Origin of the sequence: Microbacterium sp. Nx66 (assembly GCF_904066215.1) — a bacterium.
Lineage (GTDB): Bacteria > Actinomycetota > Actinomycetes > Actinomycetales > Microbacteriaceae > Microbacterium > Microbacterium meiriae.
Genome location: NZ_LR880474.1, coordinates 2758397 through 2812505, shown reverse-complemented (window position 1 = coordinate 2812505; position 54109 = coordinate 2758397). Strand labels below are relative to the sequence as shown.

Sequence of the window (54109 nt, the reverse complement as noted above, 5' to 3'; positions counted from 1 at the left end):
TCCTGACCCCGGTACTCGCCGATGAGCACGCGGGGGAGCGGCGTCCCGTCCTCGTCGAACACGCGACCGAGAAAGGAACACCGCAGCGTCACCGGGTGGCGACGGGTCCGCACGGCCACCACCGTCGTACGCCGATCGCGGCGGCTCGTGCCTCCTCGGATCCGCTGTGCCTCCGTGCCGTGCACCCGCCGGAGCGCACCGAGGTCGAACTCCCAGATGCCCTGCCTGGTGGCCGCCGCGAACAGGCGGTCGCCGAACCAGGCGAGTCCTCCCGCATGGATCGGTGCGGGCTGCAGGACGCCGTCGTCGTCGGCGACGGCCAGCACGATGTCGAGGCGGCGGGTGCGTTCGCGATCCACGAGGGTCACGCGCGAGGCGAGGTGGCGCCCCGACGGGTCCTGGCGGAACCAGCTCACCGCGAGAGCGCGTCGTCCGCGGCGCTCGCCGACGTCGATGCCCTGGGGGTACCAGCGCTGGGTCCACGACCGTGCCGTGAGCCAGCGCAGCTCGATGCCTCCGACGCGCTGGCGCCGCCACATCGGGCGCCATATCGTGCTCCAGGGCCACCGCATCCGTCCATCGTCGCCGATCCGGAGGCTCGGCGCGAATTTTCACGGATTGACCTAGGCCGATTCGCGCGATCGAACAGACGGTTGTATCGTGTTACGTGTTGAGTGCTGATCTTCATGGAGTCGCTCTCGACGACGCCTCGCGGTTCGCTGGTGGGGGCCAGTACCGCCGCGGGGTGGCCGTCGCCTCACGGTGACGGTTCACCGGGTGTTCGCATCCGGCAGTGCAACGCACTGGGGGTGTGGCTCGTTCGGGTGCGGGCCACACCTCAGCGTTCACCTCGCGCGTCACCGGACGTTCACCGCACGGTCGCTCTCCGGCCACCGTCGCCTGCCACGATGACGAGCCCATCGCCCACTCCGGGAGCTCCGTGCGCACGCCCCTCGTCACCGTCATCCTGCCTGCGAAGGACGCCGGCCCGTACATCGGCACCACCCTCGAGACGCTCACCCGGCAGTTCGACGATCCCGCCGCTCTGAAGCTCGTGGCCATCGACGACGGCTCCCGCGACGAGACCGGCGCGCTCATGGCGCACTATGCGGAGCGGTTCCCGCACGCCCAGGTGCTGCGGAACGCCGAGCCGCGCGGGCTGGCGTCGGCACGCAACCAGGGGCTCGCCCACGTCGAGGGCGAGGCGTTCTGCTTCGTCGACGGGGACGACTGGATGCAGCCGCAGCGCCTCGCGGTCCTCGCCGCGCGCCTGCGAGAGCTCCGGTGCGACTTCCTCCGGACGGATCATGTCACCGTCACCGGGATGCGGCGTGCGCTCGTCCGGGCTCCGTATCCGTGGAGGGAGCGGGTCCTACCACCCCGGGAGGCGATCCTTCCGGTCGATGAGCCGAGCATGGTGGACTACCCCTTCGCCTGGGCGGGACTCCTGCACCGCCGTGTGCTCGACCGGGGGCTCGCCGCGTTCCCCTCCGGCCTCTTCACGGCCGAGGACCGCCCTTGGATCTGGCGCCTGCATCTGGACGCGGCCTCGTTCGCCGTGGTGGACGCCCCGGCGCTGCTCTACCGCCGAGGCGTCGAGACGTCGCTCACGCAGGTGCACGACCGCCGCCAGCTCGACTTCGCCCCCGCGCTGGCGGAGGTGATCGAGCTCGTCCGGAAAGACCGCGATGCCGACCGCTTCCTCCCGAAGGCCGTCTGGACCGCGCTCGCCCTCAGCGCGCATCACCTGGTGCGCTCGCGGCGCATGGCGCCACCCGTGCGTCGCGAGATGCGGAGGCGGATCCGCGCACTGCTGCACGACCTCCCGGCGGCGGAGGTCGCCACGGTGCTCGCCCGGCTCGACGGTCCGCGACGTCGGGTGCTCGCGCGCAGCCTGCGCGGCGGAGGCCACGCGACATGACCCGCCTCTTCGCCCTGCACAGCGCCTACGGGCTCGCGACCGCGGCCGCCGCGATCGATGCGGGCCTGCTCGACGCGGGCTCCGGCGCGGGCGCTCACGCCCCGGAGCGGGTGCTCGTGCCGTTCACCTCGTCGCGGGTCCCGGAGACGGTCGTCGGCATCGACACGGATCCCGCGCTGCACTCCCTCCGCGGCCGGTTCCATCGTGTCGAGCCGTTGGCCGACGTGCTGGGACCCCTGCATCCGAGCGCCTGGGAACCCGCGGACGCCGACCTCCCCGTGCTGGGGCGACTCCTCGCGCGAGCGTGGCGGCTCGACCCGCGGGAGATCGAGCTGTTCGTGCAGAGCCCCCAGGTCGCACCGGCCCGTACTCTCCTCTCCGTGTTCCCCGAGGCGCGGGTGACCATCGTCGGCGACGGCCTCATGACCTACGCGCCGATGCGGGTACGGCTGCCGCACGCGGTCACGGCGCGGATCGAACGGGTCGTGTACGCCGACGTGGTGCCCGGCGTCCGTCCGCTGGTGGCCTCTCCGCACGCGGCGGCGGTCCCGGTGCCTCCGGAGCCCTTCGCGGCGGCGCTGCAGGAGACGGGAGAGTCGTCGGAAGGGTCGACCGCTGCAGGACCGGCGACCGTGCTCGTGCTGGGACAGTACCTCGCGGCCCTCGGTCTGATGACCGCGACGGAGGAGGTCGCGCTCCAGCAGCGTCTGGTGGACCGGGCGGCGGAAGAGCTCCCGGAGCGGATCGTCTTCAAGCCCCATCCCGCAGCACCGCCGCAGCTCGCCCACGCCGTGCGCGCTCATGCGGAGAGTCGCGGTCTGGCGTTCGTGGAGGACCGCGGTCGTCTGGCTGCCGAACTCCTGGCGGAGCGCCTCGACGCGCGCGCCGTCGTGGCGACCTTCTCGACGGCTCTGCCCACGGTCCGCACCCTGTTCGGGCGGAGGATCGGCGCCGCGGGCGCGACGGAGCTGCTCCGCACCCTGACCCCGGTGGAGAACAGCAACCGCATCCCCCTGACGATCGTCGATGCGCTCACACGGACGCTCTCCCCCTATGCCGATCCGGATCGGTTGCAGCTCCTCGTGGACGCGGTGGGCTACACGATGCAACCGGAGATCGCGGGGCACCTTCGAGCCAGGGCGGAGGAGCTGCTGGACGGCCTCGACCGCGAGGAGCGTCGGCGGTACTTCGCATCGGAGCGGCTGACCGCGCTCGCCCTCCCCGGGGGGTCGGCGCCGCGGGGCGTGCGCCGCCTGCTGGCTCCGCGCGGCGGGGTGGGACGGATAGAGGAATGGCGGCTGACCGCTGTCGGCGCCCGACGCCGCGTGGGCCGTGCCTGGCGGGAGATCCGCGGACGATGAGGAGACATGACATGGACGAGCGCCTGCAGACGACGGTGGCGATCATCCCCGCGCGGGGCGGATCGAAGCAGATCCCGCGGAAGAACCTCGAGCGTGTGGGGGGCGTCCCCCTCGTCGCCAGAGCCGTGCACGCTGCGCGGGCGGCGGCGTGCTTCGACCTCGTGATCGTCTCGACCGACGACGACGAGATCGCCGTGGCGGCCGAGGAGGCGGGCGCGCGGGTGATCCGGCGGCCGGTCGAGCTCTCCGGAGACACCGCGACCTCGGAGGCGGCGATCCTCCATGCGCTCGATGAGCTGGAGCGCGAGGGTGAGCGGTTCGAGGTCGTCGCGTTCCTGCAGGCCACCTCGCCCTTCCTCCCGAGCGCCGCGTTGGCCGATGCCGTCGCCGAGGTGCAGCAGGGAGAGTCCGACAGCGTCTTCTCCGCCGTCGAGACCTACGGTTTCCTCTGGCGCCGGGGGGTCGACGGCACGGCCGAGGCGATCAACCACGAGGCCGGCCACCGCCCTCGCCGCCAGGACCGAGAGCCGCACTATCTGGAGACCGGAGCCTTCTACGTGTTCCGGGTCGACGGATTCCGCGCCCACCGCCACCGCTTCTTCGGGCGGATCGGGATCGCCCCCGTGTCCGAGGAGACCGCGATCGAGATCGACGATGCCGCGCAGCTTCAGGCCGCACGGGCCCTTGCCGTTCTGCATGAGAGCCCGGTGCGGATCCCCGTCCGCGCCGTGGTCACCGACTTCGACGGGGTGCATACCGACGACACGGCGATCATCGACGCGGATGGCGGAGAGCGGGTGCGGGTCAGCCGGGAGGACGGGATGGGCGTCTCGCTCCTGCGGCGGGCGGGGGTGCCGATGCTGATCCTTTCTACCGAGGTGAACCCCGTGGTGCGAGCCCGAGCCGACAAGCTCCGCGTCCCCGTCCTGCACGGGATCGCCGACAAGGAGGCCGCGCTGCGGCAGTGGGCGCAGGAGCAGGATGTGGCGCTCGCCGACGTCGCCTACCTCGGTAACGACGTCAACGACCTTCCCGCCATGCGGATCGTGGGCTGGCCGGTCGCCGTCGCGAACGCCCACCCGCTCGTCCGTGCGGAGGCGCGCGTCGTGCTGGGGAGGCGAGGCGGCGACGGGGCCGTGCGGGAGCTCGTCGAACGGGTGTTGTCGAGCTGACCGCCCCCGGTAACCGTCCGGTCGATCGGTGTTCACCCGCGGCCCGTACTCAGGAAGGACGGGGCGGTTGACCGTTCGACGACCGGAGGAATCATGACTGTCAGCATCGGATCGCACGTGATCGGCGGCGGCCGTCCCGCCTACGTCATCGCGGAGATCGGCCTCAACCACAACGGCGACGTCGACATCGCCAAGCGCCTCATCGACGTCGCGGCCCGAGCCGGCGCGGACGCGGTGAAGTTCCAGAAGCGCACGCCCGAGATCTCCACCCCGGAGCACATGCGCGACGTGCCGCGAGAGACGCCGTGGGGCACCATGAGCTACCTCGACTACCGGCGCCGAGTGGAGTTCGGCCGCGACGAATACGTCGAGATCGGCGACCACGCGACGATGCAGGGCCTGGACTGGTTCGCCTCGCCGTGGGACGTGCCGAGCGTCGCCTTCCTCGAAGACCTCAACGTCGTGGCGCACAAGGTCGCGTCGGCGAGTCTGACCGACACCGAGCTGCTCGTCGCGCTGCGCGAGACCGGGAAGCCGGTCATCCTCTCGACGGGCATGTCCACCATGGAGCAGATCGACCGCGCGCTGGACACGCTCGGCACCGACCGTGTCGTCCTCATGCACGCGACCTCGACCTATCCGCTCGAGCCCGAGGAGGCGAACCTGCGGGTGATCGCGACCCTGCGGGACCGCTATCCGGGGATCCCGGTCGGCTATTCGGGACACGAGCGCGGCCTGCAGATCTCCCTCGCCGCGGTCGCGATGGGAGCCGTCGCCGTGGAGCGCCACATCACCCTGGACCGGACGATGTGGGGTTCTGATCACGCCGCATCCCTGGAGCCCGGGGGCCTGGAACACCTGGTCCGCGACATCCGTGTCATCGAGAGCGCGGTGGGCGACGGCGTCAAGCGCGTCTTCGACAGCGAGCGGGCGCCGATGGCGAAGCTCCGCCGCGTGCCCGCATGACCGCCGGCGCCGGGATGCGCGTCGTCGCCATCGCGGACGCCGACTCGTTCGTGAAGTGGGCGGCATCGTTGCTGGGGGCCGTGCCCGACCTGCGATCGCAGCTCCTGCTGGTACGCACGCCGTTGACGGTGAGCGCCGCGCAGCAGGATGCGGCGCTGGCGGGCACCGGCTTCGGCGCCGCCGACGTCACGCGGCTCGACTTCGAGCGCGTGGCCGGATGGCTCGAAGTCCAGCGCCCGGACGTGGTGCTGCTCGCCGGGCGGGGACCGTTCGTCCGCCTCCTGGGCCGAGTCGTCGATGCATTGCGGCACCGTCCGGTGACCGTCTCGGGGCTCCCCGGCATGGCGATCCCCGCCCAGCGCGGGGCGCTCGACTACCGGCGACACACCGACCTGCTGATCGTGCACTCGCACCGCGAGCGCCGTGCCTTCGCCGAGCTCGGCGAGCGCATCGGGGTGCGGACGCCGCTCGCTCTGGCGACCCTGCCCTTCGCGCGGGGTCGCGAGCGGTGGAGTGGCAGCCGTCTCCGGGAGTCCGCGGCGGCCGGAGTGCTCTCCGGGGGTGCGGGCGGCATCGCTCTGGCGGAACGTCCTGTCGACGGAACACCCGCGGCGGTCCGTCGGCCCGGGGCGACGGACGTCGTCTTCGCCGCGCAGGCCCTCGTGCCCCGACGGCCGGAGGAGCGCGCAGCGATCGCCGCCATTCTCGTGCGCGCCGCGGAGGCCGATCCGTCGCGCCGGGTGGTCGTCAAGGTGCGGTCCCGGCCGGGGGAGGCCGAGACCCACCTCGACCGTGATCCGTACACCCGTCTCTTCACGGCGGGCCGCCCGGCGAACCTCGTGTTCTCGCACGCGCCGATGGCGACCGCGCTCGAGTCCGCCGCCGGTCTGGTCACGGTGAGCTCGACGGCGGCGGTCGAGGCGCTGGCCCACGGGGTCCCCGTGATCGCGCTCGACCGCTTCGGGGTGCACAAGAGTCTCCTCAACACGGTCTTCATCGGCAGCGGTCTGCTGGGCGGCGCGGGCGAGGTCGTCGCCGGCCGGTTCCGCCACCCGCACCCGTCCTGGCTCCGCGACAACTACTTCCACCCGGAGGTGGAGTCGGACTGGTGGGATCGGGTGCAGGAGCTCGTGGCGCTGCGTCGGGCCGGGGCCCTGCCGCATCGACGGGTGCCCGCGGCCCGGGGCGGGGCGCTGCACGAGGCCTGGCATCGCGCGAGCGTGCTCGGCCGCGCGGACCGCTCCCTCACCGGCCGCCTCGCGCTCGCCGCAGGCGTGCCTGCGACGCATGCGCTCTCCGCCCTGCGTTCGGGCCGCCACCGGTCCGCCCAGGACACCTGGGCGGACCCGACCACGGACTACACGCTCGAACCGAACCCGTTCCGGGACTCGATCCGCCGCTGACCTGCGCTCAGACCGTGCGCCAGTCGTGGCTCTCGATCGCCGCGCCCGCCTGCGGTCCCATCTGCAGCATGCCGCCGTCGATCACGACCGAGGCCCCCGAGATGTAGGCGGCCTCCGGCGAGGCGAGGAAGGCGATCAGCGCAGCGACCTCGCGGGCATCGCCAGGGCGTCCGAGCGGGATGCCGGGGCGGTCCTCGGCGTGCGGGTCGGTGTCCGTCTGCCCGGTCATCGGGGTCGCGATCTCACCCGGGGCGACGCTGACGGCGCTGATCCCGTACCGGCCGAGCTCGAGCGCGAGGTTCTTCATGAGCCCGCCGAGGCCGTGCTTGGCCGTGTCATACGCGCTCGCCCCCACCATCGGCTGGTGCTCGTGCACGCTGGTGACGGAGATGAGTCGTCCGCCCCGACCTGCGGCGACCATCGACCGGGCGGCCCGCTGCAGGCAGACGAAGGCTCCGGTGAGGTCGGTGTCGAGCACCCGGTTCCACTCGTCGAGCGTCACGTCGAGGAACGGGGTCTGGAGCCCGGCGCCGGCGTTGTTGACGAACACGTCGACGCCGCCGAGCTCCGCGATCAGCCCGTCGATCACGTCGCCGCAGGCGGGGATGTCGGAGACGTCGAGCTGGGTCACCACCGCCCGGGCGCCGTGACTGCGCACCTCGTCCGCGGTCTCCTGGGCCCCGGCCTCGTCGCTGTGCCAGGTGATGCCGACGTCGATGCCCGCCGCGGCGAGGGCCACGGCGGTCGCGCGGCCGATGCCGGAGTCGGCCCCGGTCACGATCGCGCGGCGGGCCTCGGCCTCCAGCCGCGCCTGCGGATCCCCGGCCTCCGCCATCGGCGTCGGGGTCTTGTCGTTGTGCTGAGATTCGGACATGTCGGCCTCCTGCTCGGACGTCATCGGTGCGAGCGACGGTACGGGGAGGGTCGGGAGTGGTCGAACCGGTTGACGACGAGCGGCGGCGACGCTAGCCGTCCGCGTCATCCGGCGACTCATGGCGTTATCCCAGGGAACGGTCCTGGTGGGAAGGATCACGGCCGGGTAACGTCATCCCCATCGCGGCGATCCGGGCGGTCCCGGGCCCCGGCTCATATCCGGAGGCGTTGCGGGTTCGACTCCCGCCGTCGCGTCCACTCGGCGCTCGCGGCCGTTCATCCTCGATGATGGAGGCATGCCTTCCGCCCCTCGCCCCGGACTCCGCGTCTCCGCGGGTCTGACGATCCCGGAGGCCGAACTGTCGTGGCGTTTTTCGCGATCGTCGGGGCCGGGCGGTCAGGGCGTGAACACCACGGACTCCCGGGTGGAGCTGGTCTGGGATGCGGCGAACTCCGCGGCCCTGTCGCCGACGCAGCGCGACCGGCTCCGGGAGCGGCTCCGCGGGCGCCTGGTCGACGGTGTGCTGACGATCGCCGCGTCCGAGCACCGCGCGCAGCTGCGCAATCGGGAAGCGGCCAGAGAACGGCTCGCTGCGCTCGTCGCGGAGGCCGTGCGTCCGCCGGCGCCGACGCGGCGGGCGACGAAACCGAGTCGAGGGTCGAAGGAGCGTCGGCTGACGGCGAAGCATCGCCGCACCGACGTCAAGAGCCTGCGGCGGCGCCCCCGCGAGGACTGAGGTCCGCGGATCTCTCTTCGCTCCGCGAGCCGGCGAGCTGCTCCTCGATCGGGGCCCAGCCGTGTTCGAGAAGGGCCGAGCCGGCGTCGAGCACGCTCTGCTGATCGTCGCTCTCGGTGACGAGGATCTGCATCTGCAGGACGAACCGCGCGTACACGCGGACCTCGGGGGTGGGGGCCGGGATGTCGAGTTCGTCGGCGATGGCCTCGGCGAGCGCGTCTTCGTGGCGCAGCCACATCTTCGACGCGTAGTCCCGGAGCGCCGGCGTCTCGTTGAGGAAGCGCAGGAAGATACGGGCCACGTCGTCGCCGTGCTCATCGAGGTTGGCGGCGATCTCGGCCGCATAGAAGTCGTGGATGGCCTTGTTGATCGTCACACCGGTCGACCGGCCGCGCACGGCCGAGACGAGGCGGTCGCGCTGCTCGTCGTCCTCGTCGAAGACCAGCGCCTCCTTCTGCGGGAAGTGGGCGAACACGGTGGTGGGGGAGACATCGGCGGCGTCCGCGACCTCGCGGATGCTGACGTTGTCAAACCCGCGCTCCAGGAACATCCGGGTGGCCACGTCGGAGATGTTCTTGCGGGTCGCGGCCTTCTTGCGCTCGCGGCGACCCAGGGGCGGGGGCGTCGTCATGCGGCCATCCTATCGTGAACTCGACCAGAAAGTGTATTGACACCAAAACCGGTATCACTACACTTTCGGTATGACTTCACCTCCTTCTCCCGTTCGCGGCGCCGGCCGCGCGTGGGTCATGCTCGTCGTCCTGACGATGCTCACGGTCATCGGCATGACCGTCGTCCTGCCCGTGCTGCCGTTCGTCGTGCTGCAGTACGTCGCGCACGAACACGACCTCGCCCTCTGGGTCGGGGTGCTGGAAGCGGTCAACGGGCTGTGCGCCTTCCTCGCCGCCCCGCTCCTCGGGCGGCTCTCCGACAGGTTCGGACGACGACCCGTCATCATCGTCGCGGCGTTCGGCGCGGCCTTCTCCATGGCGCTGTTCGGCGTGGGCGGGGCGATCTGGGTGCTCGTGCTCGCCCGTGTCATCCAGGGGCTGACGGCCGGAGACCTCCCCGCCCTGTTCGCCTACCTGGCCGACATCACGCCGCCCGAGAAGCGCGCGCAGCGCTTCGGCCTCCTCGGCGCACTGACCGGCATCGGCACCATGATCGGTCCCGCCATCGGCGGTCTGCTCGCCGCGATCGATCTCCGTCTGCCCGTCTTCCTCACTGCGGCGGTCGGCCTCACGATCGCGATCCTCAGCATCTTCCTGCTGCCGGAGAGCCTGCGACCGGAGAACCGCATCGCGCGGATCGCCCTCCGCGACGTCCAGCCGTTCGGGGTGTTCCGCACCGCCTTCGGCCGCCCCGAGCTCCGCGGGCTGATGATCGCGTTCGCGCTGCTCGCCCTGCCGTTCGGATTCTTCGTGAACAACTTCAGCGTCCTCGCCCTCGACGCCATCCAGTGGGGACCGACGCAGATCGGCCTGCTCACGGCAGGGGTCGGCATCATCGACATTCTCATTCAGGGCGTGCTGCTCGGCATCCTGCTGCCACGGATGGGGGAGCGCGGCGTGATCGTCAGCGCCATCGTCGCGCAGGCGATCGGTCTCGCCGGTCTCGCGATCGTGGCCTCGCTGCTCGCCCAGCCGTGGCTCTTCATCGTCGGCGCGCTGATGCTCGCCGCCGGTCAGGGCGCTGCCCAGGCCGCGATGGACGGCGCGATGTCCAACGCCGTGGGCGACGACGAACAGGGCTGGCTCGGAGGTGCCACCCAGTCCCTCAACGCCGCGATGAGCACCGTCGCCCCGTTGATCGCGGCCGCCCTCTACACCGCCGTCAGCCATGCCGCGCCGTACTGGCTCGGCGTCGGGATCATGGTCGTCGCCGCGCTCGTCGTCGCGCGGGCGCACATCGCGAACACGGCGAAGCGTCCGGCCGCGGAGACTCGGGATGGCGTCGCCGGGGAGGTGGCCGAGGCGCGGGCCTGAGTCCGGCGACGCGCGGGCCCGGGCGCGAGGATCAGTGCTCGCCGCGGACGAGCTCCAGCCCGGCCCCGGCGAACTGCCGCAGCGTGGCGTCGGGGAGGAAGGCCCGGGTGAGCGCTCCGCCGATGCGGGTGAGGTCGCTCTCGTCGCGGAAGAGGAGGTACATGGTCTCGTAGCGGGGGTGGAACTTCTCCTTGAAGCGGTGCAGCGAGCGGAAGCCGTACACGGGCTCGAGCGCATCGGCGAGCCGGTCGCTCAACGCGGCGATCACACCGGCGTCCGGCGGGTAGTCGTGCGCGAGGGGAGCGCCGGAGAGTGACATGAACTCGGCTCCCTCCTCCGAGAACTGCTGCGCGGAGGCGCCGATCAGATACTCCATCACCGGTCCGAAACCGCCCTCGCGACGCCGCATGAGGTCGAGGGTCCAGCCGCGGACCACCCCGCCCTCCCCGTACACGGGCAACCACGAGAGGAAGCCGTCGACGTCGCCGTTCGGAGCGATCGCGAGGGCGAGCCGCACCTCGGGGTCCTCCGCCTCCTCCAGGGTTCCCAGGGTGAACCGCATCTCCGGAAGGTCCTTGTCGCCGACCCACGCCTCGGAGATCCCACGGAGCTGCTGACGGAGGCCCCAGGTCTCCGCCGCCAGGTGGGTGAGCCGGAAGGTCATCTGCTCCCGCCCGGCCCGGTTGAGCGATGTGCGCACCGGCTGCCAGCGTTTGCCGGTGAAGGTGAGGCCGGGAAGGTCGACGATCGTGTCGTCCGCCACCACGAGGCTGCGCCACGTCTCCGGGATTGCCGCCCTCGTCGCCTCGTCCGCGCTGAAGAAGCAGGGGACGAGTCCGGCGTCCTCGGCCGTGCGGATGAAGTCACGGACCGCGGCGGACCGGGACTCCGCAGGGCCGATCGGATCGGCGAGGGCCAGGGCGACGCCGTTGCGGCGCTGGTACGCGACGATCCCGCCGTCCACGCGGGCGTAGCCGTTGCCCTCCCATGTCGTCATCCAGGACAGGGTGCCGCCGCCGTGCGCCCGCAGTTCGCGCCGGAGTTCGTCTCCGGTCGGGGCAGGCTGCCGGCCGAGCGCGGTCGAGCGGCGCGCACGGAAAGCCCGGCGTACCGCGATCAGATAGGTGAGCACCAGCGCCCAGAGGATCCCGGTGGCGAGCGTGAGTTCGGTCTCTGCGTCGATCACCGTCTCGAGCTGCGCCTCGCTCGTGAGGATGATGAGGACCAGCACGAGCGTGGCGGCGAGCACGTTGAGCGGGCCGAGGATGACGGCGACGACCCACGCCCAGCGGCGACCGCGCCGCAGGCCGTTCGCGATGAAGAGGATCACCGCGACGTCGATCGCCGTATCGATGAAACCGCCCGAAGCGGGATCGGTGGGACCGAACGGGCCGTCGGTCGGCACGAGGACCGTGATGATCTCGATGGCCACGAGCGTGAGCACCGCCATCACGGCGATCAGTCGCTGCTCCCGGACGGTCGTGCGCCGCACGCGGAGACTCCGGTCCACGAACAGGATCAGCAGGACCGCGAACAGGTGCTCGAGGTCGGCCAGCTCTCCCCAGAACATCATCGCGACGAACACGAATCCGAGGAGCACCAGCCACGCGCGCACCCGCCAGGGCGGACGGAACAGGCCGACGGCGGCGGCGATGCAGGCCATGGTCCCGCCGGATGCGCCGACGTCGAGGGCCTGCGCCTGAGTCTGCGCCCACGCCCACGGAAGCTGCGATACGAGGAGGAGGAACAGAGCCGTCGCGAAGATCGCGAAGAGCTGCCCGACAGTGAAGTAGGCGAGGGCGACCCGGGTGCCGCGGCGGTGCTCCAGGTAGCCCATGCCCCAGAACCCGGCGATGGTGAAGAGGTACACCCAGGGTTCGTTGACGAAGAACGTCCCCGTGACCGGCGTCCACCACTTGCCCTCGGACAGGCTCGGAAGCCCGTAGGCGACGGCGGGGAAGAGCGCCGAGTCCTCGAACGGCCGCCACAGCCCCTGCCAGATCACGCCCGTGAGCAGGACCAGGCCGATCATCGTCAGCGTCGCCGGCGTGGTCCGCAGGGCCCCGAACAGGAGACGGGCCGACGAGGGGCGCTCCGAGGTCATGCGCTCAGCGTAGAGGTGGGGCCGCCGCACGGCGACCCCACCGACGGGGTCACTCGGCGACGGCCGCCGCGATCGCCTCCTCCAGGTCGTTCCACTCGACGAGTTCGACTTTCTCGCCGTCGACGAAGAAGGTCGGGGTGCTGCTCACGCCCAGCCGCTCACCGTCGCGCTTGTCCTGCTGCACGCGGGCGAGGGTCGCCGGATCGGCGACCGCGGCATCGTACGCGGCCAGGTCGAGCCCGAGCTCCTCGGCGAACGCGCGGAACACCTCGGGCGTCTCCGTCGACTGCTCGCCCCACTGGGCCTGCGTCTCGAACAGACGGTGGAACATCTCCTCGTAGCGGTCCTGCTGTGCAGCGGCCTCGGCGGCCAGCGCGGCCTGCGTCGAGTTCACGTGCCCTGGCAGCGGGAAGTACCGGGTGACGTACCGGATGTCGCCGTCGTAGGTCGCGCGCAGCTCCTCCACGATCGGGTAGAACGCGCCGCAGGCCTCGCACTCGAAGTCGAGGAACTCGACGACCGTGACGGCGTCGGGGCCGCCCTCATCGAGGACGTGGGAGTCGGTGCGGACGGTGGGCAGCTTCTCGCCGGCTTCGGGATCGGGCTTCGCGGGCTGCTGGCTGAGGGCGTAGACGATGCCGGCGACGAGCAGCACGACGGCGACGGCGACGGCGATCAGGGTCGCCTTGACGGGGGTCTTCATGGGGTCTCCAAACACGGGGGATACGACGAGGGGTGCCGCAGACGCGGCCGGGGCCGGCGTCGGATCAGGTGCGGGAGATGGAGAGCTGGACGAGCGAGACCGCGGGGAGGAGCGGGCGAGGGCCGGCGCGGAGGCGTGCGGTCGCCCGGGGCAGGAGACCGCGGAGACGGACGCCGCCGCGGGTGCGCAGGTGCCGGAGGAGCAGGACGAGGGCGACGCAGCAGAGGGCCGCCATTGCGCACGCCGCCGCATCGGAAGCCAGATCGGCCGAGGGGCCATCGACGATCGGGACTCCGGCTGCCGTGGCGTCGGCGGGCTGCGAGACGCCGGGGGCGAGGCACAGGGTCGCATGCGGATCCACCGACCCGTGGGAGGCCGACCACGCACCGACGACGAGGAGGAGCGCGAGGCCGACGGCGATCATGATCCGGCTCGGCAGGATCCGCTCGGCGCGCGCTCGCGGCGTCGGGACGGGGGCGAGGGGCGGCATGTCCCGCGCAGTCTAGCAACGAGGCCTTTGCCGTCTCCGGGCCCGACCGGCCCCGACGTGCCTAGACTGGAGGGGTGGCGAGACTACTGATCATCGGCGGCTTCCTCGCCGCCGTGTTCTGGGTGTACAGCATCGTCGACTGCGCCGTGCAGCCGGCGACGCGGCACCGCGGCGTGCCCAAGGCCGCCTGGGTCGCCATCGTCGTCCTCATCCCCGTCATCGGCGGGATCCTCTGGTTCGTCATCGGCCGTCGCCGGGCGAACGACCAGGGTGTGCCGCGCACCGTCGCCCCGGACGACGACCCCGCGTTCCTCCGCAGCATCAGCAAAGCGGAGCAGGACGCCCGGATCCGTCGCCTCGAGGAGGAGCTCGCGCGGCTCGACGAGGAGACCGACGAGCCGCCCGCCGCGGATCCGCGCCCGTGACCTCGTCGCCGGCGATGGAGGCCGCGGCCTCCCTGTTCGCCGACCTCGTGTCCCACGGCGTGCGTGACGTCGTCCTCTCGCCGGGGTCGCGTTCGCAGGCTCTTGCGCTCGCCGCGGCGGCCTTCGCCGACGAGGGCCCGCTCCGCGTGCACGTGCGGATCGACGAGCGGGTCGCCGGATTCACCGCCCTGGGCATCGCCAGGGAGACCCGCGTCCCCGTCGCGGTCGTGTGCACCAGCGGCACGGCCGTCGCGAACCTCCTCCCGGCCACGATGGAGGCCTTCCACTCCGGAGTGCCGCTGCTGCTGCTCACCGCGGATCGGCCTCCCGAGCTGCGGGGGGTCGGTGCGAATCAGGCCACCGTCCAGGAGGGGCTCTTCCACCCCTGGGTGCGGGCGCAGATCGACGCCGCCGTCCCCGGGGACGGCGACTGGGACGGCCTCGCCGCGCGAGTGGTCGCCCTCGCGCTCGGAGCGGCGGATGCCGAGTCCGGGCTTCCCGGCGTGGCCGGCCCCGTGCACCTGAACCTGCCCTCCCGCGAGCCGCTGTCGGGCGCGATGCCCTCACGCACGCTGACACCGGGGGAGCCGCCGCGGCTTCCGGAGCCGGAGGCGTTCCCGCTGGAGCGCGGTCCCCGGACGGTCGTCCTGGCGGGCGCCGATGCGGGCGCTGAGGCGGAGGAGGTCGCCCACGTCGGCGGCTGGCCGCTCATCGCGGAGATCGTCAGCGGCGCGCGATTCGGGCGCCAGGTGGTCCACGGGTACCGCCGGCTGCTGTCCCGCGACGACCTCGGCGGGCGCATCGAGCGGGTGGTCGTGCTGGGTCACCCGACGCTCAGCCGCGAGGCCGCGCGCCTGCTGTCCCGCGCGGACGTGGAGGTGGTCGCGGTCCGCAAGGGCGGCGAGGAGCTGAACCTCAACCACCGCACGCGCGCCGTCGCGGCCGTCGCGGTCGCGCCGGGGGAGACCGACAGGGAGTGGCTCGGAGCGTGGATGCGGGCCGCCGCCGCCGAGGCCGTGGATCTCAGTGAGAACGCGCCCGACACCGAAGGGCTCTCCTCCACCGACGTCGCCGCCCGCCGCGTCGCCGTGCGCGCGGAACTCGACGCCGTGCGCCGCCCGCTCGACCGCGAGCGCCTCGTGGATGCGGTGTGGCGGGCCACCTGGCCGCACGACCGCCTCGTGTTCGGATCGTCGCGCCTGGTCCGCGTCGCCGACGAGGTGCTCGGCGGCAAGAAGGTCCCCGTGCACGCCAACCGCGGACTCGCCGGGATCGACGGCACGATCGCCACCGCCACGGGCGTCGCGGTCGCGAGCCAGGCCGCCGGGGCGCCGGGTGTGACCCGGGTGCTGCTCGGCGACCTCGCGTTCCTCCACGACGTCGGTGCGCTGCTGTTCCCGAGTGACGAGACGGAGCCGCGCCTCCAGGTCATCGTCGGCAACGACGGAGGCGGCACGATCTTCGACGGCCTGGAGGTGGCGAGCACCGCCCCCTCCGCGCACCTGGATCGTGTGTTCTACACCCCGCACGGTGTCCGCCTGGAGCACCTCGCGCTCGCCTACGGCTGGGAGTATCAGCGGGTCACCACGCGAACCGCTCTCGACCAGGCGCTGACGACGCCGCGCGGCGGTCGCCAGATCATCGAGGTACCGCTGCCGCGGTGACTGGCATCATGTGCGTATGAACGCGCACACCTGGACGCAGAACCTGCGGGTGCGGCCCGGCTTCCGCCTCGCCGACGTCGACCCCGAGAGCAAGCCCGGCTACGACCACGGCAAGTCCCGCGGCACGGCCGACCTCGAAGCGGGTCTCGAGCAGCTGAACGACCTGCAGGAGCGGCTGTTCGCCGAGAGCCGGGTGGGCACGGCGCAGGATGCGGTGCTGCTCGTCCTGCAGGCGATGGACTCCGCGGGCAAGGGCGGCATCGTGCGGCACGTGGTCGGCGGTGTCGATCCGCAGGGCGTGGCGCTGGCGGCGTTCAAGGCGCCGACGGAGGAGGAACGCCGGCACGACTTCCTGTGGCGGGTCGAGAAGCGGCTCCCGGAGCCCGGGTTCATCGGGGTGTTCGACCGCTCGCACTACGAGGACGTGCTCATCGGACGGGTGCGGCAGCTGGCCGATCCCGCGGAGATCGAACGCCGCTACGACGCGATCAACGCGTTCGAGGAGCGCATCGCGGCCTCCGGCGTCCGCATCGTCAAGGTCATGCTGCACATCTCGCCGGAGGAGCAGAAGGCGCGGCTCATGGAGCGTCTGGAACGCCCGGACAAGCACTGGAAGTACAACCCGGGCGATGTCGACGAGCGGATGCTCTGGCCGCAGTACATGGAGGCGTACCAGACCGTCTTCGACCGCACGTCGACGGAGGCCGCTCCCTGGTACGTCGTGCCGGCGAACGCGAAATGGTACGCCCGGCTGGCCGTGCAGGAGCTGCTGCTCGCCGCCCTCGAGGACATCGATCCCCAGTGGCCGGTCGCCGACTTCGATGTCGAGGCCGAGAAGAAGCGCCTCGCCGCGAGCTGACCGCGGCGGACGTCAGGCCAGCGCGTCGACGAGGGGACGGAACTTCACCCGCGTCTCGAGGAGTTCGCTCTCCGGATCCGATCCGGCGACGATCCCGGCCCCGGCGTAGGCGGTGACCGTGATCGCGTCCTCGGCCGTCGTGAACTGTGCGCACCGCAGGGCGATGGCCCACTCGCCGTTGCCGTCCGCGTCGACCCAGCCGACCGGCCCGGCGTAGCGGCCGCGGTCGAACGGCTCGAGCTCCCGGATGGCGGCGATGGCCGTCGGTGTCGGAGTGCCCGCGACGGCCGCGGTCGGGTGCAGGGCGCGCACGAGGTCGAGGGCCGAGCGGCCGTTCTCCAGCTCGGCTTCCACGTCGGTCGCGAGATGGAAGAGGTTGGGCAGCTTGAGGAGGAAGGGCTGCTCGCTCGCCGCCAGCGCCCTCGTGTACGGGCGGAGCGACGCGAGCACGCTCTGCACGGCGTACTGGTGCTCGTCGAGGTCCTTGGTGCTGGAGGCGAGGTGCGCGGACGCGGCGGTGTCCGCGTCGGCATCCGCCCCGCGTCCGATCGTGCCGGCGAGCACGCGGGCGGTCACCGTCCGGTCCTGCACGGTGACGAGGGTCTCCGGGCTCGCGCCGATGAGCCCGTCGACCGCGAAGACCCAGGTGTCCGGGTACCCGGTGGCCAGTGCCCGGACGAGTCGCCGCAGGTCGGAGCCCGCGGGGATGGTGCCCTGGAGGTCGCGGGCGAGGACCACCTTGCTGAGCTCGCCGTCCGCGATGCGGGCGAGCGCTCCCCGCACGGCGTCCTGGTAGCCCTGGGGGCTCTGCGCTCCCGGGCCCACGGTGCCGGCCCAGTGCGGTCCGTACTCCGCGGGCTCGACGGCGCCCGGCGCACGGTCGTCGCTGCGACGGATGCGGGTCTCCCAGAAGCGGTCCCCGTGGCGGCCGAGGATCCGCGACGGGATCACGAGCACGCTGTCGGCGTGCGAGTCCTCGTCGAAGGTGAAGGCCCCGAACGCGACGAGCCCGGTCCCGGGGAGTCGCAGCGGATCGGAGACCGCGGCCTCCGCCGAGAGCCCCTGCCAGAGCGCCGCGAGGGATTCGGCGCGGGTGCGTCCCTCCTCGGCCGGCGGGCGGAGCTCGGCGAGCGGCTCGCCCACCGCCACGATCCCGTCGCCGCGGCGGAACCAGGCGAGCGGGCGGGCGGGGTCCGCGAAGGAGAGGAGGTCTTCGACCGGGTCGATCTCTCGGGTCTCCACGACCAGGGGGGTGTGCTGCACGACTCCAGCCTATTCCGCGGGGCGTCGGCGGAGCCCGCGGACGTAGGGTGGGCGGATGAGCGATGCGCGTCCCGCAGCCGGTGCCGAGATGATCTTCCAGTGGCGCAAGTGGGACGGGTCGCCGCACTGGCGTCACGAGTGCGTGTACCTCGGCGCCGACCGGTGGGGCGACTGGGTGGGGCAGCCCGCCGGCTGGCACAGCGCCCGTCCGGGGGCGGAGTTCCATGCGGCCACGCCCAACGTCACCCTCGTCCCGCCGAGCGCCGACTTCGCGCTCACCGTCAATCGCCGCCACCCCCGGGGCATGCGTGTCTACATCGATCTCGGGTGGGACGTCCGGTGGTCGGACGATCCCCTGCTCGCGATCGGCATCGACATGGATCTCGACGTCGTCCGCGTGGAGGGCGAGCGCGGCACCTGGGTCGATGACCGGGACGAATGGGCGGAGCACAGCGCCCGCTACGGGTACCCGGCCACCGTCATGCGGCATCTGGAGGAGCTGGCGCTCGACCTCGAGACGCGGGTCAGGGAGCGCACGGCGCCGTTCGACGACGCCACGGCCGATCCGTGGCTGGACCGGCTGGAAGCGCTGGAGCTCGCGCCTAGACTGGACGCGTGACCGCGAACGACAAGAACCGCGCCGATCTCGGCAAGGACCCCGCCCGCGTCAGCGGCATGTTCGACCAGGTCGCCGCCGGGTACGACCGCACGAACACGGCGATGACGTTCGGCAACGACGCGCTGTGGCGGGCCGCGACCACCCGCGCCGTCGCCCCGAAGCCGGGGGAGCGCATCCTCGACCTCGGCGCGGGGACCGCGTCTTCCTCCGCCTCCCTCGCCCGCAGCGGCGCGCAGGTCGTCGCGGCGGACTTCTCGCCCGGCATGCTCGCCGAGGGTCAGCGCCGCCACGGAGCGATGCGGAACCTCTCCTTCGTGCAGGCGGACGCCACGGCCCTGCCGTTCGCGGACGAAGAGTTCGACGCGGTGACGATGTCCTACGCGCTGCGGAACGTCAACGACCCGAAGAAGGCACTGCGCGAGCTCTACCGGGTGACCAAGCCGGGCGGCCGCCTCGTCATCAACGAGTTCTCCACGCCGCCCGGGAAGCTCTTCCGCGGGGCCTACCGGTTCTACAACGCGCAGGTGCTCCCGCGCGTGGCCCGCGTCGCCGGCACGAACGGCGACGCCTACGACTATCTGAACGAGTCGATCCGCGACTGGCCCGACCAGAAGCGGCTGTCCGAATGGATCAGGGAGGCGGGCTGGCGCGACGTCGCGTACCGCAACCTCACCTTCGGCATCGTGGCCCTGCACCGGGCTCGCAAGCCCGCGTGACCACGGCGCGAACGGCGGCACCCGACGCAGGTAGGCTGGGACCGTGACTTCGAGCCCCAGCGCCCCGGGTTCGCGACTCGCGAGCCGTCTCGGCTTCAGCGATCGCGTCTTCGTCGGTCCCGCCGCGCGTCGCATCGCCCGCACCATCGAGGACGGACTGGAGCTGGTGGAGACCGGGCTCGCGGACGACGTCCGCGTCGCCGACCCGCTCGCCGACGCCGCCAGCCGCTACCTCTACGAGGCCGGTGGCAAGCGCATCCGTCCCGTGCTCACGCTGCTCGCGGCCCAACTCGGCGACGGGAACACCCGAGAGGTGATCGACGTCGCGAAGGCGCTGGAGATCACGCACCTCGGGTCGCTCTACCACGATGACGTCATGGACGGCGCCGACCGCCGACGGGGGGTTCCCGCCGCGCAGACGGTGTGGGGCAACAACATCGCCATCCTCACCGGCGACATCCTCTTCTCGCGGGCCAGCCAGCTCATGTCCCGCCTGGGTGAGCGGGCCATCCGACTCCAGGCCGATACGTTCGAGCGCCTGGTCCTCGGGCAGATGCACGAGACCCTCGGCCCGCAGCCGGACGACGACCCGATCGCGTTCTACATCCAGGTCCTCGCCGACAAGACCGGTTCGCTGATCGCGGCGGCCACCCAGGGCGGCGTGATCTTCTCGAACGCCCCCGCGGAGTACGAGGAGCCGCTGCGCGCCTACGGCGAGAAGATCGGTGTCGCCTTCCAGCTGCTCGACGACGTGATCGACCTGTCGGCCAAGCCCGAGGAGACCGGCAAGGTCCCGGGGACCGACCTCCGCGCCGGCGTCCCGACCATGCCGTACCTCCTGCTCAAGGCGGAGGACGACGACGCCGCGGCCGATCTCGCCGCCCGCATCGACGACGGCGTGGCCCTCATCGCCGACGGCGCCGACCCCGCCATCCTCGACGGACCGCTGGACGAGCTCCGCGACCACGCCGTCACCCAGAAGACACTCGAGCTCGCCCACGCCTGGACGCAGGAGGCGATCGACGCCCTCACCGCCCTTCCGCGCGGCACCGTGCGCGAAGCGCTCACCCGATTCGCCGAGACCCTCGCCGAGCGCTCCAGCTGACATCGCGCGGGCCGAAGGCCCGGGTGTCTGCCGCGACGGCACACGAAAGGACCTCCATGACCAAGCTGAGACTGGCCATCGTCGGTGCAGGCCCCGCGGGCATCTACGCCGCGGACATCCTGCTGAAAGCCGAGCGCAAGTTCGACGTGTCCATCGACCTGTTCGAGCAGCTCCCCGCCCCGTACGGACTCGTCCGGTACGGCGTCGCCCCCGACCATCCCCGCATCAAGGGCATCATCACCGCCCTGCGCGACGTGCTCGACCGCGGCGACATCCGCCTCTTCGGCAACGTCCGCTTCGGTGAGGACATCACGCTCGACGACCTCAAGAAGCACTACAACGCGGTCATCTTCGCTACCGGAGCGATCCGCGACACGTCGCTGGACATCCCCGGCATCGACGCGGTGGGCTCCTACGGCGCCGCCGACTACGTGAGCTGGTTCGACGGGCACCCCGACGTGCCGCGCGAGTGGCCGCTGGACGCCGCGTCGGTGGCGGTCCTCGGCAACGGCAACGTCGCCCTCGACGTCTCCCGCATGCTCGCGAAGCACGCCGAAGACCTCCTCGTCACCGAGGTCCCCGAGAACGTGTACGAGGGCCTCAAGGCGAGCGCCGTCACGGACGTGCACGTGTTCGGCCGCCGCGGCCCGGCTCAGGTGAAGTTCACGCCGCTGGAGCTCCGCGAACTGGGGGAGCTGCGCGACGTCGACATGGTCGTCTACGACGAGGACTTCGACTACGACGAGGCCTCGAAGGACGCGGTCGCGAGCAACAAGCAGGTCATGGTCATCGACCGCATCCTGCAGTCGTGGCGCACGCGCGACTCCGTCAACAATGCCGGCGGCACAGCATCGCGCCGCCTGCACCTGCATTTCTGGGCCCGCCCGGTCGAGGTCCGCACCGACGAGAACGGCCGTGTCGCGGCCCTCGTGTACGAGCGCACCCAGCCGGACGGCCAGGGCGGTGCGGTCGGCACCGGGGAGCTGCGCGAGGTGCCCGTGCAGGCGCTGTACCGCGCGATCGGCTACTTCGGCTCGCCGCTGCCCGGTGTCCCCTTCGACAAGAAGCACGGCGTCATCCCGAACCACGAGGGCCAGGTGCTCGCGAAGGACTCCAACGATCGCGTGCCCGGCGTGTACGCGACCGGCTGGATCAAGCGCGGCCCGGTCGGCCTCATCGGCCACACGAAGTCCGACGCCATGGAGACCGTCCGGCACCTCATCAACGACCAGGGGTCGTGGTGGCACCCGGAGGACCCGTCCGAGGAGGCCATCCCGGCACTGCTCGCCGAGCGCGGCGTCGCCTGGACCGATCTGGACGGCTGGCACCGCCTCGACGAGCACGAGATCGGCCTCGGCGCGCCCCAGGAGCGGGCACGCGTGAAGGTCGTCCCGCGCGACGAGATGGTGCGCGTCTCCCGCGGCGAGTGAGTCGTGCCGGTGCCGGGGCGTGCTCCCGGCGCCGGGTCCCCGCAGCCCTAGGCTGAGGCCATGCGACCTCGTGCACTCCTGGCCCTCGGCGCCGTGGCCGTGCTCCTGCTGTCCGGCTGTGCGCCCGAACCCGAGGTGAAGCCGACCGGGACGCCGTCGGCCGCGATCACGCCCGCCCCGACGGACGCGGCGGCGCAGGCGCCCACCCCGGCTTTCGACGTGGACTGCGCCGATGTCGAGGCGGCGATGTCGACCGCCGGCGGCGATGTCGGCGGTGAGGTGGCCGAGGTGCTCGGCGTGTGGTCGTCGCCGAGCTGGTACCCCGGTCCGGCGCAGCACATGTTCCAGCGGGCGGGCGGGATCGCCTGCTCGGCGGGAACGGCGGAGCACAACTGGGAGGTCACGATCCTCCCCGGGGCCGAGGAAACGGTCGCGGGCGCGGAGTCGCGCGGCGGCTACTACGGTGAGGAATCCCGCTGCGAGACCGGCGGGTACTGCTTCTTCCAGCTCCTCGACGGCGAGGTGCTCGTGTCGGCGACCGTCGTGGACCCGGAGAAGGGGCCGGACGACACCGCGGCGTTCGAGGAGGCCCTGCGCGCGCTCGGCGCCGCGGCCGTGGCGTCGCTGCGGGAGGTGGATGTGACGGAGAGCCCGGTGGAGGGTGTGGACTGCACGCGGTTCCTCACCGCGACGGAGCTCGCGGAGCAGGTCGACGCCGAGGTGTACGTGGTCGACGCGTTCGGCGGGTGGTCCATCCCGGCCGAGGTCTACCAGGAGCGCAACGGTGCGCGGATCTGTTACTACGCCTCCGGGGACGACGAATACGCCGCGCAGGGGTACATCATGCTCACCACGCTGCCCGGTGGCGCGTGGGCGTTCGACGAGCTCGAGGGCGAGGAGGAGATCGAGGTCGAGGGAGCGGATGCCGCCCGTACCGGCGTCGACGAACTCCGCCGTCCGGTGCTGGATCTCCGCGTGGGCGCGGACTGGCTGCGTCTCACGACGTTCGACGGGTCCGGAATCGACGACCTCGCGCCGATCGCGGCCACCATCGCGGACGACTTCGCCGTGGCCCGTCCCGGCGGACAATGACCGCCGTGGGCTAGCCTGGGCGCGAGGGGGAGGACGCATGGCCGAGTGGGTTCCGGATGTTCTCGGCGATGAGTTCGCCCAGCTCACCCTCGACCTCGGCAGCGACGAGCAGGGTCCTGTGGTCGCCACTCTCGTGCGGGCTCTGCCGACTCCCGTCCCGTGGTGGGAGCGTGCCCGGCGCCGTCGCCCGCTGCTGGAGGGCGTGGACGTGCTGTACGTCCACGGATGGTCGGACTACTTCTTCCAGAAGCGGTTGGCGCGGTTCTGGACGGCTCGCGGCGCTCGCTTCTTCGCCCTCGATCTGCGCAAGTACGGGCGCAGTCTTCGGGAAGGGCAGACCCCGGGTTACATCACCGATCTGTCCACCTACGATGAGGACATCGCCGCGGCCCTGGACGCCATGGGACGCGGCGACGGCGGCGAGGAGAGCGGTCGTCGTCTGATCCTGTTCGGACACTCGACCGGGGGCCTGACACTGAGCCTATGGGCGTCGCGGCATCCCGGTGCGGCCGATGCCCTCGTCCTCAACAGTCCCTGGCTCGAGTTCCAGTTCGCCCCCGTGCGGGCCGCCATCGCTCCGATGGTGGAGTTCCAGGCGCGGATCCGGCCGCTCGACGTCGCGCCGCAGATCGACCTCGGCTACTACACGCGGGCGCAGCAGGAGGTGGCCGACCCGGACGACCCGATGGAGGTCAACACCGCGTGGCGCCCGGTGCAGACGATGGCCGTCTACGCCGGGTGGCTCAACGCGATCCTCTCCGGGCACAAGACCGTCGCGGCAGGTCTGAACATCGCGGCACCGGTCTGCGTGCTGCTGTCGGCGCGGTTCGTTCCCCCGACCCGCTGGTCGGAGGAGCTCACTTCGGCCGACTCCGTTCTCGTCGTCGACGACATCGCCCGCGCAGCCCTGCGGCTGGGTTCCTCGGTGACGGTCGAACGGATCGACGGCGCCCTGCACGACGTCTTCCTGTCCCGGCACGACGCCCGGGAGGACGCCTACCGTCGCCTGCACCGCTGGGTCGTCGGCTGGCGCGCCGCTCACACGTAGTACATCGCGCGGGCGAGACGCTCCGCCTCGTCGCCGTCGCCGCTGCGCACCGCCTCGGCGAAGTCGGCATACACCTCGCGCATGCGTTCGCGATCGCCGGGATGCACGACCCATCCGCGCAGGTTCCGGGTCACGGCCACGGCGACATCGCCGATGAGCATCCGGTGCTGGCGGTTGCCGCTGTGGTCGGCGAGGTAGGCGAAGACCGCCCATCGCGCCCGTGCCGTCGATGCGCCGTCGGCGAGCGAGTCCTGCATCCGTGCGATGAGCTCCAGGACCCGCTCGCGGTGGACGGCGCTGAGTCGCGGCACCGCCATCCGGGCGGTGATCCCGCCCTGATAGCCGGCGAACTCCAGCGACTCGGCCACGACCTGCGGCGTGACCATCGTCACCTCCGTGTACCGGCTCGGGTACATCGTCACCAGTCCCAGGCGCTCCAGGCGCTGGAGGGCTTCGCGCACGGGCGTCCGCGAGACGTGGAGTTCGTCCGCCACGTCGACGTCCCGGATCCGGTCACCCTCGGCGAACTCTCCCTCCGTGATCAGCCGCCCGATGTGGTGGAACACCTCATCCGCCAGCAGCTGCTTGTTCTCTCCGATGCTCTTCGACTCGATCTGCCCCATGGCCCAGCCCCCGGTCGTTCTTGGTCTGCCACCGGCGTCCACTCCCGGGCGGTGAGGGGAGCGACGGTCGCAGGATTGCCGTCATGCCTCCACGGGGGGCCGATCCGCGTGGGGGCGCGCAGCGGGCGGGGAGGCTTGTCATGAACCCGGGACCGGTCGACGTGCGACGCCGGCAGACCCCAGGCCGACGCGAGCTTCGGGGGCCCGCGCCGCTCCCTCCCCTGAGTCGGCGTGGCATCCTCGAAGCGCATCCACCGCGGCGATCGGGTGTCGGACGGGGATGGCGTCGGAGTCGTGACGAGTCACGACCGCTTCCAGTCTCGACGAAGAACACCGATATCCCGATATGCGTTGACCGGAGAAAAGAAGGGGCTCGGGATGACTCCCGAGCCCCGATCGCCGACGCGTGTGACGTCAGCGGTAGTTGATGAACAGTGCCGGGTTGGTTGGTGATCATTGGCGGCTAACGCGCGCGCTGGGATTCCGCGGGATCGGGTGTTGGCAGTGACTGGCAGATGTGGGTCAGATCGGTATGCTTTGCGGACTCAGTGCGGACTGAATCGCATGGTTCATGAAGGCCGGCGACGTCTGAACGAACCTCGTGGTTGGCTCCATGCATCCAGGCTCGGTGCAGACGGCGCCACGATCCCTAAGGGGTGACCACTCCCGAAGTGTTCTGAGAGTGATGCCGAGAGCATGATGTCCTGCGCCGTGATGCCGATGAACGCGGCAACCTTTTCTAGCTCTGCTGTCGTGAAGGGGTATGCGCCGGTCATACGCCCATAGATGGTCGGTCTACTCAGGCCTAAAACGTCGACAAGCTCGCTGGCCTTCTTGTCCGCCCGAGCTAGCTCGGCCCTGACAGCTCCTGCCACCGCGGATTGGAAAGTCTGGTCGCCCATCTGGTCGAGAGTAGCGGGACGGCCAACAAACATCGTGGAGAGCGACCGGAGATAGGATCTGTGTCCCATGGAGTTTGTCTACGAGCGGCTACCGGCGCCAGCTGACGAGGAGTCTGACTGGTTGTACTGGGACCCGCCACGGAAGCGCTGGCATCGAGTCATCCTGCTCGCGGTACCGGAATCGCCAACTCGGGTGCGCATCCAACACCTCGACGCGGATATGCGCGGGAAAGCAGAGTGGGTGCCGGCGAGACGATGCAAGGTGCCATGGAGGTTGCGCGATGCGTTTGATGCGACGCAGGCGGCGTGGACACGGTTGGCCTCACATGATCCCGAAGCCCCGTATCGCCGCGCTGCGGAGTTTGTCACCCTTGAGCTTCTTGAGGAGTCGACCGCGACCCCAGCTCTGCGCTCAGCGGCCCTTGAGGTCGCCGACCTTGACCAACTCAGCGCAGCAACAGGCATCGCCAAGCGCGAGCTTGCCGGCCACCCCGACACCATCGTCGAGGACGATATCACTCACGTGCCCTGGCCCACCGTCGCTCGCGTTGTTCAGGAGCTTTGCCGGCGATACCCGGACGTAATCACAAGCTACGTCCACGAGCGCGATCGGGAGGAGCACGAACTCGGCGTTCGTCGTCAGGCAGAGGGGGGAGCTTGGTACGACGACGAAACGTTCGCAGATGATCGGTTCGCCAAGAGAGTCAAGCGGTGGGCGAGGGAAGATGAAGCCGCGCGGCGGATTCTGATGCAGTGGGCGGACGTTGACGTGCCGGGGATCGCAAGCCGCTATGCGGAGCTGCGCGACCGCCACATCGAACTAACGCTGGCCCTGCTCCCGGCCCTCGACCAGCTTTCCCGGATTCGCTCCAATAAATCCGATCTCATCGCGGCAGAGATTCGAGCGATCATCGATCAGCCCCTACCTTGACGCAGTGCCCTAAACGGGCATCGCAACGACTGACCTTCACGTCCCGTGGCTTCTTGTCTACTCGCTTAGCGTCGACTACAGAACATCGCAGGTGCGTCAGAACTCGGGGTTCCGAAGCCGGGGCTCATCACCCGGCGCGGGGCTAACTGAGTAGCCCAGCCGTGCCAGTTCCGCCGCCGCAGTAAGAGGATCGTCTCCGATGGCTGCGGCGAGTTGCATCTGTCGATAGACCGTGCGGCCTCTGCGTAGCGCTTCGTTCGCCCCCGGTAACACATCGATCTCAATCTCGACTCGTAGCATGTCCAAGACATCTTCGATTCCGGGTCGAAATCGCGGCCCTCCGAGTGGGAAGTGCAGGCTGGACAGACGGGGGAAACGGCCATGCCGAATCTCCTGGAGACGCCTCTTCACACGGCGATCTTCCTTGCCGCCTACCATCAAGGCGAGAACCTCGTCGCGATGGCCATGAACGTGCAGATGGGCAGAAGGCAGGCCACCGCTCGGCTTACGTCTGTAGTGGTACCGGAGCAAGGGCTCCGTCAGCGATTCAGGAAGCACCTGATATTGGCATTCGTCGACTGACAGGAACTCCCTTTCGGTGTTCCATGTGCATCGATAGGAGACCTTGAGGCGCATCATCGTCTGGCCATCGATCTTGAGCGGGAGACCCACACCGAGACCCTGTCTGACCGAGATGTGACGCTCCTGCCTATCCGCAAGAACCTGAAGAGGGGGACCTTCGATCCCGGGGAGCACTCCGGTCAGAACAGCGGAGAGGTTGGTCGCGAAGGTTCGCACCTGCGGCGCGAGATCCTTCGCTTCGTGGCTCATGCGGCGTCGCGGAGGTACATCAGATCTTCGATCTGATCCAGGACGCCTTGCTCACGAGGAGACAGCGCGTAGTGCGTGCCTCGGGTACGTATTTCGTCGAGTGAGAGTTGGACGCTCTTGAGTAGCCGATCGATACGACCGTCGATCTCAGTCTGCTCGAGAACCTCGAACGTGATCGCCATTTTGGCCTCCATAGGGTACGTCATTCTTAGCACCAATCGTGTCGAAGGGGTGGGACATTGACCGGCGTGAAGGGAGGCATCAGTGGACGGCGTGCCGACACGAGAACGTCCCCTGTCTGCGGGGAGGCAGACAGGGGACGGAGCCAGTATGCCGGTCTGACTACGCTCGCGGCAATGATCGCTGTTGTCCTGATGCTGATGTCGCTCCCTCGGCTTACACTCGACAGGTCTCGGCCGGAGGAAGGACATCCGGACCGTGCCATCTCGAGGTCTCTCTGCGGGCGTGAAGTTGAGCGTCGAACTGGATGCGATCTGTTCCCGCAACAGGTACACGACTGACCCGGCGCCCGTTCTGAATGAACTCAGGGCGACCGCGGGGGAACGTACGGACGTGCTCGCTGAGGCCGTGGGGACGTGGGTCGGGTACTTCGAGGGCGAATACACGGCAACCCTCTGCGCGGCCCTGAGAACACTCCCCGGGCTTGAACCGTGGATCGCTGTGGGTCAACATCGTCGGTCACTCCCAGACCCATCCACACCGGCCGTTCTAGGGCACGGTGAGGGCGCTGCGTTGCCGCTCTACATCACCACGGATAAGGCCGTTTATGACGGCAACGGGACGGTGAGCTCCTGGACGGCGAACTAGAGGAATCGTTGCAACAGCATCGTCGAGGTGAGAGTCTTAGCCTCGTATGTTCTAGGGGGAAGTCAGGGGCGATTCGATGAGCACTTCGGGAGATCAGGCAGTTCTCGTGTCAAGAGGGCGAGGCTCCGTGAGTCGGCTGGTTGTTGCTGGCGTCGCCGTGAGCCTGCTGGTCTTCGCGGGTCTGGCGACAGCGTTGGGATTGCCGGACATGACGATTCGCTACGTCAGTTTCGCGACAATGATCGCGGCTCTCTCATCTGGTGTTGTTGCTGTCCGGCGCGGTCCCGCCGGAGTGAGGGCCGTCAGCGCGATTGTCGCCGTGGTGGCGCTCATGCTGGGGTCCACTTTCTTTGGTCTGACGTATTCGTAGTTCTGGCGCAGGTTCCTATGACCGCGAGAGGAGTCCTCGATGGGCAAGTTCATCTATGACGGTGGACCCAAGACCGAGATTGAAGACCGAGCTCTGACACACATCCAACTCGTTATGACCGCGAAGCTCCGACGCGGCGAGCCCTTCCCCTTCTCTTGGAAGGAAGACGCCAGTGTGGGCGGCGGCCGAACAACGGTGTGGGTGCACGCAGGTTCGTCCCTCGTGTTCAAGTACGCCGGCAGTCGCCAGCCGGCTATCAATCGTGCATGGGTTGATGCTCTCGCCTACACGGCCAATGCACCCACCGGCCTGTACCTTGTGCGCGAGCCCGCCAACACGGGAGCGGTTGAGCACTTGCCGGGTGTCGTCTAAGGCCTTCATTCACTCCGGTGCTCTTTCAGGTTACGGTTTTGAGCGTGGAACTCGACGACCCGAATCTGCCCGACTCCGCGAATCGATGGTTGCTTGCGACGTCTGATCAGGTGCAGGCCCTTGCTATCCAGTGGCACGCGGACCCGGAGAACGCGAACATGTCCGACATTGTTGACACGCTTCTAGCCCTGGCGGAGGCACAAGCCCGAATCATCGCAGCGTTGGATCTGCGTATCCAGGCCCTCGAGCACCGTCATCGCTAGCCGTTGGAGCGAGCTTCCTTCTTGCGTTCCTTGTGCGCGTCGTATGCCACGGCGGCGAGGACTATCGCGGCCATGCCTAGCACCGTCAGCACGACGAAAAGGACGATCCCGCTGATGGACGGACCGACTGCGTCTCCGGCTGGACCGACCGCATCAACCATGGTGTCGATGATCGAGATGATCGCTGCGACGAGGGAGAGGACAGCTAGGGTCCATTGCGCAGCTTCGAGCATTGACCCTGCGGGGAGGATCTCTTTGCTGAGTAGGAGGTGGGTCACCATCGCACCGATCGCGAGGAATGAAGCGAGGGCGCCCATATAGGTCATGAAGAAGCTGATGTCCATGCGCGCAACCGTAGTAGTTACGATCGGCGCCTCGGGGACCCCTGAAAGGCGGGTTGCCCCATTTCGCTGTGCCAGGAGGCCCTAGAATTCAACTCTCGGTCACTGGGGTCGGGCATAACTGAAGAATCGGGGAAGTCATGAGTCGACAGTCGGAACTCGCGCTCGAGGCTGAGCACGCGCAGGACGAAGAGCTCGGATACGAGGAGCACGAGCAGCTCGCAGACGAGCCCTGCTAGCGAACTGGTAGCTGAGGAAGGGGCCCCACCTAAGCGGGAACTCAGGTGGGGGCCTCTCTTGGCGATGGCCCGTCAGGTGATAAGCCCGTAGTTCCTTAGCGCTGCGGACACCGCATTGATCACGGCGGCATCTGTACCAGTCGCGGTCCCCGGCGAGGCCGCCTTGGCAGCGGCTGGAGCGCCCAGGAAACCGATGCCGCTCTTAGCGAATAGGGGGCTAGCGGCGGGCTCCACCACGAGTCCAGGCCTTCGACGCCTGGTCGTAGCGGCCGATCCTCGAGTCCGCTTCCACGCCCATCCGTCCCACAAGCTGGTCGTTCACATCACGGATCACGAGCTCGGACGGCATCCGCGGTGCAGCAGCAGCAGTCGCAGCACCCGTCAACCCGACAAGGTTCGAGAACGACAACTCCGGACGGAACGACTCCGCACCAAACGCGAACTGCTCCATCAACGACTGGCCACCATCGAACACAGCAGCCCACCCCTGACCCGAGAACGGGCCGCGAAGAGCCGGCGAATGCGGGAAGAACCCTTGCGCCCAACTCAACACGCCACCGATCGCGTCGCCGACGCTGCCGATCATCGAACGGATACCGTCAATGAACCCCTGCAACAAGGCGCGACCCGAACTGACAAGCCACGAACCAGCACCCGCGAACAGATTCTGGATGTGACGAGGCAAGCCGGTGAAGATCGAAACGACGCGGCTGACTCCACTGCTGAACACTGAAGTCAGCGTCGACCAGATGCGCGTCGCCGTCCCGCTGATGTTCGTCGCCGCCGAACTGAAGAACGACGTAACCCGAGACCATGCAGCATTCCAGGTAGACGCCACCTGCGACACCAACCCCATCAAGAAGTTCAACGCCGGCGCCAACCAGTCATTGATTCCACGCGCCATATCGATGATCGGCCCCTGCGTACCCTCGACCTGCTTTCCCCAATCCTCAAGAGTCTTGTTGCCATTCAAGAACAGCAGCAGGTTCACCACGAACGCAGTCAACTCCGCAAGACCCTGAATCAAAGGCACAAGAACCGGGATGAGCATCTGAAGCGCCTGCGTAAGAATCGGCAGAATGTCCACCGCCAGTTCGATCAACGGAGGCAGGAGCGGAAGCAACGCCACCAGCAGCTCTACCAGCGGCGGGGCCAGTTGCGAGATCGCGTCCACCAGGACGTCGGCGAGCAGCGGCACCACCTCAGCGAGTTGGTCACCGAGGCGCGCGAGCAAATCCGCCACCACTGGCCCGACCGTTGTCCCCAACTCTTGCAGCACAGCGCCGAGAGGCTTGAACGTCTCACCGAGCCCGAGAAGCGAAGACTGCAAGGCGTCGGATTCGATAACCAGGCCAGCGACCAAACCGATCACTGCGCCCACGGGTCCAGAGACCACCGGAAGGAACCGGCCGATGATCGGCAGAGCCGCCACCATCGGAGCCATCGCGCCGGCCAGCGCCGTGAAGACCGGTGTGAGCCCCTCCATCCCAGAGAAGGTGCCCTTGAGCTCCGAGAACCCCGACACCATGCGATCAAGAGTGTTCAACACCGAATCGGAGAACTGGAAGTCGATCCCATCGAGCGTCCACTGCAACTTCTCAACGACCGGCTGCACCCGAGCGGTGATCCCATCCGCGATCGTCGTCAGCTCACCGAAGAAGTCCCTAGCGAGCCCCAGAGCAGGGCCAGCGAACGCCTCCCCGAGCCGGCTGAGTGCGGCGCCAAGGTTGGCGAGCGACCCGCGCGTCGTGTTCCCCGACTCAAGAGCCGCGCCACCGATGTTGTCCTCGATAACCTTACGGAACGTGGCAGCGTCGATCTCACCCCGAGACACCATCTTCTGGAGCTCATCCGCAGTGACCCCGTACTCCTTCTGGAGCCACTTCATGATCGGGATACCCCGCTCCGTCAACCGATTCAGGTTCTCCATCCCCGCGTAACCCTTAGAGGTCACCTGGTTGATGATGTCGCCCATCTCACCCATCGACGTACCAGCAATCGTCGCCGCATCCGCCGTCAACCGCAGATACCGCTCCAACTCCTGACCCGGCTTAATACCCGCCGCAACCGCAGAAGCCGCAGTCGTCGCCGCAGCATCCAAACCAAACGCCGTGCCCTTCACCGAAGCAAGAGCGTCCTGCATGATCGCCTCAACGGCCTTCGTGTCATGCCCGAGACCCTTGAGCTTCGCCGTCGCATCCTCAATATTCAGAGCACGCGAAATACCCCCACCCAGCGCGATCGCCCCGACCGTGCCGGCAAGCAACCCCACACCGCCGACGATCTTCCCCACACCGCTCCGCAAAGACGCGAAGAAGCCCGTGGAACGCTTCTCCGCGCTCGAAAACGACTGCTGTGCCTCCTTGTCCACCGCCTTCGAAAAGCCCGTCCCAGAAGGGAGCAGGCTCACATAGGCAACCCCGATTTCCTGTGCCACTACGGCACCTCCAAACAGCCCGAAGGCCACGCAGGAGGTAGGCGACTTCCCTCCGTGTTGAATTACGAAGGGCGCCCCGACCGTGAGGTCGAGACGCCCTGTTCGGCTCAATCGCCGCTACTGCTTCGTTTCCTGCAAGAAGGTACGCAGGACCCCGTGGACAGCCAGCCGGTGCCGCTTATCCCGCGCAACGATCGAATCGACCGTCGCCGCCATCACCCCCGGCAACAGCGCAAGCACACGAGCAAACCGGTCCAAGGGGATCTCCCTCTGCAGAACCGACTCCCGCTCAGACGGCTCCGCCAGGATCACCATCGCCGACACCCGCCGCGCCAGATCCAGATCATCCACGCGAGTCACCCCCCAGCCGCCGCGCCATCCGATCAACGGGATGCTCCGGCGACGACGGCTTCACGACGCCCTTCACGAACACGACCAACAGGCCGATGATCACAATCGACACTGCAATCGCGCCGATCCAACTAACGATTTCCCAAGGGTTCATCGCTTCAACTCCTTCTCATCAAGACTTGCGGGGGCGGGGTCCCTCCCGCCCCCTTCGCGGCCCTCCCAGAGGTACAGGGCCTTTTCACACACGGATCCTTTTTCATGCGGGCGGGAGCCGGATGACCAGCCGCCGCCGTCCAAAAACACGTCGATACTCGACGGTCACCAGCCCCCGATCAGCGAGCCGCAACGCTGCGCGCCTTGTGTTTGCCCCACCATCACCCGGGAGAAGACCCATACCTACGCGGAGACTGGCGAGCTGCTCGAGCAGATCCCGCTGAACACACCCCAGGCCCCGGCTCATACGGACTCCCATCTAAGTGATGTACCTACGTGGAAAAAAACGGCGGGGAGAGATCGGCCCTATACCTTCGGGGTGGCCTTGGGCGGGGGCGGGAGGGGGTGTGGCCCATAGGTTCTGCCACACTGATTCCGTGCTTCACCTTGACCCGATCTATCGCCCTCAGGTCCGTGAGTTCGAGTCGCCGTTTGACTCTGAGGCTCGGGGTTTCGATCCAAATTGGTGGTCTGACCCATTCCTGCGGTCGACGGCCCGGATCGACTACCGCCCGTACTCGTTTTTCGACACGGACAGGACGGAAGCTGCGCGCGTCCTCGTACGCGGGCAAGCCGGCTTCATCGACCCGGAGGGGGCTGGCGTTGCACTGCCATCGGACGCCATGGCTATCGACTTCATCGAGGTGCGCGCTGACCTCCGGCACCCACCCCGGGGCATCGGCAGTGCGGTAGTGCGGCAGGTGGAGCGGCTGTTCCCGGACCGGACCTTGTTCGCCTTCTCGGAGAATGCGGACAGGTTCTGGGGGAGTACGGGGTGGACTTTCGTACCCAGAGCTGATGGGCATACTCACGGCCGGGCTTTGTTTTTTCTTGAGCGCGGGTAGAGCGTTGCCTACCCGCGCTCGTCGGTCAGGGGTAGACAGTTCCGTTCGCGAACTGCCCCTCGGCGGCGTCCTTTAGACGTGCTTCGGGAAGCTGGTAGGCCATGCTCCGCTGGAACTCGTTCTGCACGTTGTCTGTCCACCGGTGTAGGTCGTACAGGTCGTTGATTGTGGTGGCCATGTCGGGGTTCGCACTTGTATACGAGGTGACGGCGTCGTCCCATCCCTTGCCGATGGCGGTGTCGAGGATGGCCTTCGCGAGTGCCTGATCTCCGACGTCCAGTGCACGGGACATCGCATCTCGGGCGTCATACGGAGTCTTGAGTGTTGCGGCCCGGTCGTGGGCGTCGCGGAAGGCGATGACGTCCCCGTCTGTGGCGGTTCCGGTGATCTGTCGGCGGAGGCTCTGACGCGTGTTCTCGAGCGCAGCGGTTTCGCGGTCGCTGAGCTCGGTGAGCTTGGCGCGGTACTCGGGCTCACGGCGGTCCAACTCGGCTCGCTTACCGGCCATCGAGAGCTTGTCGTTGGCGTTGAGTGCGGCAACCTCTGTGGCGAAGTCGCTGCGGATCTTGGACGCGGTGTCGCGAAGGTTGTTGAGTTCGTTGTTCAGATTGGTCAGTGCCATGGCGGGTCTCCTCAGTTCTTCTGATTGGTTGCAGCATCCGCGATGTCTGTTGCGATGCGGATTGCGTCTGATGTTGGGATCACGAGTTTTGGTAGCCGGCCGACGATGATTGCGATCCCTGGTTCGGTTGCACCGGTCGGGTTTTGGAGGACGGCCCGGGTGACTGCTGCTTCTTGGCCGTCGTTGATGTTCTGTTGGTATCTGTGGGGTGCCGAGTAGAAGCGGGTCATGTTTCGTCCTGGGGGACGTAGGGTCCCTCGGATGCTCGGGCCATCCCCTCGGGTGAGTACAGGGCGGGTTCGAGGCGTTCTAGACCGGCTGGGTCTCTGAGCCCCGTTGTGGGGGTGTCCTCGTCCGTGTTCATTGGTTTCTCCTTTCGAAGCGCGGTGGTCCAGTCGCGCGTCGGTTGCCTGTGTCCTGAGGCTTCGAGTTGTGAGTAATACCGGCTCAGTTCGCGGGCGAATGCGAGTGGGTCGTCCCAGGCGTTGCTTAGTGCTCGGAAGTTGAGTGGCTTCGGGGCTGCTGCGCCCATCGGGTTCTCCCTTCTTTGAGTGGCGGTCCGGATACGTCGGGCCTCATGTGTCGTCCAGCCCGACGTCGAAGTAGGGGTCGAATCCTGATCTGACAAATGCCCGCCCTCGTGGTGAGAGGTGTTCGACTTCGGGGTCGCTTTCGTCGAGTCCGCCATCGTAATTTCCCGCTCGCCCGAACCTGCGGTAGTAGTCGCGGATGAGGTCGCGAGCTTGCTGCACCGAGAGAAGGGCCCAGGCCCGTTCGACATCGGGGGACGGGAGGTTTCCGCTGATGATGATCCACAGGTCTCGGAGGAGGGCGCGTTGCTTTGCGGTTGATCGGTTCTCTCGGAGGTTCTGGAAGCTGATGCGTGAGCTACTGCTCGCAGTCGCTCCTAATGTCTTGTAAGAGGTTCTTGTCATAAGTTCTTGTTCCTAGTTCCCTTTTGCCGGGGTCGAGGTTCCCTTTTGCCGGGGTCGAGGTTCCCTTTTGCCGGGGTCGAGGTTCCCTTTTGCCGGGGTCGAGGTTCCCTTTTGTTCGCTCGCACCGTCAGCTGGGCAACAGCACCTTGTACCTGTTGGTGCCCTGACGTTTGGCGTGCCGCCGTTGATGTAGCCGGCTGATGAGGCCAGCTGTCTCGAGCGTGTCGAGTGCGGGAGCGAGCGTTCGGCGGGTCACGCGGGCTTCGGCGAGGATCGTCACCCATGAGACGACCGCTTCGCCCGAGTGCCTGTTTCGGCGTGACAGCAGTACGAGGTACACGATGCGCTCAGTTGTCGTTAGCTGGGTTTCCCACAGCCACCGTCGTGGAAGCCGAAAGAAGCCGCCGTCGCGGGGTAGCTCGTGAACCTGATAGTGAGTAGGTATCCCCTCGTACAGTTGCCGCTGGACGATAACTCCCGCCGCTACGAGCCGCGGAATCACCTCTCGAGTCGTGCGCACTGAAACCCCCGCGCCCGCCGAGATTTCCGCCTGTCCCGCGATCACCAACCCGTTGTTCTGGTACGGCAGGCAAAGCAACGCGACGTACACAAGCAGCTCCGTCTTCGACCATCCGAGACGGAACAGGGAGTTGGGTATCGGCGCCCACGCCTCATTCGTCGTCATTGGCCGACGATGGCTTCTGCTTCGCTCTGTCACGGGCGGCAGCGTTTCGCGCCTGCGCTTCGTGGAATGCCTTCATGCGCTTCTGGAAGGCTGTCTCCCTCTTCTCAGTCATGTGATGTGATCCCCTTCCACGGGGTTGCGGTTCAGTTGAAACGGACGGTGCCCCTCATCGCTGGGGACGAGGGGCACCGGAATGAGGGCACGAGGCGGTCCGTCAGGCAGCAGCGTTCCGCATCCAGCCCTGAACAAGGAGCGCTTCGGCTGCCTCCCGGACGGAGGGAGAGCCGCCGACATGCTGGGCGATCGCGTCCGCGAGTTCGTCGCGTAGCCTGAGCCACTCAGTCAGGGACCGCGGCTCTTCACGACGCGGTTCGTTCGCTGGCGGCTCGAAGCTCAAACGACCGGTTCTCACCATCTCTGCTTCGACCACGTCGTCAGCGAGGGCGAACAGATCTGGACGGGAACTGCGCGCTTGCAGCTCGGTGTCCGGTTCTGCGACGTATTGCGGGTGCGCTTCGGCGTAGCATTCGCGAACGTGGAGTGCGATCTTGCCGGTCTTGCTGACGGGGATACCGTTCGCGCGCGCCCAGGCACGCACTGCTCCCGGATTCAGTTTGGTTTCGAGCGCACTCATTTCTTCGGCTCCCTGGCATCCTTTGCCTTCATGGCCATTACCTCGTCGGCGAACACCGGGTCATTGATGAGCTCATCCCGGAACTCCCGGTAGTGCTTCGGGAGATCGGAGAGCATGGTCGCGACGTCGCCATACTCGGTGTCGATCTCCTCGGGCTTGTTGATCCACCACTCCTGCCAGTCGGGCATCCAGTTCGTGATCGGCATTCCGTTCATGTCAACCGTGAGCAGCATCCCGTGACCGAGATCGCGGGTGTGGTGGCTGACGTCGTCGGCATGGATGTTGGCGGGCGTATCGCACCAGCCGAACCGGCAGGCCATCAGACGTCCAGCCTCTGCAACTCGGCGTCGACCTGAGCGGGCCGCCGCAACAACTTCGGCTCTGCGCGCAACAACAACGCGGCGGCCACGAGGTCTTCTGCCACATCCATCGCCCACCGCGCGACGTCCGGGTCTTGGTCGGCTCGAAGTTCCGCACGGATGTAGATGTTCGGCACTCCGTTGTCGTAGAGCTCGACGCGGCCGTCCGGGTGGAGGCGTCCCCCGCCGTAGAGCTCGACATCCCGGATGGTCCGAGAGAAGGAGAAGACAGTCCCCTCCACCTCGTCTTCGATGTCCAAGAACTCGAGCTCCTCGGTCCACGAGGGCGCCGCGGCAGACACCTCGGGGTGAGCCCGCAGGTAGGTTGCCGAGTACTCGTCCCAGCCGGGATCGCGGCGGGTTGGGGGCGGAGTTGCCGCTGTACTCTTCGCCCCCGCTACCAACAACGTGCGGTTGGCGCGCGAATCTGCGATACTTGTTTCACAAGTCATCTTGAATCTCCTTCATTTGACTACTGCCGTCGCCCTGTTCCAGCAGGTCGGCGGCCTTCCTTTTGATGTCTGTGAAGCCGAGGCGGTATGAATCGCGTTCGACTTCAATGAGGTTGGCAATATGTTCGTCGACTGTCTGCCGGGCCTTCTCGGGGCCGAGGACGCGTAGCGCGTCTCGAGCGAGGCGAGCCATCTTTCCTCGCGATGTTCCGATGCAGACCAGAACTCCGTCGTCGTTGATGAACGACATGTTGTGCCTACCGAGTTCGCTCATCGCATAGTCGATGAGTTCATCGACTTCGCGCGGGTCCAACCTCGCCCGCGGAAGGGAAGCCGAGTGGAAACGAATCATCATCCTGCGGTGGCGAACCCCGCTTCGATGAACTCGTTGAGGTCCGATCGGCGGATGAGTCGACGGCCCGCGATCTTGCCGGACTTGATTTGATTCGTGTGGATCAGCCAGCGGATCGACGCGGGCGTGCGTCGCGTTAGCTCGGCGACCTCTTCGATCGTGAGCAGTTCAGGCTCGGCTGCTGCCAGCGCTGCGGTCATCGCATCTCCATTCTGTCTTAGGTTGAGTATCGAACCTTACTGAGGTTAAGCGTACGGCATTGCCCAGCGCTGGTCAACCTTGACGCGGTTGGAATCTCAACCGTCCTGTCCTACTCTGGTGAGGTGACGGATGAAGTGACAGATGAGGTCCAGAGAGCACGAGCCAATGTGGAACTCGCCTGGCTCGACATGGAGAAGGCGATGGGCACCCGCATTCGAGGTGTTCGCGAGCGGCGTGGGCTATCCCAGGCCCAACTCTCTGAACTGGTGAAGAGCAGGGGGTTCAACCTGCACCAAACCGCTATCGCGAAGATTGAAGCCGGCAAGCGCCCGTTGCGGGTGGGGGAGTTCTTCGCGCTATCCGACTGCCTGGGCTTCACGCCAATGGGGCTCTTCTATCTGCCGGAAGACGCAATCGCCCCGCGGCCGCTCAAGGAGCTTGACGCGCTACTGGCGGCGGCCCATGAATCCGCACGTGAGAGTGAAGGCAGCATGCTGCAAAACATCAACGACTTGATCACTATCCATGTAGGCAACGAAAGCCGGAAGCAACTATTGGCTATGCAGATGCGTATAGCTCTGCAACGCGAAGAGCCCGCAGCTGAGGGGATGTCCGATGGCGAGCGTCAAGCAGAGGCCTAACGGCGTCTGGCGCGCTCGCTACCGGGATCAGAATGGCAAGGAGCACTCAGCGCATCGGAAGACCAAGCGCGAGGCTCAGAGATGGCTAGACGAGCAGACAGCCGCGGTCGTGACGGGGCAATGGGCGGATCCGGCCGCCGGCCGCGTCTCCTGGGATGAATGGGTGTCGTCGTGGATGGCGATGCAGGTGTGGGCGCCGGGAACCCATAGCGCGGCGCTGACGGCGGTGGAGTCAGTACCGTGGCGTCGCCGCTCAATCCGCGATATCAAGCAGGCCGATGTGCAGAGCTGGGTGACTGTCGAGCGGGATCGGGGGTTGGCCGCTTCGACGATCCGCACGCGACTGAACTACTTGCAGATGGCGTTCCGGGCAGCGGTCGACAATCAGGTAATCGCCCGCAACCCTGCATTGCGAGTTAAGACGCCACGGAAGCAAAAGGCCGAGATGGCTATCAAGATCCTGACTTCAGATCAGGTGGCGGCAGCACTCGAGGCGGCGGGGGAGTTCCGCCTGTTCGTTGCAGTGTGCGCTTTCGCGGGCTTGCGGTTGGGTGAGGCCGCGGGGCTACAGGCGGGTGATATCGACGTCGACCGGGGAACGATCGCGGTTCGTCGGCAGGTGCAGGGCACATCTGTTCCATCCACCAAGGTTGCACCGCCGAAGGCGGGTTCGGAGCGCGAAGTGTTCGTGCCGCGGGAGCTAGTCGAGATGCTGGCACGTGAAACACGCGTCTCATCTGATGCCTTCCTGTTCCGAACCCCGCGCGGGCACCTGTACAACCGGAACAACGCTGGACATGAGTGGCGCAAGGTCCGTGAAGCTCTTGGCCTCGACGAAGGGATCACGCTGCACGCACTCCGTCACACCTTCGCGTCGAACCTGATCGCGTCAGGCTGTGACGTGGTGACTGTGCAACGCGCGCTAGGGCACTCTCAGCCGTCGATCACCCTCGATGTCTACAGCCACCTGTGGCCGTCGGCGGAAGACAAGACGCGTTCCGCGACGGCCACATTCATGGGTGAAGTGCTGGGGATTGCGGACTCCCTGCGGACTCGCGACTAAGAACCCCAGGTCAGGCGGAACCTCTACCGGTAGTTGATGAACTGCAGATCGATGTCGAGGTCGCTGCCTTTGAGGAGCGCGATCACGGACTGAAGGTCGTCGCGGCTCTTGGACTGCACGCGCAGCTCGTCGCCCTGGATCTGGCTCTTCACGCCCTTGGGGCCCTCATCGCGGATGATCTTGCCGATTTTCTTCGCGTTCTCGGACGAGATGCCGTCCTTCAGGCTCGACAGGATGCGGAACTCCTTGCCGCTGGCGAAGGGCTCGCCCGAGTCGAGGCTCTTCAGCGAGATGCCGCGCTTGATGAGCTTGGACTGGAAAACGTCGAGGACGGCGTTCGCGCGCTCCTCCGTGTTCGCGGTGATGAGGATCTGCTCGCCGCTCCAGGCGATCGAAGCGCCGGTCCCCTTGAAGTCGTAGCGCTGCTCCACCTCTTTGCGCGCCTGGTTCAGGGCGTTCTCGGCCTCCTGGCGATCCACTTTCGAGACGATGTCAAAGGAACTGTCAGCCATTGGGCCAGTCTATGACGGGTCGGCCCGCTGGTCAGGCCCATAGCCATCGCAAGGCATCGGGGAGCAGAACGCCGCCATGATTTGGGCTGTGGCCGCCATCGCCGACGACCAGGCGGAAGTCGTACCCCGCGCGGGCCAACGCCGCGCCGGTCTCAAGGCCCTCCGCGAACCAGTTGTCTGTCGTCGAGTTCCAGTTGAGGTCGCGATGAGCAGCGTGGAGAAAGACTCGTGTCGCGCGAGCCTCGAATTGGGTGAGCAAGTGCGGGTACGGGTTCCCGCCCGGCATCTGTGCGAAGCTCGGGTTGAACGCGATCACCCGGCCGATGGCGTCCGACCGAGTCCACGCCGCGGTCATCGCGGCATTGCCTCCGCTGCTTCCGCCGCATATTCCGCGTGCCATGGGGTCAGTCGAGATCACTGCGCGTGTCGCTACGAGTGGGAGTATCTCGTCGATCAGCATCGTCGCGTAGCGATCGTCGAACGCGTCGTACTCGACGTTGCGGTTCTTGATCGGCCCTCCTTCGGAGGCGACGACACCTGGGTCTACGAACACTCCGATCAGTTGGGGTATCGCTTTGGCCGCTGCGAGATTGTCCAAGACGATCGCGGCGCGAACGCTCAGCTCCGGGTCGAGATACCACCAGCCGTCGTTGAAGAACATGACGGCGCTCGCACGCGATGGGTCATGGCCGGCTGCGCGGTGGATCCAGATCTTCCGGGTGGTCCCCGGGAAGACGACGCTTTCATGGGTGATCTCTTCGACACGGCCAGCGGCCACGCCGGCGCGCAGCTCGGAGTCCGGCCCGTACTCGTAGGTCACATCGGTCTGGGAGGCGGGCAAGGCGGCGAAAGGGAGTTCGTAACCCATGCCCCGAACGTAGACCGTATCCGCGGGTGTGCGGAAAGTCCCGTGGGCGAGGCACGACTTCCTCCTTCTGCCCGGCGTTACCGCCGTCATCCGCGACGGCGAGCAGTTCCTGCTGGCCTGGCACGCGCACTCCGGCGCGTGGAGTCTGTTCGGGGCCGGCGCGCGCTGGCCCTCTGGCTCCCGCCCGGGCCGGGGCCCGCTAGCTTCCGGTCGTCGTGTAGACGTTGTCGGACACCCGAGTCATCCCGTCTGGAGCAGGCGCGTCGTCGGGGACCACGGTGAACGTGCCCGTGACGCCTCCGATCGAGAAAGGGGCCCCGTTCCCACCGCACCCGATCACCCACGTGTCAGCGTCGACGTAGGCGAGGAGACACGCTGCGGCATCGTCACGAGCGCGAGCGAGCCACAGGGACGTCCCGTCGCCTTCTCCGACGAACCGGGCTGTCGCCTGGTCCACGTCGTCCCACGCGTAGCCGGGCAGATCGGCAGGAACCTCGTCCCGTGCCTCGGCTTCGCGATCGAGCACGGAGTATGCGCCTCCCGCAGCCGTGCACCCGCTGAGTGCGACCGTGGACAGGATGACGGCGAGGGCGGCGGCAGACGGTCGAACGTGGAATCCCATCCGGCGATGCTCTCGCAGATGAGCCCCATGCGGAACCCTGCAGACTCTGCCGCGGAGCCTCGAGAGGTCTGACCTCCGGCCGATATGGAAGCGTTTTCATAACGCGTGCCTCGCGTCGGGCCGATCACAGGTTGATATCAGCGCGTTCGCGGATTGTGATCGCCTCTCGAAACGATGCATACTGTAAGCGCTTGCAGTCTTGCAGGCGCTCAGCACTGAGAGAGGCACACACCAATGAAGGTGAACAAGAGGGGCATGGTCGCCGCGGGCGCCATCGCCATCGTTTCGGCTCTGACGCTCGCCGGCTGCTCGACCGGCTCCGGCGGCGACGACTCTTCCTCCGGTGGAGACAGCGGCGGCACGCTGACCGTCTGGGTCGACGCCGAGCGGGTCGACGCGCTGCAGGGCGCGGCGGACGCGTACCAGGAGAAGACCGGTGTCACGGTCAAGCTGGTGGGGAAGTCCGTCGACGACATGAAGGACGACTTCATCCAGCAGGTCCCGACCGGCAAGGGCCCCGACGTGGTCATGGGCGCTCACGACTGGCTCGGCGAGCTCTCGACCAACGGTGTCGTCGCGCCGATCGAGCTCGGCGACAGCTCGGAGGACTACCTCCCCGTCGCCCTCCAGGCGGCGACCTACGAGGGCACCGTCTACATGCTTCCGTACGCCGTCGAGAACATCGCCGTGCTGCGCAACGCCGACCTCGTCCCCGAGCCCGCGACGAGCTTCGACGACATGGTCTCGAAGGGCACGTTCGTCGTGGAGCAGGGCGCCGAGGGCAACCCGTACCACCTGTACCCGTTCCAGACCGCCTTCGATGCACCGGTCTTCGGCACCGACGACAGCGGCAGCTACGACCCCACCGACCTGCAGCTCGGCAGCGAGGGCGGCTTCGCCTTCGCCGACTGGCTGGGTGCGCAGGGCGCCGCAGGCACGCTGAACACCGACATCGACGGCGAGATCGCCAAGCAGCAGTTCCTCGACGGCACCGCCGCCTTCTGGCTGACCGGTCCGTGGAACGTGGGCGCGGCCACCGATGCGGGCATCAACGTCGAGATCGACCCGATCCCGAGCCCGACGGGCGAGACGGCCTCGCCGTTCGCCGGCGTCAAGGGCTTCTTCGTGAGCGCCGAGTCGAAGAACAAGGTCGCCGCGAACGACTTCCTCGTCAACTACCTCGGCACGGAGGACGTGCAGCTGGAGCTGTTCACGGCCGGCAACGTCCTCCCGGCCCTGACAGCGGCCGCGGACACCGCGGCGTCCGACCCGATCATCGCCGGCTTCCAGGCCGTCGGTGCCGACGCGGTCCCCATGCCGGCGATCCCCGCCATGGGTGCGGTCTGGCAGTTCTGGGGTGTGGCCGAGGCCGCCATCATCAACGGCGAGGACCCGCAGGCGACGTGGCAGAAGCTCGTCGACGACGTGACCGCCGCGATCGAGTAACGGCCGACCAGATGACGACCCTGCCGGGGCGGGCCGCCCAGCCCGCCCCGGCAGGACCATGACGAGGACGACATGACAGACACCGAAGAGCGCACCGCGCCCCCCACGCCTCGGCAGCGCCAGGCGGCGAAGATCGCCGAGGCGGCCTCCCGACCGATCGGGTGGATGCTGCTCAAGATCCTGTTGCTGGCCATCGTGGACGCGATCGCCGTCTACGCCGTGTTCGTGCTGCTCGTGCAGCGGGAGTGGCTCGTGCTCGGCCTCGTCGTCGCGGTGACGGTCGTCGTCAACTACATCTACTTCTCCCGCAAGCGCATCGCGGCGAAGTACCTCACCCCCGGCATCATCTTCCTGGTCCTGTTCCAGGTCTTCACGCTCCTCTACACGGGCTACATCGGCTTCACGAACTACGGCACCGGCCACAACGGGAGCAAGGAGCAGGCGATCTCGTCGCTGCTCGCCTCCGCGCAGGAGCGCGTCGAGGACTCTCCGACGTATCCCGTCACCGTGGTGGAGCAGTTCGGAACCTACGGCCTCCTCGTCACGGATCCCGAGGACGGCGACGCCCTCCTCGGCACCGCGGAGCAGCCCCTCGCCGAGGTCGACGCGCAGTTCGAAGGTGGCAAGGCCGTCGCCGTCGACGGGTGGACCACGCTTCCGCTCGCCACCGTCTTCACGCTGTCGGAGGAGCTGGAGCAGCTCTCCGTCCCGTTCAGCGACGATCCCAATGAGGGCAGCCTCCGCGCCCCTGACGGGCAGAACGGCTACCTCTACGTCTCGACGCTGGCGTACGACGCCGATGCCGACACGATCACGGACACCGCGACCGGCACCGTCTACAGCGACACCGGCGACGGCGCGTTCACCGCCGAGGACGGCGAGCAGCTGCTGCCCGGCTGGCAGACGACGGTCGGCGTCGACAACTTCGTCCGCGCGGTGACCGACGAGTCCATCCGCGGCCCGCTCATCTCCGTCACCGTCTGGACCTTCGTCTTCGCGCTGGTGTCCGTCGCGACGACCTTCTTCCTCGGCCTGCTGCTCGCGCTGGTCTTCAACAACACCCGGATGCGCTTTCGCAACGGCTACCGCATCATCCTCATCCTCCCGTATGCCTTCCCCGCGTTCCTCTCCGCGCTCGTCTGGGCCGGGATGATGAACGAGAGCTTCGGGTTCATCAACCAGGTGCTGTTCGGCGGCGCGGCCATCCCGTGGCTCACCGACCCGGTGCTGGCGAAGGTGTCCGTGCTGCTGGTGAACCTCTGGCTCGGCTTCCCCTACATGTTCCTCGTCTGCATGGGGGCGCTGCAGGGCATCCCGGAGGACGTCAACGAGGCCGCCGTGATGGACGGCGCGAACCCGTGGCAGGTCTTCCGCCGGATCAAGCTGCCGCTGCTGCTGGTGACCGTCGCGCCGCTGCTGATCTCGTCGTTCGCGTTCAACTTCAACAACTTCAACCTGATCTACATGCTCACCAAGGGAGGCCCACGCTTCAGCGATGTGTCGATCCCCGTGGGCCACACCGACATCCTGATCTCGATGGTCTACAAGGTGGCCTTCACCGGACAGACCCGCGATTACGGGCTTGCCTCCGCCTTCACGATCCTGATCTTCGTCGTGGTCGCGACGATCTCGATCATCAGCTTCCGCAAGACCAAGGCCCTCGAGGAGCTGAACTGACATGAGCACCGTCCGCAGCACCGCCACCGCCCGCCGCACCGCCCCGCCGCGTCGCTCGTTCGGCGCCTGGTTCGCCGACACCGGATGGCGCCACCTCGTCGCCATCGTGGTGAGCGCCTTCGCTCTCTTCCCGCTCCTGTACGTCGTGTCGGCGTCGCTCAACCCGCAGGGCACGCTCACCGGGTCGAACCAGCTCTTCTCGGCCATCGGGATCGACAGCTACGTGCGTATCCTCAGCGACCCGCAGAACCCGTATGGAACGTGGTTCCTGAACACCCTGCTCATCGCGGTCGTGACCGGAGCGGTGACGGTCTTCATCGGAGCCTGTGCGGCATATGCGTTCTCCCGCATGCGCTTCGCCGGGCGCCGCGTGGGACTGGTCACCATCGTCGTGGTGCAGATGTTCCCGCAGCTGCTCGCGGTCGTCGCGATCTTCCTGCTGATGTCGACGCTGGGGGACTGGTTCCCGGCGATCGGCCTGAACACGCATACGGGGCTGATCCTGGTGTACCTCGGCGGCGCGCTGGGCGTGAACACCTACCTCATGTACGGGTTCTTCAACACGATCCCGAAGGAGATCGACGAGGCCGCCCGCATCGACGGCGCGGGGCACGCGCGGATCTTCTTCACGATCATCCTGCGCCTGGTCGCCCCGATCCTCGCGGTCGTCGGTCTGCTCTCCTTCATCGGCACGGTGAACGAGTACGTGATCGCCAGCGTCATGCTGGTCGACGTGGATCAGCAGACCCTCGTCGTCGGTCTGACCAAGCTGGTGGCGAACCCCCGCTACGCCGACTGGTCGGCCTTCTCCGCCGGTGCGGTCATGGCGGCGATACCGGTGATGGTGCTCTTCCTCTTCCTGCAGAAGTACATCGTGGGCGGTCTGACCGCGGGGGCGACCAAGGGCTGATCTCGCACCGTTCGGTGCTAGCGTGCGTCACATGCTACCTTGTGAGGCATGACAGCTGACGTCGGGGCGCAGATGCGCAAAGGAGTGGTCGAGTACTGCGTGCTCGGCTTGCTCTCGCGTGAGCCCATGTACGGCTGGCAGCTGTCGGAGGCACTCACCGGAGCCGGGCTGATCGCCAGCATCGGCACGCTCTACCCGTTGCTCGGGCGCTTGCGGGACAACGGCTGGGTGACGACGTTCGACCGGCCGTCCGGAAGCGGTCCGGCGCGCAAGTACTACCGGCTCACGGATGCCGGTATCGATCAGCTCGCGCGCTTCCGGGCGCAGTGGGCGCCGTTCGCCCGTGCCGTCACGGGCATGGTGGGGGAAGGATGACCATGACCGAGAAGACCGCAGCCGAGTTGCGTGACGACTACCTGGCCCGGCTCGACGAGGCGATGCGCGGACTTCCGCACGGTGTCGCATCCGACATCCGTGGCGGGATCGCGGAGGAGCTCGACGGGCTCGACGCGGCAGCGACCGCGGAGCGGATCGACCGCCTGGGAGATCCGAGGGGGATCGCCCGCGAGGCGGAGGACGAGGTGCCGACCGCGCCGCCCCTCGTGCTCCCCGCGCCCGCCCCCGCGCCCTCGGCTCCGCGCACGCCGACGACCGCGACGCGGGGTTTCGCGATCGCGGCGGCGCTCACCCTGAGCTTCGGCGGAATCGTGGTGCCGGTCGTCGGCTGGTTCGTGGGCGCGGTGCTCGTGAGCCTCAGCCCGCTGTGGCGCACGTGGGAGAAGGCCGTCGCGATCCTGGTGCCCTTCGTCGCCACCGGGCTGTCCTTCCTGATCGCCTCGACGATGACCGGATTCTCCACCGGATCGGCGTCCGGCAGCTCGAGCGACGGCGACGTGATGTCGGAGGTGGTGAACCCGCTCGTCCCCGCTTTCGGCGAATGGCACCTCCTCCTCCTGCTGGGCGGACTGCTGGTACCGATCTCGGGACTCTGGCTGCTGTGGCGGATGCGCGGCCGCGGCACCCGCTGAGCGACACCACCTCGACGCGGCGTTGCTCCGCACCCGCGCGGGGGCTGGGGCCTACGGTGGGACCATGGCGCGAGTGGGGGGACGAAACCTCGGGATGAGCTGGTTCGCCGGCATCGTGTGCGCAGGGATCGTCGCCGGACTCGTCTGGCTCTCACTGCCGATGGTGCCGATCCTCGCGCAGTTCGCCGGGGACGCCCTCCGCAACACCTTCCCGTGAATCGCGCAGACCCGCGGAAGCACGCGTATGGCGACACGTCGGCACGCCTAAGGAAGCGTCGGGAGCCGCGGCGGTAATCTCGCACTGCACATCCCCGATGAGAGGCGCACCCCATGAGTGATCCCGAGGCTCGTCAGCCCGAGAAGTCGAACGACGTCGACGACGTCGTCGGCAGCGCGAACGCCGGTCTCGACGCCGCGGCGGCGGCCCGCGGAGATGTCCCCGGCCACGCCGACGACGCACGTGCGGATGACTCCCGCGCCGCAGACACCACCGCGGCCTCCTCCGAGCCTGCGGCCGACCAGGCCGCGACGCGTCAGGAGCCCGCCGTCGACCCCGATCTCGCCGCGTTCGAGGCCGCCGAGCGGGACCACCCCGGTACTTTCAGCTCCGCCGCCCCGGCGCCCTCGCGCACCGACGGCGACCGCTTCGACGCCGATGGCCGTGAGGCGGGCCTCCGCGACGCCGACCGCCGGGATGCCACCCCGGAGACCTCGCTGTACGCGACGCCGGAGACCTCGCTGTACTCCACGCCGAGCACTCCCGCGCACGAGGAGTCGGCCATGGCCGGCGCAGCCTACGCGTCGCACGCCGACGACACCGACACCAGGATCGTGCCGTCCGAGCCGCTCACGAACGGCGCGGCCGCCGCACCGCAGCAGCCGCAGCCGATCTTCGTGCAGGCACCGGAGCCGCCGCGCGAGCGCGGCAACCGGGGCACCGCCGGCGCGATCGGCCTGCTCGCCACCGTCGCCTTCGCGCTGCTCTACCTCGCCACCACGCTCGGCCTCGGCGCCCTCGCCGGCGACGTGAACGGGGAGAACATCGGCGAGGCGCTCGTCGCCCCGCTGCTCACCTGGGGGTTCTGGACCCCGGTGGTCGTGTTCTTCCTCGGCTTCTGGCTCCTCGGAGCCATCATCAACCGCGGCCGCTGGGGCCTGTGGGTGGTGTTCGGCATCGTCGTCGGGCTCATCGCCTACGCCGGGCACATCCTGGGTCAGCTCTTCGAGGCGCCCTTCTGGAAGCTCACCGCATCGCAGGGTCTCGAAGTCGCGGGGGAGCAGCTGTTGGCCCCGCTCGCCATCGCGGCCTTCGTCTTCGCCCGCGAGCTCACCATCTGGTTCGGCGCCTGGGTGGCCCGCAGCGGTGCCCGCAAGACCGAGCTGAACGAGGAGGCGCAGCGCGAGTACGAGCGCACCCTCGAGGCCGGTCCCACCCTGTCGAGGTAATCACGAACACCACCACACCGAACCCCCGCGGGCCCGAGTCCGCGGGGGTTTCGGCTGTCCTCGCGGCGGTGATGGCCACCATCGCCTTCTTCGCCCTCGCCGTCTTCGGTCTCGGTGCGCTGAGCGTCGCCACCGACCGGGACATCATCGGCGTTCCGGGTCTTGGCCAGGTGCCCGGGGTGTCGGGCATGGTCGCGGCCGTGGTGGTCTTCGCGCTCGTCCTCTGGGCGACGGTGCGACGAGGGCATGCCTCCTTCGGCTCTGCTCCGGTGATCGCCCTGCTCACGGCGCTGGTGCACCTGATCACCGTCTGGATCGCCGTGCTCGTCGCGACGAGCGATGTGGTCGTTGCCACGGCCGTCGCCGGCGACCTCGTCCGCGGTGGCGCGAGCATCGTGCTCCTCGCCGCGGCGGCGGTGGCGGCGTGGGGCGGCATCGCCCTCCGCCGGACGAGGTCGGCGCAGCCGCGATGGCCGTGGGAGCGCGACGAGGAGGGGTGACACCCCGCAAATCCGCACGGTGAGCGGCGACGCGCCGTACGCTGGTGGGGTGGAGCGCTCATTGGAGACGCAGGTCGACCAGGCCGTCGAGGCCTGGTTGCGCTGGGTGCCGCGCTGGGAGCCGGCGACGCACCGCGGCCGCACCGCGCCGTGCCGGCGCTGCCTCGGCTCGCCCATCCTCGCCGCCGCAGGCATCGCGGGCACCACGCCGCATGGCGTCCAGCACGGCCTGTCGACGCGCATCAAGACGATCGTGGACCACGCGGTCGCGGAGTACACCGCGCGCAACCTGCCGACCCTGCAGCGTGAACTCGATCAGCAGGCCGCGCGCAACCGGGCTCGCAGCTACCGGCCGACGGAGGACCTCGATCCCGAGTTCGAGGGCATGCCGCTGGATCCGGAGCCGGTGCCGGGCGCCCCCTTCCTCTTCACGATCGCCGGTCTCGCCGACGATTCGGCCGCCGAGTTGCCGCCCCTGCCCCCGCTGTCGGACGAGGCGAAGACCGCTCTGCGACAGGAAGTCGCCTTGGCGGACGAATACGCGAACCTCGTCGGGCGCGAGATCTGCGGGATCCTGCTCCGACACCGGATCACGATCCAGGCGGCGGTGTCGCGGCACGTCGAGCCGCAGATCGAAGCGCTCCTGGCCGAGCTCACGGAGTCGCTGGACTCGCCGTTCGACCCCGACATCCCCTGACTTCGGGCGGCGCCGCGGAGCGCGACCGTCATTTGACCGTCAGGTTACGCGGCATTACACTTGATCAGGTGTGTGCACGTCCTGACGTGCGCGCTGGGCGTCGGCACCTCGCCGGTCCGCCCCCACGGCATACCCACCACACCAAAAGCTCGTCGGTTCCGGCGTGCCGGTGGGTCATGATGTGAAACCCATCACGCTGTCACCGTGCAGCACTATGAGGAGAGAACGTGCCAACCATTCAGCAGTTGGTTCGCAAGGGTCGCTCGCCCAAGGTCACGAAGACCAAGGCGCCCGCGCTCAAGGCGAACCCGCAGCAGGCCGGGGTCTGCACCCGCGTCTACACCACCACCCCGAAGAAGCCGAACTCGGCGATGCGCAAGGTCGCTCGTGTGAAGCTCCGCAACGGGACCGAGGTCACCGCGTACATCCCGGGTGAGGGCCACAACCTGCAGGAGCACTCCCTGGTGCTCGTCCGCGGCGGTCGTGTGAAGGACCTCCCCGGTGTGCGTTACAAGATCGTCCGTGGTGCCCTGGACACCCAGGCCGTCAAGAACCGTAAGCAGGCTCGTTCCCGCTACGGCGCGAAGAAGGGTTGAGTTAGATGCCTCGTAAGGGTCCCGCCCCCAAGCGCCCCGTCGTCAACGACCCGGTCTACGGCGCACCGATCGTCACCTCGCTGGTGAACAAGATCCTCGTCGACGGCAAGAAGTCGCTGGCCGAGTCGATCGTCTACGGCGCCCTCCGCGGCGTCGAGGCGAAGAACGGCCAGGACGCCGTCGCCACCCTGAAGAAGGCGCTCGACAACGTGCGCCCCACGCTCGAGGTCCGCAGCCGCCGTGTCGGTGGCTCGACCTACCAGGTTCCGGTCGAGGTCAAGCCGCACCGTGCGAACACCCTCGCGCTGCGCTGGCTCGTGAGCTACGCCAAGGGTCGTCGTGAGAAGACGATGACCGAGCGTCTTCAGAACGAGATCCTGGACGCGTCGAACGGCCTGGGTGCCGCGGTCAAGCGCCGTGAGGACACCCACAAGATGGCCGAGTCGAACCGCGCGTTCGCTCACTACCGCTGGTAACCCCTTCGACGGGCTCAGGGACCCTTCCGCGTTCCTGGGCCCGTCGCACCCCCTCTTCGCAGTACACCTGCTGCTCCAATAGATAAGGACACTCCTGTGGCACAAGACGTGCTCACGGACCTGAGCAAGGTCCGCAACATCGGCATCATGGCGCACATCGATGCCGGCAAGACCACGACGACCGAGCGCATCCTGTTCTACACGGGCGTCAACCACAAGCTCGGCGAGACGCACGACGGCGCGTCGACCACCGACTGGATGGAGCAGGAGAAGGAGCGCGGCATCACGATCACGTCTGCCGCCGTGACCTGCTTCTGGAACAAGAACCAGATCAACATCATCGACACCCCCGGTCACGTGGACTTCACGGTCGAGGTGGAGCGCTCGCTCCGCGTCCTCGACGGCGCGGTCGCCGTGTTCGACGGCAAGGAGGGCGTCGAGCCCCAGTCCGAGACCGTGTGGCGTCAGGCCGACAAGTACAACGTCCCCCGCATCTGCTTCGTCAACAAGATGGACAAGCTCGGCGCGGACTTCTACTTCACGGTCGACACGATCATCAACCGCCTCGGCGCGAAGCCGCTGGTGCTGCAGCTCCCGATCGGTGCCGAGAACGACTTCGTCGGCGTCATCGACCTCGTCGAGATGCGTGCTCTGGTCTGGCCCGGCGACGCCAAGGGTGACGTGACCATGGGCGCCTCCTACGAGGTGCAGGAGATCCCGGCCGACCTCAAGGACAAGGCCGAGGACTACCGCCAGCAGCTGCTGGAGACGGTCGCCGAGACCGACGAGGAGCTTCTCGAGAAGTTCTTCGGCGGCGAGGAGCTCACCGTCGCGGAGATCAAGGGCGCCATCCGCAAGATGGTCGTCGCCAGCGAGATCTACCCGGTCCTCTGCGGCTCCGCCTTCAAGAACCGCGGTGTGCAGCCGATGCTGGACGCCGTCGTCGACTACCTCCCGTCCCCGCTGGACGTGCCCGCCATCGAGGCGCACGACCCGAAGGACGAGGAGAAGATCATCGAGCGTCACCCCGACGCGAAGGACCCGTTCGCGGCCCTGGCCTTCAAGGTCGCCGTGCACCCGTTCTTCGGTCGTCTGACGTACGTGCGCGTCTACTCGGGCGAGCTCGAGTCGGGTGCCCAGGTCATCAACTCGACCAAGGGCAAGAAGGAGCGCATCGGGAAGATCTTCCAGATGCACGCCAACAAGGAGAACCCGGTCGACAAGCTGACCGCCGGCAACATCTACGCCGTCATCGGCCTGAAGGACACCACCACCGGTGACACCCTCGCCGACATCGCGCAGCCGGTCGTCCTCGAGTCGATGACGTTCCCGGAGCCGGTGATCGAGGTCGCCATCGAGCCGAAGACCAAGGCCGACCAGGAGAAGCTGGGTCTCGCGATCCAGAAGCTCGCTGAGGAGGACCCGACCTTCCGCACGGAGCTCAACCCCGAGACCGGTCAGACGACCATCAAGGGTATGGGCGAGCTGCACCTCGACATCCTCGTGGACCGCATGAAGCGCGAGTTCCGCGTCGAGGCGAACGTCGGCAAGCCGCAGGTCGCGTACCGCGAGACGATCCGCAAGGCCGTCGAGAAGCACGACTACACGCACAAGAAGCAGACCGGTGGATCGGGCCAGTTCGCCAAGATCCAGTTCAACATCGAGCCGCTCGAGCTCGACGGCGAGAAGACGTACGAGTTCGTGAACGCGGTCACCGGTGGCCGTATCCCGCGCGAGTACATCGGCTCGATCGACGCCGGTTTCCAGGACGCCATGAACGTCGGTGTCCTCGCGGGCTACCCGATGGTGGGCGTCAAGGCGACCATCGTCGACGGTGCGGCGCACGACGTCGACTCCTCGGAGATGGCGTTCAAGATCGCGGGCTCCATGGGCTTCAAGGAGGCCGCTCGCCGTGCCAACCCCGTGCTGCTCGAGCCGCTGATGGCCGTCGAGGTCCGTACTCCGGAGGAGTACATGGGCGACGTCATCGGCGACCTGAACTCGCGTCGTGGCCAGATCCAGTCGATGGAGGACGCCGCCGGCGTCAAGGTCGTGCGCGCCGCGGTGCCGCTGTCCGAGATGTTCGGCTACATCGGCGACCTGCGCTCGAAGACCTCGGGCCGTGCCGTCTACTCCATGGAGTTCGACAGCTACGCCGAGGTCCCGCGCGCGGTGGCCGACGAGATCGTCCAGAAGGCCAAGGGCGAGTAATTCTTCTGGGAGCCCTGGGTCGCTGAGCCTGTCGACGCACCCGGGGTTCCCAGGTCACCTACAACTTCACATTCCCTCTCTACTAAACTGAGAACCTAACCCGTAGAGAACCGGTCGCAAACCAGTGCCCGGCACCTCTACAACGACGTCCTGAGGAGGACCCAGTGGCTAAGGCCAAGTTCGAGCGGACCAAGCCGCACGTCAACATCGGAACGATCGGTCACGTCGACCACGGCAAGACCACGCTCTCCGCAGCGATCTCGAAGGTGCTTGCCGACAAGTACCCGTCCGACACGAACGTGCAGCGCGACTTCGCTTCCATCGACTCGGCGCCGGAAGAGCGCCAGCGCGGTATCACGATCAACATCTCGCACATCGAGTACGAGACCCCGAAGCGCCACTACGCACACGTTGACGCCCCCGGCCACGCCGACTACGTCAAGAACATGATCACGGGTGCGGCGCAGATGGACGGCGCGATCCTCGTCGTCGCGGCCACCGACGGCCCGATGGCGCAGACGCGCGAGCACGTTCTGCTCGCCAAGCAGGTCGGCGTCCCCTACCTGCTCGTCGCGCTGAACAAGTCCGACGCGGTCGACGACGAGGAGATCCTGGAGCTCGTCGAGCTCGAGGTCCGCGAGCTGCTCTCGAGCCAGGGCTTCGACGGCGACAACGCTCCCGTCGTCCGTGTCTCCGCTCTCAAGGCCCTCGAGGGCGACGAGAAGTGGGTCGACGCGATCCTCGAGCTCATGCAGGCTGTCGACGACAGCGTTCCGGACCCGGAGCGTGACCGCGACAAGCCGTTCCTCATGCCCGTCGAGGACGTCTTCACGATCACCGGTCGTGGCACCGTCGTCACGGGTCGCGCCGAGCGTGGCACCCTGGCCATCAACTCCGAGGTCGAGATCGTGGGTCTGCGCCCGACGCAGAAGACGACCGTCACCGGTATCGAGATGTTCCACAAGCAGCTCGACGAGGCATGGGCCGGCGAGAACTGTGGTCTGCTCCTCCGCGGCACCAAGCGCGAGGACGTGGAGCGCGGTCAGGTCATCGTGAAGCCGGGTTCGGTCACGCCGCACACCAACTTCGAGGGCACGGCCTACATCCTGTCCAAGGACGAGGGTGGCCGCCACAACCCCTTCTACACGAACTACCGTCCGCAGTTCTACTTCCGCACCACGGACGTCACCGGCGTCATCTCGCTGCCCGAGGGCACCGAGATGGTCATGCCCGGCGACACCACCGACATGACGGTCGAGCTGATCCAGCCGATCGCCATGGAGGAGGGCCTCGGCTTCGCCATCCGTGAGGGTGGTCGTACGGTCGGCGCCGGTACGGTGACGAAGATCATCAAGTAAGCATCCGCTTCCTCGCAGAGGGGTCGAGCCTTCGGGCTCGGCCCCTCTGTCGTTTTCCGCATCGAGGGTTCCGTCGCTCGGCTCTGCCCTGCACAATGAGGTGGTCCGGCGGGATCGCCGGACGCACACACCTTCGAAGGGGATTCACATGGGTATCGAGGACGCCGTCAACAAGGGCAAGGACCTGTACGAGCAGAACAAGGACAAGCTCGCCGAAGCGGTCAAGAGCGAGCAGGCCGAGGACATCAGCGACAAGGTCCTCGACGGCGTCGCCGACTTCGCGAAGAAGATCGCACCCGGCGCCGCCGACAAGATCGACGAGATCCGCGAGAGCGC

The 54109-nt window shown here is 68.0% G+C and carries 62 protein-coding genes and 1 tRNA gene (2 of these 63 cut by a window edge); 37 read left to right on the top strand and 26 right to left on the bottom strand.

Translation table 11 applies throughout. From position 1 onward, the window contains the following. A protein-coding gene (locus tag MICNX66_RS13575) for a hypothetical protein (protein ID WP_232089091.1) crosses the window boundary here: on the bottom strand, positions 1-572 show its 5' portion. The gene continues 355 nt to the left of window position 1, outside the view; only the first 572 of its 927 coding nucleotides appear in the window; the start codon lies at positions 570-572; its stop codon lies off the left edge, out of view. A 368-nt stretch (positions 573-940) separates the two neighbouring features. On the opposite strand from MICNX66_RS13575, the gene MICNX66_RS13570 reads away from it, so the two are divergent. The 5 genes from MICNX66_RS13570 to MICNX66_RS13555 all read left to right on the top strand — a co-directional run bounded on the left by MICNX66_RS13570 (position 941) and on the right by MICNX66_RS13555 (position 6823). Beyond that, entirely contained in the window at positions 941-1921 is a 981-nt protein-coding gene (locus MICNX66_RS13570; RefSeq protein ID WP_187662300.1) for a glycosyltransferase family 2 protein, read from the top strand. Beyond that, positions 1918-3282, top strand: coding sequence for a polysialyltransferase family glycosyltransferase (locus MICNX66_RS13565; protein ID WP_187662299.1), 1365 nt, complete (start codon positions 1918-1920; stop codon positions 3280-3282). The genes MICNX66_RS13570 and MICNX66_RS13565 overlap by 4 nt, the downstream gene beginning before the upstream one ends. 11 nt (positions 3283-3293) lie before the next feature. Then, entirely contained in the window at positions 3294-4454 is a 1161-nt protein-coding gene (locus MICNX66_RS16810; RefSeq protein ID WP_232089090.1) for an acylneuraminate cytidylyltransferase, read from the top strand. A gap of 93 nt (positions 4455-4547) precedes the next feature. Then, positions 4548-5420, top strand: coding sequence for an N-acetylneuraminate synthase family protein (locus MICNX66_RS16805; protein WP_197971849.1), 873 nt, complete (start codon positions 4548-4550; stop codon positions 5418-5420). Next, a complete protein-coding gene (locus MICNX66_RS13555) occupies positions 5417-6823 on the top strand; it encodes a DUF6716 putative glycosyltransferase (RefSeq protein WP_187662298.1) in 1407 nt (468 codons plus the stop codon). Before MICNX66_RS16805 ends, MICNX66_RS13555 begins: the two co-directional genes overlap by 4 nt. 7 nt (positions 6824-6830) lie before the next feature. Here MICNX66_RS13555 and MICNX66_RS13550 read toward each other — a convergent pair whose 3' ends face one another. Next, positions 6831-7658, bottom strand: coding sequence for an SDR family oxidoreductase (locus tag MICNX66_RS13550; RefSeq protein WP_187664219.1), 828 nt, complete (start codon positions 7656-7658; stop codon positions 6831-6833). Positions 7659-7878: 220 nt separating this feature from the next. Between MICNX66_RS13550 and MICNX66_RS13545 the strand changes: the two genes are divergently transcribed. Together MICNX66_RS13545 and arfB are read left to right on the top strand one after the other, a co-directional pair. Further along, positions 7879-7954, top strand: a tRNA-Met gene (locus MICNX66_RS13545). A gap of 38 nt (positions 7955-7992) precedes the next feature. Beyond that, on the top strand, positions 7993-8433 hold the full coding sequence (arfB, locus tag MICNX66_RS13540) for an alternative ribosome rescue aminoacyl-tRNA hydrolase ArfB (RefSeq protein ID WP_187662297.1): 441 nt from the start codon (positions 7993-7995) through the stop codon (positions 8431-8433). Here the strand turns inward: arfB and MICNX66_RS13535 are convergent. After that, complete coding sequence (locus MICNX66_RS13535) at positions 8399-9064, bottom strand: TetR/AcrR family transcriptional regulator (protein ID WP_187662296.1); 666 nt, start codon at positions 9062-9064, stop codon at positions 8399-8401. The genes arfB and MICNX66_RS13535 overlap by 35 nt on opposite strands. Before the next feature lie 70 nt (positions 9065-9134). Between MICNX66_RS13535 and MICNX66_RS13530 the strand changes: the two genes are divergently transcribed. After that, entirely contained in the window at positions 9135-10418 is a 1284-nt protein-coding gene (locus tag MICNX66_RS13530) for an MFS transporter (RefSeq protein WP_232089089.1), read from the top strand. Between the two features lie 31 nt (positions 10419-10449). On the opposite strand, the gene MICNX66_RS13525 is transcribed toward MICNX66_RS13530, so the two are convergent. From MICNX66_RS13525 to MICNX66_RS13515, 3 genes are all read right to left on the bottom strand, one after another. Then, positions 10450-12522 (bottom strand): bifunctional lysylphosphatidylglycerol flippase/synthetase MprF, encoded by a 2073-nt coding sequence (locus MICNX66_RS13525; RefSeq protein ID WP_187662295.1) that lies wholly within the window; start codon positions 12520-12522, stop codon positions 10450-10452. Between the two features lie 49 nt (positions 12523-12571). Further along, positions 12572-13225, bottom strand: a complete 654-nt coding sequence (locus MICNX66_RS13520; protein WP_187662294.1) for a DsbA family protein — start codon at positions 13223-13225, stop codon at positions 12572-12574. A gap of 64 nt (positions 13226-13289) precedes the next feature. After that, entirely contained in the window at positions 13290-13715 is a 426-nt protein-coding gene (locus tag MICNX66_RS13515; RefSeq protein ID WP_187662293.1) for a hypothetical protein, read from the bottom strand. A 74-nt stretch (positions 13716-13789) separates the two neighbouring features. On the opposite strand from MICNX66_RS13515, the gene MICNX66_RS13510 reads away from it, so the two are divergent. The 3 genes from MICNX66_RS13510 to MICNX66_RS13500 are packed head-to-tail and all read left to right on the top strand — an operon-like array spanning position 13790 to position 16663. Beyond that, a complete protein-coding gene (locus tag MICNX66_RS13510; RefSeq protein WP_101848410.1) occupies positions 13790-14140 on the top strand; it encodes a PLD nuclease N-terminal domain-containing protein in 351 nt (116 codons plus the stop codon). Positions 14141-14154: 14 nt separating this feature from the next. Further along, positions 14155-15804, top strand: a complete 1650-nt coding sequence (menD, locus tag MICNX66_RS13505; RefSeq protein ID WP_187664217.1) for a 2-succinyl-5-enolpyruvyl-6-hydroxy-3-cyclohexene-1-carboxylic-acid synthase — start codon at positions 14155-14157, stop codon at positions 15802-15804. A 16-nt stretch (positions 15805-15820) separates the two neighbouring features. Further along, positions 15821-16663: a polyphosphate kinase 2 family protein gene (locus MICNX66_RS13500; protein ID WP_187662292.1), complete on the top strand. Its 843-nt coding sequence runs from the start codon at positions 15821-15823 to the stop codon at positions 16661-16663. A 12-nt stretch (positions 16664-16675) separates the two neighbouring features. On the opposite strand, the gene MICNX66_RS13495 is transcribed toward MICNX66_RS13500, so the two are convergent. Further along, positions 16676-17926: an isochorismate synthase gene (locus MICNX66_RS13495; protein WP_187662291.1), complete on the bottom strand. Its 1251-nt coding sequence runs from the start codon at positions 17924-17926 to the stop codon at positions 16676-16678. A gap of 55 nt (positions 17927-17981) precedes the next feature. Here MICNX66_RS13495 and MICNX66_RS13490 point away from each other — a divergent pair, with 55 nt between their 5' ends. Genes MICNX66_RS13490 through MICNX66_RS13465 form a run of 6 tightly spaced genes read left to right on the top strand, consistent with a single transcriptional unit; the run spans position 17982 to position 23936 of the window. Continuing rightward, positions 17982-18545 (top strand): hypothetical protein, encoded by a 564-nt coding sequence (locus MICNX66_RS13490; protein ID WP_187662290.1) that lies wholly within the window; start codon positions 17982-17984, stop codon positions 18543-18545. Then, positions 18542-19261 (top strand): class I SAM-dependent methyltransferase, encoded by a 720-nt coding sequence (locus MICNX66_RS13485; RefSeq protein WP_187662289.1) that lies wholly within the window; start codon positions 18542-18544, stop codon positions 19259-19261. Before MICNX66_RS13490 ends, MICNX66_RS13485 begins: the two co-directional genes overlap by 4 nt. A gap of 43 nt (positions 19262-19304) precedes the next feature. Next, complete coding sequence (locus MICNX66_RS13480) at positions 19305-20366, top strand: polyprenyl synthetase family protein (RefSeq protein ID WP_187662288.1); 1062 nt, start codon at positions 19305-19307, stop codon at positions 20364-20366. A 56-nt stretch (positions 20367-20422) separates the two neighbouring features. Beyond that, positions 20423-21796: an FAD-dependent oxidoreductase gene (locus MICNX66_RS13475; protein ID WP_187662287.1), complete on the top strand. Its 1374-nt coding sequence runs from the start codon at positions 20423-20425 to the stop codon at positions 21794-21796. A 60-nt stretch (positions 21797-21856) separates the two neighbouring features. After that, positions 21857-22888: a hypothetical protein gene (locus MICNX66_RS13470; protein WP_187662286.1), complete on the top strand. Its 1032-nt coding sequence runs from the start codon at positions 21857-21859 to the stop codon at positions 22886-22888. Between the two features lie 37 nt (positions 22889-22925). Then, positions 22926-23936, top strand: coding sequence for an alpha/beta hydrolase (locus MICNX66_RS13465; protein WP_187662285.1), 1011 nt, complete (start codon positions 22926-22928; stop codon positions 23934-23936). Here the strand turns inward: MICNX66_RS13465 and MICNX66_RS13460 are convergent. After that, entirely contained in the window at positions 23927-24559 is a 633-nt protein-coding gene (locus tag MICNX66_RS13460; protein ID WP_187662284.1) for a GntR family transcriptional regulator, read from the bottom strand. The two genes, MICNX66_RS13465 and MICNX66_RS13460, sit on opposite strands and share 10 nt — an antisense overlap. Positions 24560-25128: 569 nt before the next feature. Then, entirely contained in the window at positions 25129-25461 is a 333-nt protein-coding gene (locus tag MICNX66_RS17075; RefSeq protein WP_187662283.1) for a helix-turn-helix domain-containing protein, read from the bottom strand. A 67-nt stretch (positions 25462-25528) separates the two neighbouring features. Here MICNX66_RS17075 and MICNX66_RS13450 point away from each other — a divergent pair, with 67 nt between their 5' ends. Continuing rightward, positions 25529-26392 carry a hypothetical protein gene (locus MICNX66_RS13450; protein WP_187662282.1) on the top strand — a complete coding sequence of 288 codons (864 nt, stop codon included), beginning with the start codon at positions 25529-25531 and terminating at the stop codon, positions 26390-26392. 96 nt (positions 26393-26488) lie between these two features. Here MICNX66_RS13450 and MICNX66_RS13445 read toward each other — a convergent pair whose 3' ends face one another. Together MICNX66_RS13445 and MICNX66_RS13440 are read right to left on the bottom strand one after the other, a co-directional pair. Further along, positions 26489-27223 carry a hypothetical protein gene (locus MICNX66_RS13445; protein WP_187662281.1) on the bottom strand — a complete coding sequence of 245 codons (735 nt, stop codon included), beginning with the start codon at positions 27221-27223 and terminating at the stop codon, positions 26489-26491. Further along, positions 27220-27405, bottom strand: a complete 186-nt coding sequence (locus MICNX66_RS13440) for a hypothetical protein (RefSeq protein WP_187662280.1) — start codon at positions 27403-27405, stop codon at positions 27220-27222. The genes MICNX66_RS13445 and MICNX66_RS13440 overlap by 4 nt, the downstream gene beginning before the upstream one ends. 773 nt (positions 27406-28178) lie before the next feature. On the opposite strand from MICNX66_RS13440, the gene MICNX66_RS13435 reads away from it, so the two are divergent. Genes MICNX66_RS13435 through MICNX66_RS13425 form a run of 3 tightly spaced genes read left to right on the top strand, consistent with a single transcriptional unit; the run spans position 28179 to position 29056 of the window. Next, positions 28179-28421: a hypothetical protein gene (locus MICNX66_RS13435; protein ID WP_187662279.1), complete on the top strand. Its 243-nt coding sequence runs from the start codon at positions 28179-28181 to the stop codon at positions 28419-28421. A gap of 39 nt (positions 28422-28460) precedes the next feature. Further along, positions 28461-28793, top strand: a complete 333-nt coding sequence (locus tag MICNX66_RS13430; protein WP_187662278.1) for a DUF7882 family protein — start codon at positions 28461-28463, stop codon at positions 28791-28793. 44 nt (positions 28794-28837) lie between these two features. Beyond that, a complete protein-coding gene (locus tag MICNX66_RS13425) occupies positions 28838-29056 on the top strand; it encodes a hypothetical protein (protein ID WP_187662277.1) in 219 nt (72 codons plus the stop codon). On the opposite strand, the gene MICNX66_RS13420 is transcribed toward MICNX66_RS13425, so the two are convergent. From MICNX66_RS13420 to MICNX66_RS13365, 12 genes are all read right to left on the bottom strand, one after another. Continuing rightward, positions 29053-29400, bottom strand: a complete 348-nt coding sequence (locus MICNX66_RS13420; RefSeq protein WP_187662276.1) for a hypothetical protein — start codon at positions 29398-29400, stop codon at positions 29053-29055. The genes MICNX66_RS13425 and MICNX66_RS13420 overlap by 4 nt on opposite strands. 453 nt (positions 29401-29853) lie before the next feature. Then, complete coding sequence (locus MICNX66_RS13415; RefSeq protein ID WP_187662275.1) at positions 29854-32073, bottom strand: phage tail protein; 2220 nt, start codon at positions 32071-32073, stop codon at positions 29854-29856. 117 nt (positions 32074-32190) lie between these two features. Beyond that, positions 32191-32424: a hypothetical protein gene (locus tag MICNX66_RS13410; protein ID WP_144881133.1), complete on the bottom strand. Its 234-nt coding sequence runs from the start codon at positions 32422-32424 to the stop codon at positions 32191-32193. After that, entirely contained in the window at positions 32417-32578 is a 162-nt protein-coding gene (locus MICNX66_RS13405; RefSeq protein ID WP_187662274.1) for a hypothetical protein, read from the bottom strand. Before MICNX66_RS13405 ends, MICNX66_RS13410 begins: the two co-directional genes overlap by 8 nt. 929 nt (positions 32579-33507) lie before the next feature. Beyond that, positions 33508-34104: a hypothetical protein gene (locus MICNX66_RS13400; RefSeq protein WP_187662273.1), complete on the bottom strand. Its 597-nt coding sequence runs from the start codon at positions 34102-34104 to the stop codon at positions 33508-33510. A gap of 11 nt (positions 34105-34115) precedes the next feature. Next, positions 34116-34334, bottom strand: a complete 219-nt coding sequence (locus MICNX66_RS13395; protein ID WP_187662272.1) for a hypothetical protein — start codon at positions 34332-34334, stop codon at positions 34116-34118. 832 nt (positions 34335-35166) lie between these two features. Further along, entirely contained in the window at positions 35167-35724 is a 558-nt protein-coding gene (locus tag MICNX66_RS13390) for a hypothetical protein (protein WP_187662271.1), read from the bottom strand. Positions 35725-35938: 214 nt separating this feature from the next. Then, a complete protein-coding gene (locus MICNX66_RS13385) occupies positions 35939-36358 on the bottom strand; it encodes an Lsr2 family DNA-binding protein (RefSeq protein ID WP_187662270.1) in 420 nt (139 codons plus the stop codon). Beyond that, the gene (locus tag MICNX66_RS13380; protein WP_187662269.1) at positions 36355-36678 is read right to left on the bottom strand and encodes a hypothetical protein; all 324 of its coding nucleotides are present in this window, start codon (positions 36676-36678) and stop codon (positions 36355-36357) included. Before MICNX66_RS13380 ends, MICNX66_RS13385 begins: the two co-directional genes overlap by 4 nt. Beyond that, positions 36678-36977: a hypothetical protein gene (locus MICNX66_RS13375; RefSeq protein ID WP_187662268.1), complete on the bottom strand. Its 300-nt coding sequence runs from the start codon at positions 36975-36977 to the stop codon at positions 36678-36680. The genes MICNX66_RS13380 and MICNX66_RS13375 overlap by 1 nt, the downstream gene beginning before the upstream one ends. A gap of 181 nt (positions 36978-37158) precedes the next feature. Further along, the gene (locus tag MICNX66_RS13370; RefSeq protein WP_187662267.1) at positions 37159-37524 is read right to left on the bottom strand and encodes a hypothetical protein; all 366 of its coding nucleotides are present in this window, start codon (positions 37522-37524) and stop codon (positions 37159-37161) included. Beyond that, positions 37521-37721 carry a helix-turn-helix domain-containing protein gene (locus MICNX66_RS13365; protein ID WP_187662266.1) on the bottom strand — a complete coding sequence of 67 codons (201 nt, stop codon included), beginning with the start codon at positions 37719-37721 and terminating at the stop codon, positions 37521-37523. Before MICNX66_RS13365 ends, MICNX66_RS13370 begins: the two co-directional genes overlap by 4 nt. 123 nt (positions 37722-37844) lie before the next feature. Here MICNX66_RS13365 and MICNX66_RS13360 point away from each other — a divergent pair, with 123 nt between their 5' ends. Together MICNX66_RS13360 and MICNX66_RS13355 are read left to right on the top strand one after the other, a co-directional pair. Beyond that, on the top strand, positions 37845-38363 hold the full coding sequence (locus tag MICNX66_RS13360; RefSeq protein ID WP_187662265.1) for a helix-turn-helix transcriptional regulator: 519 nt from the start codon (positions 37845-37847) through the stop codon (positions 38361-38363). After that, positions 38338-39426, top strand: coding sequence for a tyrosine-type recombinase/integrase (locus MICNX66_RS13355; protein ID WP_187662264.1), 1089 nt, complete (start codon positions 38338-38340; stop codon positions 39424-39426). The genes MICNX66_RS13360 and MICNX66_RS13355 overlap by 26 nt, the downstream gene beginning before the upstream one ends. Positions 39427-39449: 23 nt before the next feature. Here the strand turns inward: MICNX66_RS13355 and MICNX66_RS13350 are convergent, their stop codons facing one another. The 3 genes from MICNX66_RS13350 to MICNX66_RS13340 all read right to left on the bottom strand — a co-directional run bounded on the left by MICNX66_RS13350 (position 39450) and on the right by MICNX66_RS13340 (position 41428). Then, positions 39450-39938: a YajQ family cyclic di-GMP-binding protein gene (locus MICNX66_RS13350; RefSeq protein WP_187662263.1), complete on the bottom strand. Its 489-nt coding sequence runs from the start codon at positions 39936-39938 to the stop codon at positions 39450-39452. Positions 39939-39969: 31 nt separating this feature from the next. Then, positions 39970-40806 (bottom strand): alpha/beta hydrolase, encoded by an 837-nt coding sequence (locus tag MICNX66_RS13345; RefSeq protein WP_187662262.1) that lies wholly within the window; start codon positions 40804-40806, stop codon positions 39970-39972. Between the two features lie 199 nt (positions 40807-41005). Continuing rightward, entirely contained in the window at positions 41006-41428 is a 423-nt protein-coding gene (locus MICNX66_RS13340) for a hypothetical protein (protein WP_187662261.1), read from the bottom strand. A gap of 234 nt (positions 41429-41662) precedes the next feature. On the opposite strand from MICNX66_RS13340, the gene MICNX66_RS13335 reads away from it, so the two are divergent. The 14 genes from MICNX66_RS13335 to MICNX66_RS13270 form a co-directional block, all read left to right on the top strand. Next, positions 41663-42874, top strand: coding sequence for a sugar ABC transporter substrate-binding protein (locus tag MICNX66_RS13335; protein ID WP_187662260.1), 1212 nt, complete (start codon positions 41663-41665; stop codon positions 42872-42874). Between the two features lie 72 nt (positions 42875-42946). Then, the gene (gene malF, locus MICNX66_RS13330) at positions 42947-44551 is read left to right on the top strand and encodes a maltose ABC transporter permease MalF (RefSeq protein WP_187662259.1); all 1605 of its coding nucleotides are present in this window, start codon (positions 42947-42949) and stop codon (positions 44549-44551) included. Position 44552: 1 nt separating this feature from the next. Beyond that, the gene (locus MICNX66_RS13325) at positions 44553-45461 is read left to right on the top strand and encodes a sugar ABC transporter permease (protein ID WP_187662258.1); all 909 of its coding nucleotides are present in this window, start codon (positions 44553-44555) and stop codon (positions 45459-45461) included. Positions 45462-45509: 48 nt separating this feature from the next. Next, entirely contained in the window at positions 45510-45836 is a 327-nt protein-coding gene (locus MICNX66_RS13320; protein WP_187662257.1) for a PadR family transcriptional regulator, read from the top strand. A 2-nt stretch (positions 45837-45838) separates the two neighbouring features. Continuing rightward, positions 45839-46489, top strand: coding sequence for an HAAS signaling domain-containing protein (locus tag MICNX66_RS13315; protein ID WP_187662256.1), 651 nt, complete (start codon positions 45839-45841; stop codon positions 46487-46489). A gap of 64 nt (positions 46490-46553) precedes the next feature. After that, positions 46554-46706: a hypothetical protein gene (locus MICNX66_RS13310; protein ID WP_177173821.1), complete on the top strand. Its 153-nt coding sequence runs from the start codon at positions 46554-46556 to the stop codon at positions 46704-46706. 113 nt (positions 46707-46819) lie between these two features. Continuing rightward, positions 46820-47935 (top strand): ABC transporter, encoded by a 1116-nt coding sequence (locus MICNX66_RS13305; RefSeq protein WP_187662255.1) that lies wholly within the window; start codon positions 46820-46822, stop codon positions 47933-47935. Between the two features lie 71 nt (positions 47936-48006). After that, on the top strand, positions 48007-48435 hold the full coding sequence (locus MICNX66_RS13300) for a hypothetical protein (RefSeq protein WP_232089088.1): 429 nt from the start codon (positions 48007-48009) through the stop codon (positions 48433-48435). A gap of 49 nt (positions 48436-48484) precedes the next feature. Then, entirely contained in the window at positions 48485-49132 is a 648-nt protein-coding gene (locus MICNX66_RS13295; RefSeq protein WP_062765222.1) for a hypothetical protein, read from the top strand. Positions 49133-49359: 227 nt separating this feature from the next. Then, positions 49360-49728 (top strand): 30S ribosomal protein S12, encoded by a 369-nt coding sequence (rpsL, locus tag MICNX66_RS13290; RefSeq protein WP_018187369.1) that lies wholly within the window; start codon positions 49360-49362, stop codon positions 49726-49728. Between the two features lie 5 nt (positions 49729-49733). After that, positions 49734-50204, top strand: a complete 471-nt coding sequence (gene rpsG / locus MICNX66_RS13285; protein ID WP_017201608.1) for a 30S ribosomal protein S7 — start codon at positions 49734-49736, stop codon at positions 50202-50204. Between the two features lie 96 nt (positions 50205-50300). Further along, on the top strand, positions 50301-52415 hold the full coding sequence (gene fusA, locus MICNX66_RS13280; RefSeq protein ID WP_025102411.1) for an elongation factor G: 2115 nt from the start codon (positions 50301-50303) through the stop codon (positions 52413-52415). 164 nt (positions 52416-52579) lie between these two features. Then, positions 52580-53773: an elongation factor Tu gene (tuf, locus tag MICNX66_RS13275; RefSeq protein WP_025102410.1), complete on the top strand. Its 1194-nt coding sequence runs from the start codon at positions 52580-52582 to the stop codon at positions 53771-53773. Between the two features lie 148 nt (positions 53774-53921). Then, a protein-coding gene (locus MICNX66_RS13270; RefSeq protein ID WP_062632875.1) for a hypothetical protein crosses the window boundary here: on the top strand, positions 53922-54109 show its 5' portion. Its footprint extends 25 nt past the window's final position; the window shows 188 of its 213 coding nt (coding positions 1-188); its start codon is at positions 53922-53924; its stop codon lies beyond the right edge, outside the window.

Coding starts and splice junctions, on each gene's coding strand:
- MICNX66_RS13525 (WP_187662295.1), bottom strand. CDS start 12,522: ATGACCTCGGAGCGCCCCTCGTCGGCCCGTCTCCTGTTCGGGGCCCTG.
- MICNX66_RS13565 (WP_187662299.1), top strand. CDS start 1,918: ATGACCCGCCTCTTCGCCCTGCACAGCGCCTACGGGCTCGCGACCGCG.
- MICNX66_RS13460 (WP_187662284.1), bottom strand. CDS start 24,559: ATGGGGCAGATCGAGTCGAAGAGCATCGGAGAGAACAAGCAGCTGCTG.
- MICNX66_RS13340 (WP_187662261.1), bottom strand. CDS start 41,428: ATGGGATTCCACGTTCGACCGTCTGCCGCCGCCCTCGCCGTCATCCTG.
- MICNX66_RS13355 (WP_187662264.1), top strand. CDS start 38,338: ATGGCGAGCGTCAAGCAGAGGCCTAACGGCGTCTGGCGCGCTCGCTAC.
- MICNX66_RS13380 (WP_187662269.1), bottom strand. CDS start 36,678: ATGGCCTGCCGGTTCGGCTGGTGCGATACGCCCGCCAACATCCATGCC.
- rpsG (WP_017201608.1), top strand. CDS start 49,734: ATGCCTCGTAAGGGTCCCGCCCCCAAGCGCCCCGTCGTCAACGACCCG.
- MICNX66_RS13300 (WP_232089088.1), top strand. CDS start 48,007: ATGGCCACCATCGCCTTCTTCGCCCTCGCCGTCTTCGGTCTCGGTGCG.
- MICNX66_RS13520 (WP_187662294.1), bottom strand. CDS start 13,225: ATGAAGACCCCCGTCAAGGCGACCCTGATCGCCGTCGCCGTCGCCGTC.
- MICNX66_RS13395 (WP_187662272.1), bottom strand. CDS start 34,334: ATGACCCGCTTCTACTCGGCACCCCACAGATACCAACAGAACATCAAC.
- MICNX66_RS13490 (WP_187662290.1), top strand. CDS start 17,982: ATGAGCGATGCGCGTCCCGCAGCCGGTGCCGAGATGATCTTCCAGTGG.
- MICNX66_RS13315 (WP_187662256.1), top strand. CDS start 45,839: ATGACCGAGAAGACCGCAGCCGAGTTGCGTGACGACTACCTGGCCCGG.
- MICNX66_RS13500 (WP_187662292.1), top strand. CDS start 15,821: ATGAACGCGCACACCTGGACGCAGAACCTGCGGGTGCGGCCCGGCTTC.
- MICNX66_RS13385 (WP_187662270.1), bottom strand. CDS start 36,358: ATGAGTGCGCTCGAAACCAAACTGAATCCGGGAGCAGTGCGTGCCTGG.
- menD (WP_187664217.1), top strand. CDS start 14,155: ATGGAGGCCGCGGCCTCCCTGTTCGCCGACCTCGTGTCCCACGGCGTG.
- MICNX66_RS13390 (WP_187662271.1), bottom strand. CDS start 35,724: ATGACGACGAATGAGGCGTGGGCGCCGATACCCAACTCCCTGTTCCGT.
- MICNX66_RS13420 (WP_187662276.1), bottom strand. CDS start 29,400: ATGGACATCAGCTTCTTCATGACCTATATGGGCGCCCTCGCTTCATTC.
- malF (WP_187662259.1), top strand. CDS start 42,947: ATGACAGACACCGAAGAGCGCACCGCGCCCCCCACGCCTCGGCAGCGC.
- MICNX66_RS13450 (WP_187662282.1), top strand. CDS start 25,529: ATGGAGTTTGTCTACGAGCGGCTACCGGCGCCAGCTGACGAGGAGTCT.
- MICNX66_RS13430 (WP_187662278.1), top strand. CDS start 28,461: ATGGGCAAGTTCATCTATGACGGTGGACCCAAGACCGAGATTGAAGAC.
- MICNX66_RS16805 (WP_197971849.1), top strand. CDS start 4,548: ATGACTGTCAGCATCGGATCGCACGTGATCGGCGGCGGCCGTCCCGCC.
- MICNX66_RS13310 (WP_177173821.1), top strand. CDS start 46,554: ATGGCGCGAGTGGGGGGACGAAACCTCGGGATGAGCTGGTTCGCCGGC.
- MICNX66_RS17075 (WP_187662283.1), bottom strand. CDS start 25,461: ATGGGCGACCAGACTTTCCAATCCGCGGTGGCAGGAGCTGTCAGGGCC.
- MICNX66_RS13400 (WP_187662273.1), bottom strand. CDS start 34,104: ATGGCACTGACCAATCTGAACAACGAACTCAACAACCTTCGCGACACC.
- MICNX66_RS13365 (WP_187662266.1), bottom strand. CDS start 37,721: ATGACCGCAGCGCTGGCAGCAGCCGAGCCTGAACTGCTCACGATCGAA.
- MICNX66_RS13335 (WP_187662260.1), top strand. CDS start 41,663: ATGAAGGTGAACAAGAGGGGCATGGTCGCCGCGGGCGCCATCGCCATC.
- arfB (WP_187662297.1), top strand. CDS start 7,993: ATGCCTTCCGCCCCTCGCCCCGGACTCCGCGTCTCCGCGGGTCTGACG.
- MICNX66_RS13550 (WP_187664219.1), bottom strand. CDS start 7,658: ATGGCGGAGGCCGGGGATCCGCAGGCGCGGCTGGAGGCCGAGGCCCGC.
- MICNX66_RS13445 (WP_187662281.1), bottom strand. CDS start 27,223: ATGAGCCACGAAGCGAAGGATCTCGCGCCGCAGGTGCGAACCTTCGCG.
- MICNX66_RS13465 (WP_187662285.1), top strand. CDS start 22,926: ATGGCCGAGTGGGTTCCGGATGTTCTCGGCGATGAGTTCGCCCAGCTC.
- MICNX66_RS13470 (WP_187662286.1), top strand. CDS start 21,857: ATGCGACCTCGTGCACTCCTGGCCCTCGGCGCCGTGGCCGTGCTCCTG.
- MICNX66_RS13345 (WP_187662262.1), bottom strand. CDS start 40,806: ATGGGTTACGAACTCCCTTTCGCCGCCTTGCCCGCCTCCCAGACCGAT.
- MICNX66_RS13440 (WP_187662280.1), bottom strand. CDS start 27,405: ATGGCGATCACGTTCGAGGTTCTCGAGCAGACTGAGATCGACGGTCGT.
- MICNX66_RS13405 (WP_187662274.1), bottom strand. CDS start 32,578: ATGAACCCTTGGGAAATCGTTAGTTGGATCGGCGCGATTGCAGTGTCG.
- MICNX66_RS13320 (WP_187662257.1), top strand. CDS start 45,510: ATGACAGCTGACGTCGGGGCGCAGATGCGCAAAGGAGTGGTCGAGTAC.
- MICNX66_RS13515 (WP_187662293.1), bottom strand. CDS start 13,715: ATGCCGCCCCTCGCCCCCGTCCCGACGCCGCGAGCGCGCGCCGAGCGG.
- MICNX66_RS13350 (WP_187662263.1), bottom strand. CDS start 39,938: ATGGCTGACAGTTCCTTTGACATCGTCTCGAAAGTGGATCGCCAGGAG.
- MICNX66_RS13325 (WP_187662258.1), top strand. CDS start 44,553: ATGAGCACCGTCCGCAGCACCGCCACCGCCCGCCGCACCGCCCCGCCG.
- MICNX66_RS13555 (WP_187662298.1), top strand. CDS start 5,417: ATGACCGCCGGCGCCGGGATGCGCGTCGTCGCCATCGCGGACGCCGAC.
- MICNX66_RS13305 (WP_187662255.1), top strand. CDS start 46,820: ATGAGTGATCCCGAGGCTCGTCAGCCCGAGAAGTCGAACGACGTCGAC.
- MICNX66_RS13535 (WP_187662296.1), bottom strand. CDS start 9,064: ATGACGACGCCCCCGCCCCTGGGTCGCCGCGAGCGCAAGAAGGCCGCG.
- MICNX66_RS16810 (WP_232089090.1), top strand. CDS start 3,294: ATGGACGAGCGCCTGCAGACGACGGTGGCGATCATCCCCGCGCGGGGC.
- MICNX66_RS13370 (WP_187662267.1), bottom strand. CDS start 37,524: ATGATGATTCGTTTCCACTCGGCTTCCCTTCCGCGGGCGAGGTTGGAC.
- MICNX66_RS13530 (WP_232089089.1), top strand. CDS start 9,135: ATGACTTCACCTCCTTCTCCCGTTCGCGGCGCCGGCCGCGCGTGGGTC.
- MICNX66_RS13475 (WP_187662287.1), top strand. CDS start 20,423: ATGACCAAGCTGAGACTGGCCATCGTCGGTGCAGGCCCCGCGGGCATC.